Here is a 56,939-nt window from a genome sequence, read left to right on the forward strand (position 1 = left end):
CCCTCCTGGTACATGTCGTCGACGCGGCCGCGGCGGCCCTGGATCTCGCCGGACGCGGCGCCCATGTGCTCCGAGGGCACGTCGATCCGGACGTCCTGGATCGGCTCCAGCAGGCGGACCTCGCCGTCGATCAGCGCGCGGTGGACCGCGTCGCGGACCGCGGGGATGACCTGCGCGGGCCCGCGGTGGATGGTGTCCTCGTGGAGCTTCGCGTCGTGGAGACGGAACAGCGATCCCTGGACCGGCTCGGCGGCGAGCGGCCCGTCGTCGAGCGCCTCTTGGAGCCCTTCTAAGACGAGCTCCATCGTCTCGTTGAGGTGCTGGATCCCCTTCGTGTCGTCGATGAGGATGTTGGTCCGGTGGATGTCCTCGACGTTCTGCGAGGTGTCCTTGTCCATGCCGGCCTCCTGCAGCGCCTCGCGGCGCTCCAGTTCGGGCATGTCCATCGAGACCTCGCCGAGCTGGATGGCGTCGACGATGTCCTGGTCCATCGGCTCGACGGTGATGTAGAACTTGTTGTGACGGTTCGGCGACTGCCCCTCGACCTCGCGGGACGCCTCTTGGGGCTGCTCGCGGAAGACGACGATCGGCTCGCCGGTGATGACCGGGATGCCCTGGTTGTCGCGGATGCGCTGGGTGATCACTTCGAGGTGGAGCTCGCCCTGCCCGCTGATGAGGTGCTCGCCCGTGTCCTCGTTGATCTCGATCTGGATCGTCGGATCCTCCTTTGCGACCTGCTGGAGCGTCTCGATGAGCTTCGGCAGGTCGTCCATGTTCTGGGCCTCGACGGACTTCGTGATGACCGGCTCGGAGATGTGCTCGATCGACTCGAACGGCGTCATCTCGACGGACGAGACCGTGGAACCGGCGATGGCGTCACGCAGTCCGGTGACGGACGCGATGTTCCCGGCCGGGACGCGGTCCACCTCCTCGCGCTCGGACCCCATGAAGAGCCCGACGCTCTGGATGCGGTTCTTGCCGGCGGTCCCGGAGACGTACAGCTCCTGGCCCTTCTCCAGTGTGCCGGAGAAGACGCGGCCCGTCGCGATCTCGCCCGCGTGCGGGTCCATGGAGATGTCGGTGACCATGAAGACGACCTCGCCGTCCTCGTTGACCATCCGCATCGTGTCGGCCAGCTCGCTGTCCGCGTCGCCGCGCCAGATGCGCGGGACACGACGAGGCTGGGCGTCGACCGGGTTCGGGAAGTGCTCGCAGACCATGTCGAGCACGACGTTCGAGAGCGGCGTCCGCTCGTGGAGCTCTTCGCGCTTGTCGTTCTGTTCGAGCTCCATGATGTCGCCGAAGTCCATGCCGGTCCGCTGCATCGACGGCATCGAGACGCCCCACTTGTACAGCGCGGAGCCGAAGCCGACCGTCCCGTCCTCGACGGAGACGGTCCAGTCCGTGGGGATGTCGTCCATGTTCTCGGCCATCCCGCGGATGAGCTCGTTGACGTCGGCGATGACGGACATCAGCCGCTCCTGCATCTCCTGAGGCCCCTCCTGAAGCTCGGAGATGAGGCGGTCGACCTTGTTGATGAACAGCGCCGGCTTCACGCCCTCGCGGAGCGCCTGCCGGAGCACCGTCTCCGTCTGCGGCATCGCGCCCTCGACGGCGTCGACGACCACTAAGGCGCCGTCGACCGCGCGCATCGCGCGGGTGACGTCGCCCCCGAAGTCCACGTGGCCCGGGGTGTCGATGAGGTTGATGAGGTGGTTGGTGTCCTCGTACTCGTGGGTCATCGAGACGTTCGCCGCGTCGATGGTGATGCCGCGCTCCTGCTCGTCCTCCTTCGTGTCCATCGCGAGCTGCTCGCCCGCGGTGTCCTGGGAGATCATGCCGGCACCGGCCAGCAGGTTGTCGGAGAGCGTCGTCTTGCCGTGGTCGACGTGGGCGGCGATGGCGATGTTCCGGATGTTCTCCGGAGTGTCCATCAGCCGCTCGCACTCTTGAACGATCTTCTTGCGTCGGCCCATTATACCGCTTGTTACCGATAGCAGGGTCAAAAGGGTAGTGTTTCTCCGCGGCCGTTTCGCCGAGGATCACCCCTGATCGCCGGAGATTTCGTGTCGATCGGTCGCACGATTCGATGCGTGTGGGCAGCACGATTCGGTGAGCGCGAGCCGCGCGGTTCGGTGAGCGCGAGCCACGCGGTTCGGGATGGGTGGGCGAGACGAACGGCCGCGAGACGACCGCGGCCGTCTCCACGCGGATTTAAGTGCTCGGTGGGGAACCGAGGCGTATGAACGAGACGCTCTCGCGGCTCGCCGACACCGGCGTCGTCGCGGTGCTGCGCGGGGTCGAGGCCGACCAGCTCATCGGGATCACGGAGGCGCTCCGCGAGGGCGGGGTCACCGCCGTCGAGATCACCGCGGACACGCCAGACGTCGCCGGGAAGCTCGAAGCGGTGACGGGCTCGTTCGGCGACGAGGTCGTCGTCGGCACCGGCACCGTGCTCGACAGCGAGACCGCCCGGACGACCCTGATGGCCGGCGCCGAGTTCGTCGTCTCGCCGAGCCTCCACGAGGACGTGATCGAGACCTGCAACCGCTACGGCGCCGTCACCGCGCCCGGCGTGATGACGCCGACCGAGGCGATCCGAGGGTACGAAGCCGGCGCCGACTTCGTGAAGGTGTTCCCCGCGAAGACCGTCGGTCCGGCCCACCTCGGCGCGATGAAGGGACCGCTCGGCCAGATCCCGATGATGCCGACCGGCGGCGTCGGCCCCGGCAACGCGGCCGACTACATCGACGCCGGCGCGTTCGCGGTCGGCGCCGGCGGCGCCCTCGTCGACTACGACGCGGCCGAGCGCGGCGACTACGAGTCGATCACCGAGACCGCCCGCGAGTTCGTGCAGGTGGTCGAGGAGGCGCGCGACGACGACTGAGGCGACGCAATAGCGACGGTCTCCTTATAAACAAATAAATACGGCAGCAGCGGTGGCGCGCGCCTTCGAGTGGCCGCCCTCGGCGGCCACGAGGTGCGCGTGCGAGGGACGCGGTGAGCGCTCGGAGAGCGCGAACCGCGAGGCTGGGGAGGCGTGAGGTGCGGTTGCGGTGCGGTCGGGGTGGGACTCAAAGGGGCAGCCGCGAGGCGGACGCAGGCGACGTAAGCAGCGTGGCGCGTAGCGCCACGGGCAGCCGGCGGCGAAGCCGCCGGCGACACCGCAGGGAGCGAACAAAGTGAGCGACCGAGGAGCGCAGCGAGCGTGCATCCGCCTCGCGGCTGGGGCTTTGGAGGTGCTCTCCGCCGATCTATCATCAACCGCGTATAAATGAGCTGATGGAGCTTTGGAGGTGCTCTCCGCCAGATCGAGATCGGTTCTTTATAAAGGACAGACGGAGGCGACAATCACTCGGAAGCTTTCGAAAAGCGCGTCTTCGCCCGCAACCCCTACATGAAGTCGGCGATGCCGGACTGCTTGTTGGTGTCGTCCTCGAAGATCGATTCGAGCGACTCCTCTAACACCTTCAGCCGCTGTTTCGTATAGGGTCGACAGCCGAACCGGTCGGCGACCTCGATCGCCGTGTCGACGTACTTGTTCACCGATCCCTGGTGGACGGTGAGGTTCACGCGCCCGCCGCACTCGCGGCAGTCGCCCGAGAGCGGCATCCGGCGGTACTTCTCGCCGCAGTCGAGACACCGCGTCTCCTGCCGCGAGAACGCCCGGAGGTTCCCGATGATGTCCGGCAGGAAGTGGTACTCGATGACCCGCTCGGCCACGTCGGTCTCGTCGACCGCGCGGAGCTTCCGGGCCAGCTCCAGCTGCGCGTCCATCTTCTCCATCATGTCCCCGAGCGTTTTGTACGCAGACAGGTCCGGCCCCATCGCGATGTCCGTCGTGTCGTGGGTGTGGTCGAACCCGTGGTACTCCTCGTCGGTCCCGAGCGTGTCCTCGCCGAGCTGGATCCGGTCTTCCAGCTCCTCCGGGTCCGTCAGCTCCAGCGTCGCCTCGTAGAACTCGCGCGGGTACTCGCGCACGATATCCATGTTGTGCGCCTCGTCGTCGATCTCGGAGGGGTCGATCCGCGAGGACATCACGAGGGGCGCGTCCATGCGCCCCCCGCGCTGGTCGGGGAGAAATTCTTTCGAGAAGTTGAGAAGTCCGTCCATCAGGAGCATCACGCAATCCTCGTCGCCGTCGCACTGAGCGACCAGTAAATCGTTCGCCGCGAGGGTGTGCGTCTCGGCGACCGTGAGATTGTAGGTGTGTTCGACGTCGCTTTCGAGGAATTCCACCGAGTCGACTACGTCCGTCTCGATCCCTCCATCTGCAGCCACATCAGCGGCGACTTCCGCCGACGTCTCGTAATCGAGAGTCGTCGCTGGAACCAAATCACCGATCTCCAGTTCGTTCGCGGCGACCTTCCGAACACGCCCGTCCTCGGCTCGCAGCATCGTATGGTCGGGCGTCACGCGAATTGAGCGTCCACCCCGGGTCTCGACCCGGACAAGGTGGTCCTGACTCAGGTGTTTTGAGACGGCAGTCACCGACTGTGTCGACCTGTTTCCGCGTTCGTCGATCGAAGGGACTTCGATCGAGCCGTCGAGTTCGTCCACGAGCGTTCCGAAGTCATCGGTTCGCGGATTGTCCAGCCGATCCTCAACGAAGGCTTCGATAGTCTCGCGGTGCCAACCCGCGTCGTCTCGATACTCGATTTCCGTCTCCGGGTGGAAACAGTTCCTTCGTTTGGCGGCGTGAAAGTACGGATGCGCGTATCCGACGGCCGCCGACGTAAATCCTACCACTCTTCCGACAGTTGCCGCGCTCGTGTGCGGCGCCATCCCGAAGACGAGCTCGCCGACGAGGTCGTCGCGCTCGTTCACCTCGTAGAACCGCGGAAGCCCGTAGAACTGTTCGAGCAGGTCGTCGACGAAGTCGGCGGTCCGCAGCATGTGCTCGGCCGCGCCGTCCGAGAGGACGATGTCCTGGACCCGGAGCTCCACGAGCTGGTCGTCGTGGCGCAGGGGCTCGCCGTCGATGTCGGTCTCGTAGCCGATCTCCCGGAGGTGGTCGGCGGTGACGTCGAGCTCCTCGGGCCGGACGGACGTGACCGGGAGGTCCGTCATGTCGTACCTGACGGTGCCGTCCTTGAACGACGTGACGCCGTTCTTCGCGCGCAGGATGCCTTTCTCGATCGGCTCGGGGGTCTTGTTCCGCGAGGTGAGCCCCTGGACCCCCTTGAGGATCTCGAAGGACGCCTCGCGCTCGCCGACGTTCGCCAGCGCGGAGCGGTACGCGTCGTTGAGGTCGACCTCCTGGTACGTCGCCGCGCGCACCTCCCACTCGCAGCGCGGGCACTCGACGCGACCGGCCTCGTCGGGCTCGCAGACGGTGCCGCAGTCGCCGCACTCGTAGTGGGGCTCGGTGTGGACCTCGCAGTCCGGACACCGGGCCTTGTAGGTGTGTTCGCCGCAGTCGGGACAGACCCGGTCGGAGACCTCGACCTCCAGCCGCCCCCGGTGGCCCGAGTCGTCCATCACGCTCGCGGCCTCGGCGACGTCGCGCTGGGGGCCGCCGGCCTCGTTGATCGGGAACAGGGTGTGGACCGCCGGGGAGAGGTCGCGGCTCTCCGACTTCTCGGGGCGGCCCATCCGGTTCCCGATCCGGGTCGGTGCGCGTTCGCGCACCTCGAAGGGCGCGACCTCGTTGACGGCCTTCACGGCGTTCTCGCCGTCGGCCCACTCGCGGGCCGCCGCCGAGAGGTCGCTCTCCTCCCACGTCTTCCGGAGACCATCGTCGACACCGAGCGACCGCGCGAGCGGGCGCCACGTCGGGACCCGGAGGGCGTCCGGGGTGGCGGTGTGCTCGACCAGCAGCGACTCCAAGGCCCCCTGCGTCGTCTCCGTGCGCTCGATCGCGAGGACGCCCTCGACCACGTCGCCGTCGGCGACCGCCTCGGCGAGCGCCTCGAACGCCGCGACCGACACGTCGTGCCAGAGGGAGGTGTACTCCGGGTGGAGCGGGCAGTCGTACTCGCGCGCCCACGCGAGCGCCTCGTCGACGTCGGGGTGTTCGAGGTCGACGTGGGGGTCGTCCCGCAGGGCCTGCACGTCCGCGCCGGCGTCGGCGAACTCCTTGACCCACCACTCGTACACGTACGAGGCGGGCGCGAGCGGGTGGTTGTTCTCGACGAACTCCCCGTAGTTGACGAGGTACTCGCCTAAGTCGAGCACCTTCTCGACGCCGTTTCGGACCTCCTTCGCCTCCTCGGGGTCGTCGATGCGGCGGACCTCGCCGTTCGCGAGCCGGACCGTCGGCCCCTCGATGGAGTCGACGGGGACGACCCCGTGGGCCTTCCCCGGGCGCTCCGTCTTGATCTGCGTGCCGGCCGCGAGGAAGTCGTCGACGAGGTGCATCGTCGCCGGGTGAACCCCGCCGGTCGCGAACCCGTGGTTCCGCGCGCGACCGTACCGGAGCCGGAACCCGCCCGCCTCGCTCGGGTGGGTGAACACGGGGCGACCCGCGATCAGGTCGCGGAGGAACTTCTGCGAGGGCTTCGCGCGCGGCGGGCCGTCGGGCGCCTCGCCGCCGGACTCCGACTCGCTCTCGTCGCCCTCGCTCGCGTCGTCCCCCACGTCCCCGTCCGAGTCGAGCGACTCGCCGTCCGAGCCCCCCTCGTCGCTCGCGCCGGACCCGTCTGTCCCGATCGTCCCGTCGATCAGGTCCTGGAGCCACGGCCAGTCGACCTCGTCGAGGTCGCGGGTGTACCGCTGGATCTTCGGGGCCTTCAGCGCGATCCCCTCGGCGGCGACGAGGCACATCCCGCCGCGCGCGGAGTTGGTGTCGACGCGTTCGAGGTCGCGGAAACCGGAGACCTCCTCGTCGCTCGTCGCCTCCCCGTCGAGCATGATGGGGATGTGCTCGGCGATGAACTTCGACTCCTTGTCCTTCGGCGTGTACTGGAGTCCGGTCTCCTTGTCGTAGAGGGCGATCTCCTCGGCGTAGCGCTCGACCTCCACGTCGCGCGGCTTGTACTCGTCGATGCCCAAAAGCGAGCGGGCGTAGTCGGCGACGAGCACAGAGAGCGCCTGCGCGGTCCCGCCCGCCGACCGGATCGGACCGGCGTAGTAGACGTTGACGAACTCGGTGCCGTCGTCGTTCTCCAGCAGCTCGACCCGATCGATCCCCTCGATCGGCGCGGCGACGACCCCCTCGGTGAGCAGCGCGACCGCGGTCCGGACCGCGCCCTCGACCTTCCCCGCGCGGGAGTCGTAGTCGCCGACCGTCCCCTCGACGAAGTCGGTGACGAGTTCCAGGGCCGCCTCCTCGCGAGACATCTCGCCTTCCAACTCGCGGACGCGTTCCGCGACGCCGTCGATGCCGAGGATGTTCTCGACGCGGTCGGCCATGTCGCGGGCGACGGGGATCTCGACCTCGGGCTCCGGGTCGTACCCCTGTCCCTTCGCCGTCTCCGCGAGCTCCAGCGCCTCGTCGAGCCGGTCTTCGATCCGGGCGAAGTATCGCTCGTCGTCGGGTCTCATCGCCGCGAGACCCGCCTCACAGCCATAAGTCGAGGTCGGTGGTCGCGTCGTGCGACCGTTCCAGCGGCTCGTCGAACGCGCGGAGGTGGCATTCGCCCGCCCAGACCGTCGCGGAGTCGAGGTGGCCGGCGAGCGCCTGCCCGCTCGGCCGCGACAGCACGGCGTGGGTGTGCGCAAACACCTCCCCGTCGAGCAGCGAGACGTTCCCGACGCAGGCGGCGACCTCCAGCGGCTCGTCGAACGTCACCGACTGGTACTCGGTGTCCTCCTGGTCGTAGAACCAGACGTCCGCGTCCTGGACGGCGCCGAGCGCCGTGAACCAGCCCGCCTCGACGTCTTCCGCGCGGGCGAGGTCCTCGATCTCCTCGCGCCAGTCGGCGCCGGTCTCGAACCGCGCGACGTACTCCGCCGTCGTCTCGACTTCCCGGTGGTGCATAGGAACCGCCCACGGCCGCCGGGGGCAAAAAGGCTTCAGTCGCGGCGCGCGTGACCGACTCGAACCGAATTGATATAGCGCCATTAGATTTATACCTGAGAAATCGCGACGGACGGACAACTCACAGAAACCGTCGCTACGGCGTCAAAAACGAGGGAAAAACGGGGTGCGAAAGAGTACTGGACCGGTTCAGAACGGGGCCTGCGGGCCTTCGTCGTCGCCGCCGTCGTCGGTCGTCTCGCCGGGGAACGACGGCGACGTGCCGCCGCTGCTGGTCCCGCCGAGGTCGCCGTCGGCGCCCGAGCCCATGCCCGTATCGGCGTGGACGGTCTCGATCTCCGGGATCTCCTTGACCATCCGGGACTTGATCGCCTGGATCGTCATCGGTGAGATACCGCAGCCGGAGCAGGCGCCGCCGAGCTGGATCGTGACCTCGCCGCTCTCGCGGTCGAGGTGGTTGATGGCGGCGCTCCCGCCGTGCATCTGGATCTGCGGGAAGTTGCGCCGCAGGAAGTTCGTGATCCGCTCGCGGAGCTCGTTTTCCCCGTCGGCTGTGTCCGTGCTCATGCCAGCGAGTTGGCGGGCGGCGGGCTTATGCCTTTGGTTCGCCGGAATGCGACCCCGCTCAGGGGTCACACGCAGGCGCCGACGAAGAGGCGGGTATCGACGGCGAGAGGGGTCCCGTCACTCCGGTCGATCGACCTGAAACGTCCGGTGAAGCTCCGCTTCGATCCGCTCGACGTACTCCTCGAGCGTCTCCTCGAACGTCTCGTCGTCGACGAGCACGCCCTCCAGCCGGTCGCGCGGGTTCTCGGGGAGCTCGACGTAGAACTCGCCGTCCTCGTAGAAGGGTTCGGACTCGTTGAGTATCGTCTGGTCGATCCCGTGGATCAACTGGGAGTCGTGGCGCTCGTTCATGTGGTTGAACGCGTTCTTGTACGCCCGCTGGAGCTCATTGAAGTAGTGGGCGTATTTGTCCTCGAACTTCTCGGGGTCGAACTCGTCGGCCATGTCGGATCCGAGGGCCCCGCGATGAAAAAGCCGGTCGATCGCCGGCGAGACGGCGGAACCGACCGATAGCATCGGGGTCGGCGCTGGAGACGGAGGGGCCTCGTCGAGCGTCGGTCCGGCCGGCAGACACCAATTAAATCATATAATGCTATATCAAAAGATGTGGCCGGATCGAGGGCCGGCGGCGGCGGGACGGCGAGTGCGGCAGGCGGAACCGAGAGTGCGTCGATCGACAGACCGACATGGCGACTCCGAGCACGACCGGCGACCCCGAGCACGACCGGCGGACCGGCCGGACGAGGACGTCACAGGGGTCGTTCCGGTAGCACTCCGGGTTACAGGTCGGTAGGGTTCGGAGAAGAGAGGGACGCGGCGACTACCGGAACCGGCCGAGCAGCCGGTAGTCGTGGTCGGGCTCGTACCGGCGGAACAGCAGGCTGTTGGTGAGGACGCTCACGCTGGAGAACGCCATCGCGCCGGCGGCGAGCACGGGCTGAAGCAGTCCGAGCGACGCCAGCGGGATCATCGCCGTGTTGTACCCGAGCGCCCACACGAGGTTCTGTTTGATCTTCTGGAGCGTCGCGTCGGAGATGCGGATGGCCTTCACCACGTCCAGCGGGTCGTCCCGCATCAGGGTCACGTCCGCGGCCTCGATGGCGACGTCGGTTCCCGAGCCGATGGCGGTCCCGACGTAGGCGACCGCGAGCGCCGGCGCGTCGTTGACGCCGTCGCCGACCATCATCGCCCGTCGGCCGTCAGCTTGGATCGCTTCGACGGCGTCGGACTTGTCCTCGGGGAGGACCCCGGCGCGGACGTTCTCGGGGTCGATCCCGACCCGCTCGGCGACGGCGCGGGCGGTACGCTCGTTGTCGCCGGTGATCATCATCACGTCGATGCCCCGGTCGCGGAGCGCGGCGACGGCGTCCGCCGCGCTCGGCTTGACCGTGTCGGCGTCGGCGACGACGCCGGCCAGCTCGCCCCGGTACGCGACGAGCATCGCCGTCTTCCCCTCGCGTTCGAGGCGTTCCATCGTCTCGGCCGCGGGCGAGGCGTCGATCCCCTCGTCCGCCAGCAGCTTGCGGTTGCCGACCAAGACCTCGTCGCCACCGTCGGACGAGTCCGACGAGCCTCCGGCAAAGCCGGAGACCTCCACCGTCGCGCGGACCCCGTGACCGGGGACGTTCTCGAAGTCGTCAGGGTCGGGGACCTCCAGGCCGCGCTCGCGGGCGCCCTCGACGATGGCGCGCGCGAGGGGGTGCTCGCTGCCGCGCTCGGCGATCGCGGCGAGCCGGAGCACGTCGTTCTCCCCGAGGCGGTCGGCGTCCGGGCTCGCGAGGTCGCCCTCGCCGGCGTCCGTCTGCGACGCCGTCCCGCCGTCGGGGATCGGGTTGCCGTCGCGGTCGAACGCGACCACGTCCGTCAGCTCCATCTCGCCCTCGGTGAGCGTCCCCGTCTTGTCGAAGACGACGGTGTCGACGTCCTTGGCGCGTTCGAGCACGTCACCGCCTTTAAAAAGGACGCCGTTGCCGGCGCCGATCGTGGTGCCGACCATCGTCGCGGCCGGCGTCGCCAGTCCCAGCGCGCAGGGACAGGCGATGAGGACGGCGGAAGCGAACACGACGATGGCGAACTCGAAGACCGAGACGCCGCCGCCGGCGGCCGCCGGACCGCCCGCGACGAGCCCCCACAGCGGGAGCCCGTCGACGAACCCGGCGAGCGCCTCGGGGAACAGGAACCAGACCGCCGCCCAGAGGACCGCGTTGGCGATGACCGCCGGCACGAAGTACGCCGAGATCCGGTCGGCGAGGTTCTGGATATCGGGCTGGCGCGACTGCGCCTCCTTCACCGTCCGGACGATCTGCTGGAGGGCGGTGTCCGCACCGACCTTGGTCGCCTCGACGACGAGCGCGCCGTTCTCGTTGATCGTGGAGCCGACCACCTCGTCGCCCGCCTCCTTCTCGACCGGGACGGACTCGCCGGTCACCATCGACTCGTCGACCGCGCTCTGGCCGTCGACGACGACCCCGTCCGTCGGGATCTGCTCGCCCGGGCGGATCTTCATCCGATCGCCGACCTCGACCTCGTCGAGGGGGACCTCCTCCTCGTTGCCGTCCTCGTCGACGAGCGTGGCGGTGTCGGCCTCCATCTCCAGGAGCTTGCGGAGCGCCTCGCCGGCCTGTCCCTTCGAGCGGGCCTCGAGGTAGTTACCGAGCGTGATGAACACGAGGATGAGCGCCGCCGTGTCGAAGTAGACCCCGCCGGCGATCACGTCCAGCAGGACCGCGACGGAGTAGACGTACGCGGTGGTCGACCCCAGCGCGATCAGCACGTCCATGTTGGCGCGCCCGTTCGTCACGAGCGCCTTGTAGGAGTTCCTGTAGAACGGGCGGCCTAAGACGACCTGCACGGGCGTCGCGAGCAGGAACTGCACCCAGCCGACCGAGACGCCGAAGACGGTCTCCGGGAAGAGCGCCCCGTCGAGCAGCAGGTGGTCGGCCATGAACAGCAGCAGCGGCACCGAGAGGACCGCCCCGAAGAGCGTCAGCCGGAGCTGTTTGCGGATCTCCTCCTCGCGGGCCGCGTCGCGGGCGTCCTGACCGGAGTCGCCGCTCGACCCCTCACCGTCGGCCCCGTCGCCGTCCTCGTCGCGCTCCCGGACCGGCGAGTAGCCCGCCGACTCGATCGCGTCGTAGAGGTCGCCGAGCGAGGCGTCGGCCGGGTTGTACCTGACCTGCGCCTCGTCGGTCGCGTAGTTCACGGTCGCCTCGATCACGCCGGGCGTCGATTCGAGGGCGTCCGCGTTGGCCTCCGCGCAGTTCGCGCAGGACATGTCCGTGATCGCGACGGTGACGGTCTCGGTGACCGCGCCGTACCCCGCGGACTCGATCGCGTCGAATATCTCGCCGAGCGATACCGCCTCGGGGTCGTACTCGACCGACCCCTCGTCGGTGGCGTAGTTGGCGTTCGCCGACGCCACCCCGTCGAGGTCGTCGAGGGCGTCCTCGATCGACGCCGAGCAGTTGGCGCAGGACATCCCCGTGACGTTCAGGTGGGCTGTTCTCGTTGGCATGTGTACTACTACGTGTTCCCCCCTTAGGCGGTTTTCTGCTTCGAGATCGGGGGTTCGATCGGGGCGTAACCTTCGATTCCAAAGCGACCGGGACGGACAAGGCGTCAGTGAGAGATGAGGGCGGGACGAGGGGCGAAACCGCTCTTAAAAAGGCGGTGGCGCGCGCCTCCGAGCGGGCCGTCGGCCCGCGAGAAGCACGCGCGAGGGAGTCGGACCGGCGCCGCGGCGCCGGTCCGACGAGGTTGGGGAGGCGTGAGGTGCTGTGCTGTTGGGGGCAGGTGGGACTTTGGAGGTGTGCTCCGCATAGCCACTAGACACTTATAAACGAGCCACTGCGACTTCGGAGGCAGCCACGGGCTCGAAAACGGAACGAAACCGAGCGGGAGGGAGACCGACCGCTCCGCCGAATTACGCCCCTTCCTCCAGACGCTGGTACCGCTCTCGGAACCGCGACAGGCAGGACGGACAGCAGAAGTGGTACACCTCGTCGTCGATTCGGGCCGTCTCGCCCTCGCTGTCGACGGTGTTCGAACACTCCGCGCAGGTCAGCGCGAACTCCACGCCCTCGATCGAGGGCGTCCACTCGAACTCGTCGACCAGCGTGACGGCGTAGTCGTCGACGGCGATCCCGTCGAACAGGCCGGCGACCCACTCCCGCGCGGTCCGCCCGTCGACGCGGGCGTACACCCGGAGGTCGCCCTCGGCCGTGACGAACACGTGCTCGACGGCGTCGGCGTCCCGGGCGCGCTCGCGGGCCTCGTCGAGGGGGGCCGCCCCGTCGGACGACGCGCCGCCGACCGGCAGCTCCACGTCCACCAACACGGGGACGCCCGCCCGGAGCTTCGTGCGGTCGACGTCGACCGTGAACCCCTGGATGACGCCGGTCTCCTCCAGCCGCGTGACGCGGTCGGAGACCGCCGGTCCCGACAGCCCCACGCGCTCGCCGATCTCGCTGAACGGCCGGCGGGCGTCCTCGGCCAGCAGCGACAGGATCTCCAAGTCCGTCTCGTCGAGGTCGCGCATACCCGAGACGACGACCTCGCGACACAAGACGGTTGCCCCGGTTCGCTTACGATTCCAAAGTCAAAACGGACGGGAAGCCGCTGTCGCGAAGCAATAACCGACAAACGTCTCCCCCGCGTACGGGTAACTGTAATGAGCCGAACGCTCACCGTCGAAGGGATGTCCTGTGAACACTGCGAGCAGAGCGTCGCGGAGGCGCTCGAGGGGGTCGCGGGCGTCGAGAGCGCGAGCGCCGACCGCGAGAGCGCGTCGGCGACCGTCGAGGGCGACGCCGACCCGGACGCGCTCGTGGCCGCGGTGGACGAGGCGGGCTACGACGCGTCCGCTTAAAAAAAACGTAGCAGTCGACTCGGCTCGCGACTACCGATTCAGCGTGTGAATCGCCTGGCCGCGGGCGTTCTCCGCGGCCTCCATCACCGCCTCCGCGAGCGTGGGGTGCGTGTGGACCGTCGCCGCCACGTCCTCCAGCGTCGCCCCCATCTCGATCGCGAGCGCGACCTCGGCGACCAGCTCGGAGGCCTCCGGCCCGACGATCTGCCCGCCGAGCACGAAGCCGGTCTCCTCGTCGGCGACGAGCCGGACGAACCCCTCGGTGTGGCCCGTCGTCATCGCGCGCCCGGAGGCGTTGAACGGCATCTCGCCGACGACCGGGTCGAACCCCTCGGCCTCGGCCTCCGCCTCGGTCATGCCGACCGTCCCGATCTCGGGGTCGGTGAAGACGGCCGCGGGGATCGCCTGCTGGTCGAGCGCGGCCGGCTCGCCGGCGATCACCTCGGCGGCGACGATCCCCTCCGTCGAGGCCGCGTGCGCGAGCATCGGCTCGCCCGCCACGTCGCCGACGGCGTGGATATGCTCGACCGCGCTCCGCGTCCGGTCGTCCGTCTCGATGAAGCCGCGGTCGTCCGTCTCGATCCCCGCGTTCTCCGGGTCGAGCCCGTCCGTGACCGGCTGGCGGCCGACGGCGACGAGGATTTTATCGACGCCGTACGTCGACTCTTCTCCCTCGTCCGTTTCCGTGTGCAAGAGGTAGCCGCCGTCGGCCGCCTCGGACCACTCGCTCGCGCCCTCGCCGAAGGAGAACTCGACGCCCAGCTCCTCGGCGCGCTTGCGGACGATCCGCTTCACGTCGTCCTCGTAGGGGTCGAGGATGTCGTCGAGCATCTCGACGACGGTCACGTCGGCGCCGAGCTTCGCGTACGTCGTCGCCAGCTCCATGCCGATGTAGCCGCCGCCGACGATCCCGAGCCGGTCCGGAACCGTGTCGGCGTCGAGCGCGTCGGCCGAGGTCCAGACGTGGTCCTCGGCGAAGTCGAAGCCGGGGATCTGGACCGGGCGCGACCCGGTCGCGACGATCGCGTGTTCGAACTCGATCGACTCGGAGCCCTGCCCCTCGCCGCCGTGAGCGACGCGCGCGGTGTGCTCGTCGACGAACGAGGCGGTCCCCGGCACGAGGTTGACGCCGTTGGCCTTACAGAGCTTCTCGACGCCGCTCGTCAGCCGGTCGACCACGCCGTCCTTCCACTCGACCATCTTCCCCATGTCGACGGCGGGGTCCGCGTGGACCCCCATGAACTCCGCGTTTCCGGCCTCGTGGGCGAGGCCGCTCCCCGTGATCAGCGCCTTCGAGGGGATACAGCCGCGGTTCAGGCAGGCACCCCCGTAGGCGTCCTTCTCGACGAGCGTCGTGTCGAGCCCCTCCTGCGCGGCGCGGATGGCGGCGACGTAGCCGCCCGGTCCGCCCCCGATCACCAGTACTTCCGTTCCGGTTGCGATGTCTCCGACGACCATTATTGAGTCAACAGCAGCAGCGGGTGTTCAAGGTGTTCCATTACGGTGTTCGCGAACTCGGCCGCCACCGCGCCGTCGACGACGCGGTGGTCGATCGACAGCGACAGCGGCAGCGTCGGCGCCGCGACGACCTCGCCGTCGCGGACGACCGGCCGCTCCTCGATGGCGCCGAGCCCTAAGATCGCGGTCTCGGGGTAGTTGATGATCGGCGTGGCGTACTCCCCGCCGATGGCGCCGAAGTTGGTGACGCTGAACGTGCTCCCCTTCATTTCCGCGGGCTTCAGCGTCCGCTCCCGGGCGCGCGTCGCGAGGTCGCGCACCTCCGCGGCCAGCTCGAAGAGCCCCTTCTCGTCGACGTCGTCGACGACGGGGACCATCAGTCCGGCGTCGGTCGCGACCGCGATCCCGAGGTTGTACTCCTTTTTTAAGACGATCTCCTCGTCGTCCTCGCGCAGCTCGCTGTTGAGGTAGGGGTGCTCTTTCAGCCCCGCGACGATCGCCTTCATCACGAACGGCATGTAGGTGAGCTTCACGCCGGCCTCCTCCGCCTGCGGTTTCAGCTCCTCGCGCGCCGCCACGAGGGCGTCGACCTCGGCGGTGTCGTGGTGGCTGACGTGCGGGGCGGTGAACTTCGATCGCTCCATCTGCTTCCCGATGGTGCGGCGCACCCCGCGGTAGGGGACGGTCTCGTCGCCCGCGTCGGGCGCGGTCGCCTCGTCGCCGGCGGCGGACGCGCTCGCCGCGGGCGTGCCCGCGTCAGCGGTCGCGGCCGCCGTGCTGTCCAAGTCGACCGGCTCCGGTTCGGGCGCCGACTCGGCCGCCGTCGCCGACTCCAGCGCGTCGGCGTACGCCCGCACGTCCTCGCCCGTGACGAACGCCTCGCCGTCGCGGGTCTCGTCGGTCGGCACGTCGTCGACGTCGACGTCGAGGTCGCGCGCGAGCTTCCGCGTCGCCGGGGTCGCGAGCGTCGTCTCGCGGCCGGCCGGCTCGGGGGCCGCGCCGGAATCGGCGGTCGCCGAGGGCTCGGCGGCGCCCTCCTCGCCGCGCTTGCTCACTGCGGACTCGCGGTCGCCCGAGCCGACGTCGGTCGGCGTCGGCGCGGGCCGCGGTTCGGGGGCGTCGTCGCCGGGGCCGCCAGCCTCGGCGCTCCCGCCTCCTCCTTCCGCGTGCGCCCGCACGTCGGCCTCGGTGACGCGGCCGCCGGGGCCGCTCCCGTCGACCGCGGCGACGTCGACGCCGAGTTCGCGCGCGAGCCGGCGGGCGGACGGCGGCGCGAAGGTGCGGCCGCTGGGCGTCTCCGGCTCCGACTCGACGGCGGCGTCCGCCTCGGTCGGCTCCGGTTCGCTCGCATCCGGGCTCGCCTCGTCGGCCTCCTCCTCGTGGGCGGCCGAGCCGGTCTCGTCGGTCGGCTCCTCGGCGCCCACATCGTCGACGCGGAACGAGATGATCACGTCGCCGACGGGGACCATCTCGCCCTCCTCGACGAACAGCTCCTCGACGGTCCCGTCGTAGCTCGACGGGACCTCGACGAGCGCCTTGTCCGTCTCGACCTCCGCGACCGGCTGGTCCTCCTCGACGCGGTCGCCGGGGGCGACGAGCCACGACACCAGCTCGCCCTCCGCGACGCCCTCGCCGACGTCGGGCAGCCTGAACTCCTCGACTGTCATGCGTCGACCTCCGCGACTGTCATGTGGTGGATCTCCGCGGGAGCCATCTTAAAACTCGACCGCCTCCAAGATTCCCTCCTCGATGCGCGCCGCGGTCGGGAGGTAGTAGTCCTCCAGCGCGTACAGCGGGTAGGGCACGTCGAAGCCGGTGACGCGCTTGACGGGCGCCTCCTGGTACAACAGCGCCTCCTCTTGGATGATCGCCGTGATCTCCCCGGCGAGCCCGCCGGTTTTGGGCGCCTCGTGGACGACGACCGCGCGGCCGGTGCGCTCGAAGGCGTCGACGATCGCCTCGCGGTCCAGCGGGGAGACGGTGCGGAGGTCGACGACCTCGCACTCGATCCCCTCCTCGGCGAGGCTCTCGGCGGCCTCCAGCGTCGGGCGCGTCATGGCGCCGTAGGTGAACACCGCCACGTCGTCGCCCTCGCGGCGGGTGGCCGCCTCGCCGAGCGGGACGGTGTACGGCTCCTCGGGCACCTCCTCGCGGAACGCGCGGTAGATGAGCTTCGGTTCGAGGAAGATCACCGGGTCGGGGTCGCGGATCGACGCCGCGAGTAACCCCTTCGCGTCGTACGGCATCGAGGGGATGGCGACCTTCAGGCCGGCCTCGTGTGCGTAGAAGGCCTCCTTCGACTCGGAGTGGTGCTCCGGCGCGCGGATCCCCCCGCCGTAGGGGGCTCGCAGCGTCATCGGGAGGGTGAACCGGCCCCGGCTCCGGGCGCGGAACCGCGCCATGTGGGAGACGATCTGGTCGAAGCCGGGGTACATGAACCCGGAGAACTGGATCTCCGGGACCGGCCGCAGCCCCATCGCGGCCATGCCGACCGCGGCGCCGACGATGCCCGACTCCGCCAGCGGGGTGTCAACGACGCGGTCGCCGCCGAACTCGTCGAAGAGCCCCTCGGTCGCCCGGAAGACGCCGCCGTTCTTCCCGACGTCTTGGCCCAACACGAGGACGTCGTCGTCTTCGCGCATCTCGCTGTACAACCCGTCACGCACCGCCTGTACGACGGTGAGGTTCTGTGTGTCGCTCATTTACTCCTCCAGGAACGCCTCGTCGCCGTGCGCCTCGCGGAAGGCCGCGAACTCCTCCTGCTGCCGCGCCAGTTCGGACGGGAGCTCAGCGTACGCGTGCTCGAACAGCTCGCTCGGCTCCGGCCGTGCCGCCGCCTCCGCCGCGTCGATCGCGTCGGCGACGCGCTCCTCGACCGCGGTCTCGATCTCCGCGACGCGCTCGTCGTCGAGGATCGCCTCCGAGCGGAGGTACGCCTCCAGCCGCGGGATCGGGTCCTTCGCCTTCCAGCGCTCGACCTCCTCGTCGTCGCGGTAGACGGTGGGGTCGTCGGCGGTCGTGTGCGCGCCGAACCGGTACTGGATCGCCTCGATCAGCGTCGGGCGGGGCCGGTCCGTCTCCGGCCCGCGCGCCTTCTCCACGGCGTCCCGCGTGACGCTGTACACCGCGAGCGGGTCCATCCCGTCGACCTGCACCCCGTCTATCCCGTACGCCTCGGCCTTCTGGGCCAGCGTCGCGCTCCGGGTCTGCCGCTCGCGAGGCACGGAGATCGCCCACTGGTTGTTGTTACAGAAGAAGACGGTCGGCGTGTCGAAGACGCCGGCGAAGTTGACCCCCTCGTGGAAGTCGCCCTCGCTGGTCGCGCCGTCGCCGAAGTAACAGAGGAACACCTCGTCGGTGTCGCGGAGCTTCGCGGCCCACGACGCGCCCGTGGCGTGGGGGACCTGCGAGGCGATGGGGACGGCGACCGGGAAGACGTTGACGCCCTCGGGCGCCTTGTTGCCGGCCTCGTGGCCCATCCAGTAGAGGAGGGTCTGTTTCAGCGGGAGCCCGCGGACCAGGGCGGCACCGTGCTCGCGGTAGGAGGGGACCATCCAGTCGTCCTCGGCGAGCGCCGTCGCGGAGCCGATCTGCGCGCCCTCCTGTCCCGACAGCGGCGGGTACGTCCCCATCCGTCCCTGTCGTTGGAGGCTCACCGCCCGGCCGTCGAAGTGCCGGGCGAGCCGCATGTGTCGGTACATGTCGACGAGCGCCTCGTCGTCGAGGTCGGGGACGTCGCCGACGACTTCGCCGTCCTCGTCGAGCACGCGGACCGGATCGTCGTACGCTCTGTCGAATACGCTCACGGTCGGACCCACCTGTTCATGTCCAAACGGTTCGCCGCCCGGGTAATATTGTTTTCGTAAATAATTTATTATAATCAGAAATCGGTGTGTGGCCTGAGAAACTGTCCATCAGATTGCGAGGGAATCGGACGTTTTTGTACAACTCGCTCCGAGGCCGGCAATATTTTCGGCGCCTCGGCGGTTTCCGCTAATATAACGAACAAACAGGAGAGTTTCGCAGCGGGTCGGAACCGCGACGGGAGTCGGAGTCGCGGCCGGATGGGGTCGCAACTCAGGGGAGTCGAGCGGCACGAAGCGTGCGGGCGAGCGGCACGAAGCGTGCGGGCGAGCGGCACGAAGCGTGCGGCCGCCGGCCCCTCGGTTATCCGAGTCGGAAGGAGGGTTCGTCGCGCTCGTCGCGGTCATCGCGCTCGCCGTCGAGGTCCTCCAGGTGGATCACGTCCTCGTCGTCGTCGTCCAGCTGTTCGCGGAGGTGGTTGACGTACCGCTTGTACTCGTCCAGCTGCTCGCGGAGGTGGTCGGCCTCCAGCTCCAGCCGCTCGTGCTCGCGGACGAAGCTCTTGGGGACCTCGACGCGCGGGGGGAACACCTCGCCGGTCTCGGTCTCGCTCTGGAGCTCCGCCTCCGGGACGGCGCGGACCTGTCCGTCGTGGGCAACGAGCGTGTCCACGTAGTCTCGGAACACCGCCGACAGCGAGATGTCCCGCTCCTCGGCGATGTCTCGGAGCGCCTCGAACGCGTCCTCGTTGACGCGGAACGAGATCGTCTTGTTCTTGTTGCCCATTACCGGAAGATCCCTCTCGCGATCCACTTAAGCGTTTGTCAGACGGTGGCAGGGAACGGGGAATACCGACTGTTTCGGGCGTGAGACGCCCGATCTCTCCACGGAGCGGGTCGGCCTCGGCGCCGCTCAGGGGTCCGGCGTCCCGGCCGGACCCGTCGCGTCGGCGTCGTCGGGAACGTCTCCGTCCCCGAGGCCCTCGTCCGCGGCGTCGCCGGCGAGCTCGTCGCCGGCGCCGTCGTCGAGGTCCTCCAGCGCCGACAGCGCGGCGGCCTTGTACGTCTCGGGGTCGAGGTCGTACTCCTCGCGGGCCATCCGCGCGTACTCGTTGCCCTCGTCGTCGAACGCGGCGACGCGCTCGACGGTGCGGCGGGCCGTCTCGGCGACCCAGCGGTCGCGGGTGGCGGCGTCGACCTCGGTGATCGACTCGGGGCGGACGGAGACCCGGACGGTGCCGTCGTCGGTCTCGTACGTCCGGGGCTTCCCCACGACTGCGACGTAGGCGGGCGGCTCCAGGTCGCGGAGCTTGGAGGCGGCCTCGGGCTGGTACTGGCCGGCGTACACGAAGAACGTGCCCGTCGGGTCGACGATGCGGCCGCGCCAGTACTCGCTGTCCTCGCCGACGTCCTCCTTCTCGGTGAGGGTACCGACGAAGAAGACGCGGTTCGAGGACTCGCCCGTCGGGAGGAGCGCGTAGACGGGGGCGCGCTCGTCGTCGGACTCGGTGAACGTGTAGCCGGCGTCGTTGAACTCGCTCGCGAACACGCGCCGGGCGACCTCTCGGGTGGGTGCGGATTGACTCATGTTAGATCGACCTCGCTTCGATCAGCGCGCTTTCAACGTCGACGGCGCCCGGGTCCTCCATCTCGTCGACCAGGACGTACCGGCCGAACGTGGGACCGGTGACGCGGTAGTACCGCCCGAGTACGTCGTCGGCCATCTCCTCGGCGACGACGGTGGTGTCGAGCGCGTCCATCGCCATGTCCTTGGCCTCCTCCAAGCCCATCCCGGTGAGCTCTTCGGTGGCCTCGCGGTCGAAGATGACCTCGGTGACGGTCTCGCCGTCGTCGAGGACGCCCTTGATCCGGAGGTCGAACTCGCCCTCGACCTGGCCGTGCTCGGAGCACCGGCCGTTCTGGAGGACGCGCGTGCAGTCGTCCTCGGGACAGCGCTTGATCAGCCCGGAGCCGGACTGGATGTCCACGAGGGCGCCCTCGACGGTGTCGGCGTTGTCGCCGACCTCGATCTCCTCGTCGATCTCGGTGATACCGGTGGTCCGGTTGAGCTTCACCGAGTAGCTGCCCTCGTACTCGTCGGTGACGACGTTCGAGAGCTCGTACGCCTGTCCCTCCGTCAGCTCGGGGAGATCGGAGGTCTCGAAGGCGACGAACTTGATCGTGCCCGACTCGTCGCCTAAGAGTCCGACCTGCGAGATCGAGTCGCTACGGGGCTCCCAGAGGTCGACCAGCGTCACGCGCAGGTCGACCCACTGTTCGTCCTCGTCGATCTCGTTGACCAAGACGGACTCGCTGCCGCCGCGGCCGAGCTCGTCGCGCTCCATCCCGGCGTCTTCGAGGTAGCTGTTGGTGACGCTCCGGCGCGCCTCGTCGACCGGGACGCGGTACTCGTTGACGAGGTTCTCCAGCCGCTCCTCGACCTCGTCGGCGTCCACGTTGAGGTGGTCCGAGAACTGTTCCGCTATCGCTTCCGCTTCCTGTCGCAGTTCGCTCATGGGGTGTCTCCGCCTCCGGTCGTGTTTCAATGGGAGGCGTACGCCGGTTGGTTCCTCACGGTATTAAAAATCCCGCAACCACGGTGAAAGTGGTCGTCTCCGACGCGCTGACCGGCCTCTTCCGGCGGTTCCGGGGTTCGACGGCCGGCCGCGTCAGACGCTCGTACGCCACGCGCGGGCTTCGTTTCAAGTGGAACCGTACCACGCGAAGCGTCCCCACGCGCCGATGGGAACTTCCGCGAAGAAGACGTCGCAGACGGCCACGGCGGCACCCATTTAAAACGGCTCGGCCGGACGCAACGTTCATTTATAAACAGAGCGCGGTGGCGCGCCGGTGAGCGCCCAACGGGCCGAACCGCCCGCGAGGGAGTCGCTGGCGCCCTCGGCGCCAGCGACGAGGCTGGGGAGGCGTGAGGTGCGGTTGCGGTGCGGGCGGGACTCAAAGGGGCAGTCGCGAGGACGGCGCAGGCGACGTAAGCACTGCAGGGAGTGAGCGAAGCGAACGACCGAAGCGCGCAGCGAGCGTGTGCCGTCCTCGCGACTGGGGCTTTGAATGCCTTCACCGCGAAGTCATCGATCACATATCGCCGAACGGCTGGGGCTTCGGATATCTTCACCGCCGATTCGGAGTCAGCCATTTATAAGCGATCGACTGGAGCTTCCGAGAGGTCCACCGCGACGGCAACGATAGATACACCTCCCACACCGGGCCCACCAACTAGGCACCCAGCGGCCTCGTCTCGCCAACGGACCTATATTCCGCGCGCCGGTACGACCCCCATGGACGACCGACTCGAACGCGTCATCCGCCGGAAGCTCCGCGAGGCGGGCAAGCAGTTCGAGGAGGCGAAGCGGGCGTACGCCGAGGGGAGAGACGACCCCGACGGCGACGCGACCGGGGCGGAGCGGTACGACCTCCCGACCGACGAGGACGGCCGAGCGCGGATCGTCTGCCGGCGGCACGCGGAGCGGCGGGCGGTCGCCGTCGACGCCGGGGGGCGCCCGTCGTGTTTCGACGCCGGCCACCCGGACTGCGAGGGCTGCGCGGAGGACGTGCGCGACGGGTACGTCGAGACCTGGTGAGCCGGGGCTCGGCCGACGCGCCGACCGGAGCGCGGCCCCGCCGACCACCGAAGGCGTTTTGATACTGGCTCCCTCGGGACGGTCATGAAGCGGCCGAGGGTCGTGGTCGCGCTCCTCGTCGTCGTCGCGGTCGGACTGGCGCTTTCCGGCGCCTTCTCCGGGCCGCCCGCGGAGGAGCCGGCGGCGTCGACGGTCCCCGAGGAGTCGCTCATCGCGGTCGAGGGCGACTACCGACTGTGGCCGTATACGAGCCGGAGCACGTCGATCGAGGGGCGGACGCTCGCGATCAACGTCGTGTTCCACGCCGACGCGGCGGCGACGCGCGCGGCGATCGAGAGCGGCGCGGCGGCCGACTGGGAGGAGACCGACGAGACGGAGTCGGCGACGACCGCCGACACGGAACAGGTGCGGGCGTTCGTCGAGCGCGACTGGGACGACGCACGCAGCTCGACGCGGTACACCTACGTGGAGGGGCCCACCGGCGGCGTCTGGCTGACGGAGACGTTCGAGCTCCACGACGGGGCGTACCTCGGCGTGCGCGACCACCTCCGGGCGTACGAGTCCCCCGGCGGGGCATACACCGCGATACAGGCCCACGAGGAGTACTACGACTGGTTCCGGCTCCGCCACACGGTACCCGGGATCGACGAGCCGGCGGTCCGGCTGGAGGACGAGTTCATCCGCGGCGGGGTCGACGCCGAGGTCCGCCGCGAGTACCGCGGGATCGAGGGGGGATGGAGCGACGGCTGGATCTCGGTGATCGAGCTGGCGTCGCTCGCGACCGTCGGCGGCGTGCTGCTCCGGCGCCGGACCCGGACGGCCGCCGTCGACCTCGCGCGACGGAGCCGCCGGGAGGCGGCGAGACACGCTGACGCCGCGGTGCTCGGGGCCGCGCTCGCCGCCGTCGTCGTCGGCGTCCGTGCCGCCGGGGTCGGGCTGGAGCTCGCGTACCCGAGCCTCCCGCCGAAGGCGATCGCCGGCCCGCTGTACCTCGTCCTCGCCGTCGGCCTCCCGGCCCTCGTCGTCTTGCGGGCGCGCGAGTGCGACCCGGCGGCGGCCGCCCTCGGCGTCGCCGTCGGGCTCGGAGCGGGGTTCGTGGTCGACTTCGCCGCGCTCGGCGTCGCGGTGCCCCCCGACCTCATCGTGCACCGGATCGCGCTGCTCGCGGCGCTCGGCGTGGTCGCCATCGGGCGCGCGGCGGCCGACCGCCCCGTGCTTGCCGCGGGGGCCCTCGCGTGGGCGATCGGACTGGCGCTCCCGCTCGCGGACGTGATCTGAGGCCGGAGCGCGGCCGAGGCTCCCGGAGCGGTCGATCGATCCCGGCCGACGGCACCACAGAAGAGATATACGCCGGCGCCGAAAGAGGAAGGGACGAATGAACGGGCAGGTCAGCCGGCGCGAGGCGCTCGCGGGGATCGGTCTGGGGGCCCTGAGCGCCGGCTGTCTCGGTCGGACCCGCAACATCGCGGGCCGCGACCGGTCGTCGCAGCTCACGCTGCGGATCGTCGCCGCGCCGGCCGACAGGGACCCGAACGCGATCCGGATCGCCCGACACCTCGCCGAGAATCTGAACGCGGTGGGGATCGACGCCCGGATCAACACCCTGAACCGGACCGACCTCTGGCGGAAGGTGCTCATCAACCAGGACTTCGATATATACGTCGGACAGTTCCTGGAGCCGGAGCCGTTCGATCCCGACGCGATGTACGCGTTCACCCACTCGCGGTTCGTCGCCGAGGCGGGCCGGCAGAATCCGTTCGGCTTCACCGACGTCAACGGCGTGGACGAGCAGCTCGAACGCCAGCGGCGGGCGGAAGGAGAGCGGCCGGAGGTCGTGGCCGAGCTCCAGCGCTCGCTGTGCGAGCTCCAGCCGTTCACCGTCGTCGCGTTCCCCGACCCGCTCACCGCGGTCCGCGAGGAGCGGTTCGAGGGGTGGACGAACCGACAGCCCCTGTCGGTCGGCGCGCTGCTGGGCCTCGAGCACGCGGGGACGAGCGACGAGGCGGGAACAGCGAACGGAACGACGGAGGGCGACGCGGGAAGCGGCGAGAACGCCACGGCCGACGGGGAGACCGCCGACGGCGGCGCCACCCTCCGGCTCGTCACGACGGACGATCAGATCACGGAGAACTGGAACCCGATCGCGGCCGAGTACAGACGCGAGGGGACGTTCACGACGCTGCTGTACGACCAGCTCGCGCTGGTGGACGGCGGCGAGGTCGTCCCGTGGCTCGCGGCGGGGTGGGAACGGGTCGACGAGGGGACGCTCGCGCTCGACCTCCGGGACGCCCGGTGGCACGACGGCGAGCCGGTGACCGCGGGCGACGTGGCGTTCACCTACGAGTTCCTCCGCGACACCTCGATGGGCTCGCTCGAGGCGGCGGTGCCGACGCCGCGGTTCCGCGGCCGGAGCTCGGTCGTCGAGTCGGCGACGGTCGTCGACGAGGGACGGGTCGAGCTCGAGATCGGCGACGTGAACGACGCGGTCGCGGTCCGGGCGCTGCAGGTCCCGATCCTCCCGGAACACGTCTGGTCCGAGCGGACCGACGCCGCGACCATCGCCGGCTTCGAGTTCGACGTGGAGACGACCGAGGCGGTGGTGTCGACCAACGAGAACCCGGTCGGCAGCGGGCCGATACGGTTCGTCGAGGCGACGGCTGAGGAGTCGGTCGTCTTCGAGCGCAACCCGGACCACTTCCTCGTCCGCGCGGACGCGACGGACGGGGAGACCGCGGACGGAGAGAGCGACCCCGCGGCGGGGATCCCGGAGCGGTTCCGCGGGAAGCCGGCCTTCGATCGGCTGCGGATCGAGGTGTCGCCCTCGGACATCGCCGCGGTGGAGGCGGTCAGCGACGGGATCGCGGACGCGACCGTTTCGACCCTCGGCCCGGACGCGGTCCCCCGGGTCGGGAGGGAGGCCGACTCGCGGCTCGTGACCGGGCGCTCGGGCGGGTTCTACCACGTCGGGTACAACGCGCGGCGGGCGCCCCTGTCGAACCCGCGCTTCCGGGCCGTCCTCGCGTCGCTGATAGACAAGCAGACGCTCGTTCGCGAGGCGTTCAGCGGGTACGCCGAGCCGGCGACGTCGCCGCTGGCGGCCTCGCCCGAGTGGGTGCCGGACGACCTGCGGTGGGACGACCGGGAGACGGACCCGGTGTACCCGTTCGTCGGAGAGGGGGGAACGCTCGACATCGGGCGCGCGAAGGACTTGCTCCGGGAGGCGGGGTATCGCTTCAACGACGCGGGGCACCTGCTCTCTCGGGGGGGATGAGCCCGCTTCTGTCGGTCGTCGGCTCGCTCGTGCTGTGGGTCGGGGGAGCGCTGCTCGTGGCGGGGGCGGCGATCGTCGGTCCGCACCGGCTCGCCCGCCTTCGGACCGAACTCGCGCCGCGGCTGTGGAGCGTCCGGCGACCGCTCGTCGCGCTGGGCGCGGTACTGCTCGCGAGCGCGGTCGGTCGGAGCGCGCTCCAGACCGTCTCGGAGCTGTTCGGGCTGCGCCTGACGGGGCTGATCTACGCTATCGAGGGCAACTTCGTCGCGTGGGTGCAGGCGACGTTCGTTACCCCGGAGCTGACGGTGTACTTCTCCGGGATATACGTGTACGGGTACGTGTTCCTGCTGGTGTTCCCGTTCGTCGCCTACCTCGCGCTGCCGGACACGACGACGCTGAAGCGGCTGATCGTCGCGTACGGGCTCAACTACTCGATCGGACTCGTGGTCTACACGGTCGTGTACGCGCACGGTCCGCGGAACCTCATGCCCGACATGGTGACGTCGCTGCTGTTCACGTACAACCCCGACTTCATGGCGCTGACGAGCGAGGTGAACGAGGCCGCGAACGTCTTCCCGTCGCTCCACACGTCGCTGTCGGTGACGGTCGCGACGTTCGCGGTGCTGACGCGCGGGGAGTACCCGCGGTGGACGCCGGTCGCGCTGTGGCTCTCGACGTCGGTGGTACTCGCGACGATGTACCTCGGGATCCACTGGCTCACCGACGTGATCGGCGGGATCGCGCTCGCGCTGGGGTCTGTCTACCTCTCGTATCGGTTCGTCGACGAGGAGGGGGAGACCGACCGCGACGTCGACGTCGACGGCACCGCCGCCTAGCTCAGGCGCCCTCGACGAGCCGTTCGAGCTGCTCCGGCGGGACCGCGCCGCGGGCGGCGTGGCCGTCGAACGCGAACGTCGGCACGCCGGTGATCCCTCGCTGTCGCGCCGCGTCGAACAGCTCCGTCACGCGTTCGCGGAGGTCCTCGTCGTCGAGTGCGGCGTCGACGACATCGGCGCCGAGCCCCTCGACGTCGCTCGCGATGTCGGCGAGCACCTCGCGGTCGCCGATGTCGCGGCCCTCCTGCCACAGCGCCGCGAACACCGCGTCGTCGAAGGCGGGCCACGCCTCGGGGGCGGTCTCCTTCACGTGTACGGAGACGAGCTGGGCGGGCAGCGAGTCGACCTCGGTCGCGATCTCCTGGGCCATGTCGACGCCGTACTGCTCCTGCAGGCGACGGACGTTCTCGCGGGCCTGCGCGTAGTAGTCGTCGCCCTTCCCGTCGTCGACGTCGTGGTCGATCGTGCCGTCCGGGTTCCGCTTGCCGGCCCGGAGGTCGAACGGGTGCCAGTCGACCGCGAGCGGCTCGTCGCGCGTCTCCTGGTACTCGGCGAGCGACCGCCGGCCGAGGTAGCAGAACGGGCAGACGTAGTCGGAGTAGACGGTGATCGACTCGGTCGCGTCGCCGGCCGAGTCGCCGTCGGCCGCGTCGTCGGAGTGCGTGTTCGACATACCTCCCGTTCGGCGGCGAGCGGCAAAGGGCGTTCGGCGGCGGCGATCGCCACGATTTAATATTACTAAGTGGTACCACTCAAGTATGACACACGCTCGCGACCCCGTTTCCCCGCCGGTCGCGCTGACGATCGCCGGCAGCGACGCCGGCGGCGGTGCGGGGGTCCAGGCCGACCTGAAGGCGATGACGGCCCACGGCGTCTTCGGGACCGCGGTCGTGACGGCCACGACGGCGCAGAACACGCGCGGCATCGAGGACGTCCACGCCGTCCCGGCCGACCACGTGGCGAGCCAGTACGAGGCCGTGGTCGAGGACTTCGACGTCGGCGCGGTCAAGACGGGGATGCTGGCCACGGCGCCGATCGTCGAGACCGCGGCCGACCTGCTCGCCCGTCTCTCGGCCCCGGTCGTCGTCGACCCGGTGATGGTCGCCGCGACCGGCGACCGGCTGCTCTCGCCCGCCGCCGAGGACGCCTACGAGGGGCTGATCGAGGGGGCGACGCTCGTCACTCCCAACGCCGACGAGGCGGCGGTGCTATTCGGCGAGCCGGTCGAGACGCCGGCGGACGCCGAGGCGGCCGGCCGGGAGCTCGTCGCCCGCGGCGCCGAGGCCGCTCTTATAAAAGGCGGCCACCTCGACGAGGGCGGCGAGACGGTCGTCGACACGCTCGTGGTCGGCGACGCGAAGGGGAGCGGCGGCGCTGGCGACGCCGGCGACGAACTCGGCGACTGCGACGACCCGACCGTCGTTCGCTTCGAGAATCCGCGCGTAGCGACCGACGCGACGCACGGCTCCGGTTGCGCGCTGTCGAGCGCGATCGCGGCCCGGCTGGCGCGCGGCGACCCCCTGCGCGAGGCCGTCGCACGCGCGGTGGACGAGATGGAGTCCGCGATCCGTCGCGGCTACGACGTCGGCGAGGGGCCGGGCGCGGTGAACCCGACGGCGTTCGGCGGCGACCGCTGAGGCGATCAGAGACGGGCCGCGGCCTCGATCAGAGGAACGCGAGAGGGACCATGAGCACGACGCCGAGCGCGATCCCGCCCGCGAGCACGGGCTTCCCGCCGCGGGGGAGCGCCGCGCCGGTCTCGAGCGCCTCGGGGATGAACTCGGTGGCGACGAGGTAGATCATCGCGCCGGCGGCGAACCCGAAGCCGTACGGGAGGAACTCCCGGGCGTACCGGACGAACGCGAAGGCGAGGACCGCACCGATCGGCTGCGGGAGGCTGGAGAACACCGACCACCAGACCATCTTCCACTTCGAGACGCCCATCGCCCGCAGCGGGATCGAGATCGCGGTCCCCTCGGGGACGTTGTGGATCGAGATCGCGACCGTCATGAACACCGCGAGCAGCGGGACGGTGAACCCGAACAGCGAGGTGCCGCCCGCCAGCCCGAGGTCCGCGAACGAGACGCCGACGGCGACCCCCTCTGGGAAGCTGTGGACGGTCAGCACGCCGAGGATCAACACGAGCTTCTTGAAGTCCGCCTCCTCGTACTCCCGCGGGTCGATATCGGCGTCCAGCAGCACGTCGTGCGCGACGACGACCAGGACGACGCCCGCGGCCAGGCCGACCCCGATCTCGACCGGCGTCCCCTCCGCGAGCCCCTCCCGAACGAGCCCGAACAGCGACGCGGAGAGCATGATCCCCGAGGAGAACCCCCACAGCGCCACGTTCCCGCGGTCGCTGATCGAGTCGAAGAAGAAGAACGGCAGCGCGCCGATCCCGGTCGCGAGGGCCGTGATCAGCCCGGCGACGAAGACGAACGCGAACGCGTCGAGTGCGACCATACGTTTGCGGGAAACTTCGTCAGTCCGGTACATAATCCCGCCGACGAAACCCGGAGTCCGGGAGCGGTCATCCGATACTGCGAACGAGGCCGGCGAGCAGCAGGATCAGGAACAGCGCGAGGAGCAACAGCAGCACCCCGAGCTTCGTCCCGGGCGGAGGCCGGCGAGCGCACGCCCCACCGCCGCGTTTCGGTGCGGATTCCCGCAGCCGGGTCGGCGAGCTCACGCTCACACCCCGGTCGGGGCGGACGCCGCGACGTCCGAACTGGTCGTTTCAGACCCCTTCTCCGCAGGATCCGGAACGTTCCCGTCGAACGTCGTTTCGTCTCCCGTCGGCGCGGGCTCATCGTTCGTCTTCGGCTCCTCGTCCGGCGCGGGCCCCTCGTCCGGCGCGGGCTCATCGTTCGTCTTCGGCTCCCCGTCCGGCGCGGGCTCATCGTTCGTCTTCGGCTCCCCGTCCGGCGCGGGCTCCTCGTCCGGTGCCGATTCGTTCGTCTTCGGCTCCCCGTCCGGCGCGGGCTCCTCGTCCGGTGCCGATTCGTTCTCGGACGGCGCGGGCTCCTCGTCCGGTGCCGATTCGTTCTCGGACGGCGCGGGCTCGGTATCCGGAGCCGTGACGTTCTCTGGCGCCGGTTCGGTTCCGTTCTCGGGCAGCGCAGTTTCGTTTTCCGGAGCCGAAACGTTCTCGGAGCTCGGGGCGGTCGCGTTGCCCGGCGGCACCGAGACGGTCTCGGGAGCCGACGCGTTCGCGTTCACCGATCTCTCCGTCGCGTTGCCCACGGGCGCTGTCGTGTTCGTCTCGTTCCCAACCGAGAGCGTCGACGTCCCGAGATCGCCGTCCGTCGACGTTTCGATCGGGGCGAACTCCTCGACCGTTTCGAACGTCGTCGTCACGGTCGCGTTCGACGTGAGCACGGCGAGCGTGAGGCCGCCGCCGAACGCGACCGCCCACACCAGCACCGCGACGGCGACGAGGCCGACGAGGCCGCGGTTCACGGCCATCAGTCCACCTCCCCGGCGCGGTCCGGCTGTGACGGTGGGGTGGTCGGCGGCGACTGAAGCTCCCCGGACCCGTCTGTCACTGTCACCGATCCCGACGGCTCGACCGGGTCAGTCGCTCCGTCGTCGCGCTCCGCTCCGCGGTCGTCATTCGCCACGTAGTCGTCAGTCGCCACGTAGTCGTCATCCGCCCCGTCGTCCGCGGCATCGCCGCTCGCCGCGCGGTCGTTCGCCGTGTCGTCGTCCGCCGCCGCCTCCGCGCTCGGTCGGTTCCGGTCGAGGACGCCGCTTGCCGGCACCCACGTCGCGAGCGCGCCGAGCAGCAGCGTCGCCGCCGCGACCGCGACCGCGATGGCCGCAGCGGTGCGGAGCTGGACCGCGACGTAGGCCGTGTACGGCGCGAACGCCAGCAACACCGCCGCCGCCCCGCCGACCGCGTCGACGGAGACTCCCGGGGAACCGGTCGCGGCGGTCTCTGCGGGCGCCACGTCGGTTTCGGCGGTCTCGACGCCTGCCGCGTCGGTCCCGGCGGACGCCGCGGTGACGGGCGCCGCGGTCGCGTCCGCGTCGACGACTCCGTCGGCCGGTGCGTCCGGCGCCTCCGAGCCCCCGTCTACCTCCTCGCGGCCGCGAACGATCGACCAGACCTCTGTGACCGCGAGCAGCCCGAACGGGAGCAACACCAGCGTGACGAACCCGGCCTGGGTCCCCGCGAACTGGATCACGTACCCGATGTACGGGATCGTCAGCGCGACCACGCCGACGAGGTTCCCGGCGGGGACGAGCCCCGGGTCCGGCCCCTCGTTCGCGTCGCCCATCGTCTCGAAGGCGAGGGTCCCGCCCTCGCCGACGACGTCGATCACGCGGTGGGTCACCGGCACCTCGCTCGTGCCGCGCATGAACGTGATCACGTCGCCGTCGACGACCGTCGTCGGGTCGCGATCGGCGACGATCACCACGTCGCCCGGCGCGATGGCGGGCGTCATGCTCGCCGTGAGTACCACGAAGCTCTCGTCGGCGCCGACGATCTCGGGCGCGGCGTACACCGCGAACGGCGCGACGAGCGCTAGCAACAGGACGATCCCGAGTACGTTCGCCGCCTTCTTGAGTCGTGGTGATGTGAGTGTGTTGTGCATCAGATATCCTCCGAGCCGCAGATCGGCGCGTCCGTCGTAGTCGTGCCGCCGTCGATCTCGAACTCGCCGTCGGGTCCGAACCGCATGCCGACCGCGAGCGGCTCCGAGCAGCTCACGTGAAGCGATATCGGCTCCCCGCCGTCGACCGTTATCTCGACCTCCGGGCCGAGCTTGTCGGGGCCTTTCCCCTTCCCCTGGCGCTCGACGTCGCTCCCGTCGAGGGTGAACACGTCGCCGTTAGCGACCGTTCCAGTGAACAGCGTCCCGCCGGTGCCGCCATTCGTCGAGACGACGGTGACCGACGGCTCGTCGTCGCCGCGGTAACGCATGTCGAGCGTCGCGAGCGAGGCGTTCTCGTCGTCGCAGACGACGCAGTCGACCGTCTCGTCCGGCTCGTCGGGGTCGTCGCCCGAATCGGAACAGACGAAGACGACGATGTTGCTGATCCCGTACCGATCGTCTCCGTCGGGCTTCAGGGGGGCGAACAGGATCTCGCCCGTCTCCGCGGAGATCGGGTCGATCTCGTAGCGTTCGGTCCCCTGCCCGCCCTTGATCTCGACGGTGCACACGTCCGGTCCGGGGTTTCCGTCGGGGCCGCGGAGGACGAACGCGGCGCCGACCGCCTCGCCGTCGTCCTTCGTCTCGACCTCGGTGATCTCAATCGCATGTGCGGCCACGCCCTCAGGGAGTTCGGTCAGCGGAAGGACGTCGCCCGGCGCAAGTGTCGCCTCGATGTCGTCCGCCTTGCCGAACTTGACGCACGCGGGGCAGTCGTCGCCCGGCTCCTCACAGACCCGGTCGGCGAAGGGGTTCGACCCCGCCGCGTCCGCCTCGGAGACGTGGCGACACTGCTCGGCGTACAGCCGGAACGAGAGTGAACTGTTTTGTCCAGACAGCGAATCTGGCGCGTCGACGGGGAGCTCCGCGAAGACCTCGACCTCGATCGAGCTTTCGGGATCGAGACAGCCGATGTCGATCCGTTCGCCGTCGACGAGTCCGGCAGCGACCGTGGCGAACGGGCGGAACCCGCCCGTGATCGAACTCCCGTCCACGCGGACGTCGACTTCGAGGGCGTCCGAAAGGTCGTCGTTGACCGTGGGACACTTCGCCGCGAGCCAGACCCTGGCGGGGTTCGTCCGAACTTCGATATTGAACGAGTCGAAGGCCCTCTTGTCCGGGCCGCGTCCAATTCCCGACACGTCGACCGCGAAGGCCCCGTCGGAGACCGTTTCGTTCACGACCAGCTCGACGGAGCCGGCGCCGAAGACGTTGTCCGGGAACGTCTCGCGGTCCGAGAGGTACGCGCCGGTCCCGAGGCCGCTCGCCATCCCGACGGCGCCGACGCCGCCGATGCTCGCGAGGAGCCGGCGCCGGCTCAGGCGGCTCGGGCGCCGTCCCGCGTCGTTTCCGGGGGTCATGCGCTCCCTCCGGCGGCGTCGCCGCCCGTCAGGACGTTCTCCTCAAAGGGGTTCGCCTCGTCGTCGCAGTCGACCGCGGCGAACTCCACGCGGAAGTCGACCGCGCCGCCCTGTCCGGCGTTGCCGCCATCGCCGAGAAACTCCCACTCGAAGGTCAGACAGCGCTGCTCGCCGGGCCCGAGGCAGCCGTCGCCGAGAATCCCCGGACGCAGTTCGACCCCGTCCGCGAGCGCTGACCCGTCGATCTCCGCGAGCGTTCCGGCGTCGATCTGCTCGCCGACGGCCGCAAACTCGCTTTCGGCGCCGCCGCAGCTGCCGATTCCGAATATCCCGGTATCGTGCCGGATGTCGAGTCTGATGCGCTCCGCGAGGGCGGCGCTCGCCGCGTCGGCGGTTTCGAGGTGCGGATCGATCTTCAGCCACACGCGGGCGGTGTCCTCGGGGTCTTCCAGCCGGAGCCCGACGCTCGCCGTTCCGTAGTCGTGCGGTAGCGCGTTTTCGACGTCGAATAGCCGGATCCCGGCCGCTTCGACGTCGTCTTCGGCGTCGGTCGGGCTCGAATCGACGACCGTCCCGTTCTCCGTGCGCCGCCACCCGACGAGCAGATTCAACGGCGTGTCCGTCTGGGCGTACGTGTACGCCGAGTACTCGTCCCAGTTGTCCGTTCCCGTCCGCCGTCCGGAGGCGGCTCCGAGGGTCGCGAAGCCGACGGCTCCGACGCCCGCGAGTGCCTCCCGCCGCGTGAGTCCCGATTCTTTTTGTGTCATTGTGCGTGTGTGCGGCTCCGAACGGCCGTTTCGTCGATGCGCTTCCTCTCGTCTATACCCCCGTACGCCGACTGCGCTGGTATGTATGCGCGCCCTACCCGGGCGGACCGACGCCCGTACCTGTGCGGTACGGGCCGCATACCGGTCAGATCGCATCGAAGCGAACGGCGGTCGTTTGTCCCGGCCGCGATCGGATCAGGCCGACTGGGGTCCCGCCCCGTCGTTGTGGCGCGCCTGCTCGGTGTAGAAGCCGAGGTCGAAGCCGAGCGTGTCGCCCTGGACCTCGTTGCCCACGTCGAACGGCAGTTCCCATTCGAGCGCGACGCAGTGCATCACGCCGTCGCCCGCGAACGGCTCGCGATTTGCGTCGGCGGGGTCGTCGTCGAACTCGTCGTACGGCGTCGACCGGTTCCCGTCGAGCGGAATCCCGTCGCCGTCCTCGAGCGCGTCGAGCACGTCCGCGAGCGAGCCGTCCATGATGATCTTCTCCTGTCCGGTCTGCGCCGCAAGGTTCCCGAACACCGAGGGGATGTTGAGCGGATCGCTGACGTCGTTGAAGAACGTCGGGTCGCCGCCCGACCCGCCGGCCGGACCCGCCATCGCCTGGAGCGTGCTCGCGCTGCCGTCGACGTTGATCGTGTACACGTTGGTCGCGGGGTTCGGCGACGCCGCGCGGGCGTCGTCGGCCGCGTCCACGGGGTCGGAGAACTGGGTGCTGCCGGTCCCGTTGAACGACTCCCCGTCCGAGAGGACGATGTTCCGGTACTCGACGCCGCCGCGGCCGTTCGCGTCGAGCTCGGCCTGCGCGTCGTTGATCCCCTCGCCGATGTAGGTGCCCGTCGCGATGCCGCTCGCGTTCGAGAACGGGTCCGCGTTGCTGTCGTCGATGTTGGGGTCGTTGTTCGTTCCGCTGACGACGTTCGCGAGCTTCTTCCGGAGCCCGTCGAGCGCGCCGTCGACGAGCGAGAGGTCGCTCGTCAGCGGCTGGAGGAGTCCCGTTCGGGGCTCGGTGTCGCCGCTCCCCTCGCCGTCGAAGTACGCGACGCCGACCTGAACGTCGGACCCCTGCGACTGGAGGTAGCTGACGAACTGGCGGGTGCCGAGCTCGACGAGGTCGATCTTCGTCGTCTCGCCGTGGGTGGTCCCGCCGACCGTGATGTCGTCGTCGTTGACGACGCCGCCGTACTGCTCGTACAGCATCGAGCCGGAGAAGTCCAGCGTCAGCATGATGTCGACCGGCTCCGCGCCGTCGTACACGTTGTCGCAGTCCTCGTCGTACCAGAGCGTCGCCTGGATGGCGTCGCCGAGGTCGCCGAGGTTATCGGGGTCGACGAGCAGCTCGGGCTCGGTGCCTGCGCCGCCGTCGTCGCTGACGTTGCCCGCCTGCATCCAGATGTAGCCGGGGTTGTCACAGAGGTGCAGCGAGAAGGTGATCTCGCCGGAGTCGCCGGGCTTCACGTCGGTGAGCTGAACGAGCGTGTCCATCTCCTCGCCCGTGACCGGATCCGTCCCGAAGTCCGCCTCCGATAGCGGCGGGATGTTGTCGCAGGTCAGCACCGGGAGGTTCGCGCCGTTGCTGTCATCGTCGTCCTCGTCCGGGAAGTCGCTGTACGTGACCACGTCGCCGTCGATCTCGACGGACTGCTCGCCGTCGCCGTCGTGGTCGGGGTGCGCGCTGACGAACTGGCGGCCCTCGCCGAAGTCGTACGTCTGCTGCCAGTCGACCAAGAGGTCGAGCTGGCCGGCGGTGAGCGTGTTGCCGTCGAACGACTCGGTGTCGTTGAAGTACGCCGTGGTGCCTAAGCCCGCGCCCGCCGACGCCAGCCCGACCGCGCCGAGGCCGGCCAGGACGGTCCGCCGCGAGAGTCCGATGGTGTCGATGTTGTCTTTGTCGTTCATGAGTGTAATTCCCCGTAGGGAAGTCCCACCGACGGAGTCGAACCGTCGTCCCGGCCGCCCGCGCGGGTCCGGAATGGGAGAGCGATCACGCCGCCCGAAGCGGCGGGGTCGTCAGCGCGTCAGGGGCTGAACTCGATCGCGTTCGTGCTGTTGTAGAAGTCCGGGCCCAACGAGGGGTCGACGTTGACCTCCGCGATGGGTCCCTCGCCGCCGGTGCTGCCGTACCCGAGCAGCCGGAACGTCGAGTTGATGTCGCTGTTCGGGATCCCGAACACGATCGTGTTCCCGACCTTCGCCGCCGAGAAGCCGGCCGGAAGCGCTTCGGTCGCGCCGTAGCTCCCGCCGTTGTTCGGCTGGTATCCGAACGGCGCGTCCGGGAACCCGGCGCTCGGCTGCCAGATGAGCTGCCAGTCGTGGGTGCCGTCCGCATCCGCGTCGACCGCCACGGGGAGATTCGTGCTGGAGTAGTCCGCGATGTCGAGGAAGTCCACCCCGTCGCCGTCGTCGGCGAACGCGAAGCTCAGGACGGTCTGGTTCTGGCCGACCGAGACGCTGGTGTAAACGTTCCCGTCGGTGGGGTTACCCAGGGTCTGGCCCTTCCAGTCGTTGTCGTACGCCGTGACGACAGTCTCGTCGACGCAGGGGTTGTGCGCCCCGTCGTTGTGGCGAGCCTGGACCGCGTAGAACTCGAAGTCGAAGGCGACCGAGTCCGTCTGGATCTCGTTTTCGACGCTCGTCGGGACGACCCACTCGAAACAAACGCACTGTTCGGCGATGTTCGGTTCTCCATCGACGAACGGCTCGGTGACGCCCTCGAACGCGGGGCGGTCGGCGAGCGACGCGCCCGCGTCGCCGTCGCCGGAGAGCGGAATGCCGGCTTGGAGCGCGAGCATCACGTTCGCCAGCGAGTCGGAGATGATCTCCTCGCCGATGACGGTCTCGCCTTCCACGTCAGTGCAGTACGAGACGGTCACCTGCATCGCGTCGGCGAGCTCGCCCTCGTCGGGCGTGTCGTCCACGTCCATCTCGGGCTCAGACTGCCCGTTCTCCGCGTTCTCGGTCAGCTCGCCACACATCCACATGTACGCGGGGTTGTCGACGATCGAGAAGCAGAACTCGCCCTCGCCGGAGTCACCAGGCTTCAGGTCGGAGACCTGGATGCTGAGCGGCTCACCCGTCGAACCCTGGCCATCGATCCCGACGACGTTCCCGTCGACGTACGTTCCCGGCTCCGTGGAGTACTGCGCGTAGCTGCCCTGATCCTCAGAGTAGTCGACGTGGACGAACAAGTCGAGCGAGCCCGCCGTCAGCTCGTTGTTCACGAACGTCTCGGTGTCGTTGAAGTATGCCGTCGTCCCGAGGCCCGCGCCCGCGGAGGCCACGCCGACCGCACCGAGTCCGACCAGCATCTTACGCCGCGATAGTCCGATTGTGTCGTCGTTCATTATGTATCATCCCCGTTTGGGGGAACTCCCGACGGCGGTCGCGAACCGCCGCGTCGGCCGCCCGAAGGCGCCGAGCCGGGAACCGGACGTGTCTCGTCGTCCGGGGCCGCGTTGCTCCGAGGAGCTAGTTCTGACCGCTCACGTTGCCGGTACCGTTGGGTGCGGGACCGGGGCTGGTGCTGTTCACGTCGGTTCCGTTGAACGCCACCTGCGGATTATCGTTGTGCCGCGACTGCTCGGCGTAGACGGCGAGATCGAAGCTCACGGAGTCGGTCTGGATCTCGTTGCCGACCTCCGCCGGGAGCGTCCACTCGAAGCCGATGCACTGGGTGGTCGCGCCGGGGTAGGGCTGCCGACCCTCCTCCTGGCGGTTGCCGTCGAGCGCCTCGCCGTCGGCCAGTTCCGCGAAGACCTCGCTCATCGTGCCCGAGAGGATCTTCAGTTCGCCCGCGAGGACGATCTGCGCGATTTCGGCGTAGACGGTGTCGAGGTCGGCCGGGTCGGGCGCGACGAAGGCATCGTCTGGCGAACTCGCGAGGCTCTGGAGCAGCGAGGTGTTCGCGCTCCCGAGGGCGATCGTGAAGATGCGGATGCCCGCGTTCTTCGCGGCGTCCGCCGCGGCGTTCGCGGCGCTGGCGCTGGAGTTCCCGTCGCTCAACAGGATCATCACCTTCGAGGCGCCGGGGGTGGCGTTGCTCCCGTTGAGGAGCTCGTCCGCACCAACGTCGATACCTAGGTCGATGCTCGTGCCGCCACCGTCACTGTAGGCGTTGATGGCGTCCTTGACGGCCTGGTAGTTCGTGGTCAGCTCCTGGTCGAGCGACGCGGAGCTGTTGAACGAGATCGCGGCGGCCTCGTCCGGGGCAGAGAGGTTGTCGACGAACCCGTTCGCGGCGGCCTGGAGGTCGTCGATCGAACCGCTCATCGAGCCGGAGACGTCGCTGACGAGCGCGACTTCCAGCTCCTGCTGCTGGCCCGTACCGGTGGGCTCGTACACGTTGTCGCAGTCCTCGTCGTACCAGACGCAGACCTCGATGGCGTCGGCGAGCTCGCCGATGCCGTCTGTGTCCTCGCCCTCGGCTGCCAGTTCGGGCTCGGACTGACCGTTCTCCGCGTTCTCGGTCAGCTCGCCCGCGAGGTAGAGGTACGCGGGGTTGTCACAGATGTGAATGCTGATCGTGACCTCGCCGGAGTCGCCGGGCTTCACGTCGTCAAGCGTGAAGATCGGGATCCCGTCGCCGTTGACGAGGAACTCGTCCGCCTCGGGCGAACAGAAGTCGAACTCCTCTCCCGTAACAAGGTCCTCCCATGCCTGCATGTCCGCAGGGCTGGGCGCCTGATCGAGCAGGTACCGCCCGTCACCGAGGTCCTCGGCGTCCGGGTAGCCCATGTCGACGACGTCGTCCAGACGGCCGGGACCGCCGAGGTACGTCGACTTGTAGTCCAGCTTCAGGTCGAGCTCGCCCGCGGTGAGCGTGTTGCCCTGGAACGACTCGGTGTCGTTGAAGTACGCCGTGGTACCGAGTCCCGCGCCCGCGGACGCGACGCCGACGGCACCGAGGCCCGCGAGCACTTTGCGCCGCGAGAGTCCGATTGTGTCGTTTGTGTCTTGGCTCATGGTTTCTCCCCCGACCCGCGTCCCGTCCGCGCTGGGCTGACCGAATCGGTTACTCTCTCCTCCGAGGGATACCCACCTAGTTACGCGCAGCCACGTCACCGTGGAACGGAGGCTTCGATTCGGTAGAACGGACGGTGCCGACGGTCAAAGGCCGCCTTCGACCGGCGGTCCGGCGTCCCTACTCCGGGCGAGATCGGCGGCAGGAACCCCGTACTTCGAACGCGGGGGGCGGTACGGGATCCGTGCCGCATCGAAGATGAGATCGGGGGCGATCCGAACCGAACGACGGGGTCCACGGGGACGCGTGCTATCGGTTTCGAAGAGCCGAATCTCGGGATAAGGTACCACGAAACACGGTCCGAACAGGGGTAGCGAGCGCATACATATCCCCTCGAAGGAAGATGTAGCGTCAACGACCGATCTCCGTGCCGCGCGGAGCGTCGGACCCCCACCCATGAAACTCAGAACCGACGTCCTTCCGGCGGAGCAGGTGTATTCCATCCTCGCGAACGAGCGCCGTCGGCGCGCCCTCGAGCAGCTCGGGAGCGTCGGCGGCGTGGTGACGGTCCACGAGCTCTCCGAACTGGTGGCGGGCCGCGAGACAGGCGAGAACCCGCCGCCGAAGCGCTGTCGCGAGAGCGTGTACACCTCGCTCGTCCAGACGCACCTGCCGAAGCTGGAAGCGGTCGGCGTGGTCGAGTACGACCGGGAGACGCAGACGATCGAGCTGTCGCGGCACGCGCGGGACGTGTCCCTGTACACCGAGATCGTCGCCACGGGCGGGGTGACGTGGTCGGAACTGTACCGCGCGCTCGGCATCGCGTCGCTGACGGTCCTGCTCGCGATCCTGCTCGAAGCCCCGGTCGCCTCCGTGATCGACCCGGTCCTCTGGACGAGCCTCTCGCTCGGCGCGTTCGCCCTCACGGGCGCGTACCAGCTGTGGGTCAACCGCTTCTCCGTGCTCCGGCAGTTCCGGATCGGACGCAGCGGCCTGCTGTCGCGGCCCCGAAGCTGAGACGAACGACGAATTCTGCGACTTGCCGATTCTATTTATAAACAGACGAACGCTGCGGTCGGCGCGCGCCGGCGAGCGGCCGCCCTCGGCGGTCGCGAGTCGCATGCGCGAGGGAGTCGGTGGTCCGGAGCAACGCGGAGGACCACCGACGAGGCTGGGGAGGTGAGAGGTGCGGTGCTGTGTGGGTGGGGCTCAAAGGGGCAGCCGTGAGGGGCGCGGAGGCGAAGCCAAGCACCGCAAGGAGGGAGCGAAGCGACTGACTGAGGAGCGCAGCGAGCGTGCGCGCCCCTCACGGCTGGGGCTTTGGAGGTGTTCACCGCCGATCCGCCGTCAACCGTTTATAAATGAGCGGCTGGGGCTTTGGAGGTGTTCACCGCCGATCCGCCGTCAACCGTTTATAAATGAGCGGCTGGGGCTTTGGAGGTGTTCACCGCCGATCCGCCGTCAACCGTTTATAAATGAGCGGCTGGAACTTCGGCAGAATCCACCACGAAACAATCGGTCACAACGTGTTATTCGGCCGCGAGCGACGGCGGCAGGTCCAGCTCGAACAGCCGCGCGTTGCAGGCGGTACACCGGCCCGCGACCACGTCGTAGCTCGTACAGCAGGACTCGACGACGCGCTCCTCGAGGCTCACCGGACCCTCGCAGGCGGGGCACTCCTCGACGAACAGTCGGAGCGCACCGAGCACGCCGCTCCGCGCCGCGAGCGGGAGAGCCGTCCAGTCGTCGACGCGGTCAGATAACGCGCGGTCGGCGGCGACGTCGGCGAGGAACGCGGCGCGGGACTCCCAGTGACCGATGCGCTCGCCGTCGGCGGACGCGAAGGCGGTCCCGCCGCGCCAGTCGAGCGAGAGCGAGTCGCCGTCGACGCCGGTGAGCGTCGCGAGCGCCGCCACGTCGGCAGCGATGCCGGCGTCGTCGTTGGCGGTCATCGGGGCGTCGGCGGCGGTCACCGAGATGTCGGCGCCGGCGGTCACCGAGGCGTCCGCGGCGTCGGCAACGCTCGCGTCGAGGCGCATCTCGTCGAGGGCGTCGTTCCACGCGGACGCGAACCACGGCGCGAACGAGAGGTCGGCCCCGTCGGGCGTCTCGACGAGGACGTCCGCCGACAGCAGGTACGACTCCGCGTCGACGTCGGCGGGCGGCGCGGCGGCGCGGCCCTTCCCGAACAGCCGCAGCACGCGGTCGGGGAGGTAGCGCTTCGTGAGTTCCGGCGTGCCGGGGACGAGGTAGCCGCGCAGCCAGATCGCCGCGAGGGAGACGGCGAGGGCGAGCGCGGCCAGTTCGATCGCGGCAACGACGGCGATCGCGGCGGCGGCAGCGACCGCGATCGCGACGTTGACCGCGGTGCAGGGAAGACAGCGGTTCTCACCGGTGTACTCCGGGCGACGAAGCCGGTCGAGCCGACCGAGACGAGTGTCGTGTGAGGTCGTCATACCCCCCGAGAGGCGCCGGTCGGTCGTATGTATGGACGCCATACCGCCTCGCGCGGCGGCGATTACGGCGCGAAGGAGCTCGGAGACCCGTGAGGGATGGAGCACCCGACGCCGCCAGCCGTGGCCGCGAACAGCCTCGTCTAAGCTCTAGAATAATACATAACTATCAAACATACGGCGGTGAGACGGTTATTAACCGATCAAAATTCATATTTTATACTACCGGGAAAATAATAGAAAGTGATATGTTGTCCGGTGCCAATCTGTATGGATAGTCTATCTACCCGCGCTATGTCATCCCAAACCAAATGTCACCCCAACTCAGCATTCAGAAGGAAACGGCGTCGAGCGGGGAAGACGGCCCCTCGCGCGACGAGGTGTTCACCGCACTGAGCAACCGCCGCCGGCGAAACGTGATCACGTACCTGAAAGAGAACGGCGACGACGCTCGCGTCAGGGACATCGCCGAGCAGCTGGCCGCGTGGGAGAACGACCGCGAGATCAACGAAGTGACGTACAAACAGCGGAAGCGCGTCTACACGGCCCTCCATCAGTCGCACCTGCCGAAGCTGGCCGACAGCGGCTTCATCGAGTACGAGCCCGACAGGGGGATCGTCTCGCTGACCGAGGAGAGCCGCAAGCTCGAGGTGTACCTCGAGGTCGTCTCCGAAAACGAGATCCTGTGGAGCGAGTACTACGTGGGGCTCGCGGTCGTCTGCGGGCTGCTCGGCGGGGCCGCGGCGATCGGAACCGCCCCATTTGCGAGCGTCTCCGGGTACACGTACGCGATCCTCTTCGCGGTGCTCTTCGCCGTCTCCGGTGTGATACACCGGACGGTGACGCGTCGGAACCGGGTCGGGTAGCGTCGTCGCTCGGCTCGACACCCGTAGGGTTTTAGCCGCCCACGGCGGGAGTACGGGTATATGGCAACGGGGATCGTCGGGGAGTTCCTCGATCTCAAGGCGGAGACGGACGCGGACGTCCTCGCGATGCAGTGCGGCGACTTCTACGAGTTCTTCGCGGACGACGCGGAGCTGGTCGCCGACGAGCTCGACCTGACGGTGTCACAGAAGTCCTCGCACGGCTCGTCGTACCCGATGGCGGGCGTGCCGCTCTCGGAGCTGACCCCGTACGTGAAGGCGCTCGTCGAGCGCGGCTACCGGGTCGCCGTCGCCGACCAGTACGAGACGGACGACGGGCACGCCCGGGAAATTACGCGGGTCGTCACGCCCGGCACCCTGCTGGAGACCGCCGACGACGACGCGCGGTACCTCGCGGCGGTCGTTCGCGAGGACGACGAGCGAGCGGCGGGCGCGCCGGCGACCGGCGGCGCGTCGGCGACCGAGAACGACGACGCCGGTGGCCCCTACGGCCTCGCTCTCGCGGACGTCACCACCGGGCGGTTCCTCGTCACCGAGGTCGACGACGAGAGCGACCTCCGGGCGGAGCTGTACCGGTTCGACCCAGCCGAGGTGCTCCCGGGCCCCCGCGTCCGCAACGACGACCGGCTGCTCGGCGCGGTCCGCGAGGACCTCTCCGGGTCGGTCTCCCTCTTCGACGCGGAGGCGTTCGCGCCGGGGCGGGCGACGCACACCGTGCGCGAGCAGTTCGGGCGGGAGACCGCCGACAGCGTCGGTATCGACTCCGATCTCGCGCTGCGCGCGGCCGGCGCGGTGCTCGGCTACGTCGAGGAGACGGGCGCCGGCGTGCTCGCGTCGATGACCCGGCTCACGGCGTACGGCGACGGCGACCACGTCGACGTCGACGCGACGACCCAGCGTAACCTCGAGCTCACCGAGACGATGCGCGGCGAGGGCGAGGGGTCGCTGTTCGAGACGGTCGACCACACCGTCACCGCGGCCGGCGGGCGGCTCCTCCGGGAGTGGCTCACGCGACCGCGCCGGGACCGGGCGCGGCTCGACCGGCGGCTCGACGCGGTCGAGGCGCTGGCGTCGGCGGCGCTCGCGCGCGACCGCCTGCGCGAGACGCTCGGAGACGCGTACGACCTCGAACGGCTCGCCGCGCGGGCGACGAGCGGGAGCGCGGGCGCACGCGAACTCCTCTCGGTGCGCGACACCCTCGCGCTGGTGCCGGCGATGGTCGACGCCGTCGAGGGAAGCGAGCTCGCCGAGTCGCCGGTCGCCGAGGTGCTGGAGGGCCTCGACCGCGAGCGCGCCCGCGCTCTCCACGGCGAGCTCGCCGACGCGCTCGCGGACGACCCGCCGAAGGCGAAGACGCAGGGCGGGCTGCTCCGAAAGGGGTACGACGACGAGCTCGACGAGCTGATCGCGAGCCACGAAGAGGCGACGGAGTGGCTCGACACGCTCGCGGAGCGGGAGAAGCGCCAGTACGGGCTCAGCCACGTCACGGTCGACCGCAACAAGACGGACGGCTACTACATCCAGGTCGGCAAGTCCGTCGCCGACCAGGTGCCCGAGCACTACCGCGAGATCAAGACGCTGAAGAACTCCAAGCGGTTCGTCACCGACGAGCTGGCGGAGCGGGAACGGGATGTGCTCCGCTTGGAGGAGGCCCGCGGCGAGCTGGAGTACGAGCTGTTCGAGGAGTTACGCGAGCGGGTCGCCGACGACGCCGAACTGCTCCAGGACGTCGGGCGGGTCGTCGCCGAGGTCGACGCCCTCGCGTCGCTGGCGACCCACGCCGCCGGCAACGACTGGACCCGTCCCGAGCTGACCGACGAGCGCCGGCTCGACATCGAGGCCGGTCGGCATCCGGTGGTCGAGCGAACCACGGACTTCGTGCCGAACGACCTCCGGCTCGACGCGGAGCGCGGCTTCCTCATCGTCACCGGGCCGAACATGAGCGGGAAGTCGACGTACATGCGGCAGGCCGCGCTGATCCAGCTGCTCGCGCAGGCGGGGTCGTTCGTCCCCGCGCGGGCGGCCACGGTCGGCCTCGTCGACGGGATCTACACCCGCGTCGGCGCGCTCGACGAGCTCGCGCAGGGGCGCTCGACGTTCATGGTCGAGATGCAGGAGCTGTCGAACATCCTCCACTCGGCGACCGCGGACTCGCTCGTCATCCTCGACGAGGTGGGTCGGGGTACCGCCACCTACGACGGGATCTCCATCGCGTGGGCCGCGACCGAGTACCTCCACAACGAGGTGCGCGCGCGGACCCTCTTCGCCACGCACTACCACGAGCTGACGGCGCTCGCCGACCACCTCCCCCGGGTCGCCAACGTCCACGTCGCCGTCGACGAGCGCGACGGCGAGGTGACGTTCCTCCGGACGGTCCGCGACGGGCCGACGAACCGGTCGTACGGGGTCCACGTCGCCGACCTCGCCGGCGTCCCGGAGCCGGTGGTTGGGCGGGCCGACGAGGTGCTCGACCGGCTCCGAGAGGAGAAGGCGATCGAGGCGAAGGGGTCGCGGGGCGGAGGCAAGGGGAGCGAGAGCGACGCGGGGGACGGAACAGGGAGCGGCGAGGGGACGAAGCAGGTCGTCTTCGATCTCTCATCTGAGTCGTTCGCGGGCGACGGCGACGGCGGCGGAGCCGCCGAGTCGGACGCGCCCGATCCCGAGGGAGGGCGCAACGGGACGGGTCCGGAGTCGGCCTCGGGCGGTTCGGGAGGGGTCGCCGAGTCGACCGAGCGCGCGGAGACCGCGGAAGCAGACCGGCTCGGCCCCGAGACCCGCGCCGTCGTCGAGGAGCTGACCGACGTCGACGTCGCGGCGACCGCGCCGGTCGAGCTGCTCGCGCGGGTACAGGAGTGGCAGGATCGGCTCGACGGGGAGGACCGGCTCGACGGGAACGGCTGACGACCGGCCCGGCGGTGCGTCTGACGTAAGAACTAATGTCCGACCGCGGCGTGTGGTGTGTATGGGCATCATGAGCAAGATCCTCGGCGGGGGCGGCAACCGCTCCGTCGACGACTACGTCGAGCTCGACCTCGACGACTTCGCCGAGGCGCACGCGGACGCGGGGATGCAGGTACACATCGCTGAGATCGGCGACCAGAGCGACGTCATCCCGATCAAAGACGCCGTCTACGACGGCGACTTCGTCATCGCCGACATCACCCGCCACTCAACGTCGGACCGCACGGTCGAACACATCATCGACGAGCTGCGACAGGTCGCCCAGGAGGTCGACGGCGACATCGTCCAGAAGGGCGACGACCAGATCGTGATCACGCCGACGGGCGTCTCGGTCGCCCGAGAGAAGCTCTAACGCGGACGCGTCTCGTTTTCGCGACTCTCTCCGGGGGAGCCGCGCCCGGCTGCCGCGACGGTCGGTACGAGGCCGGACGGCGACCGCCGGAGCGTGGCCGAACCGTGTATTATATGCCCGTCTCCCGCCCACGTACGACCGAATGGACGAGCCGGTCCTGCTAACGGGCGCCGGCGGACGGGTGGGGCAGGCCATCCTCCGCGGCATCGGCGACGACTACGACTGGCGGCTCCTCGACAGGGAGCCGCTCCCGGCAGCGAAGGTGCCCGACGGGGTCACCGACGCCGACCGGTACGTCGCGGACATCACCGACGAGCGGGCGGTCCGAGAGGCGATGGCGGACGTCGGCGCCGTCATCCACCTCGCCGGCGACCCGCGGAAGACGGCGCCGTGGGACTCGGTGCTCCGCAACAACATCGACGGGACGCAGGTCGTCATGCGCGCCGCCGTCGACGCGGGCGTCGACAAGTTCGCGTTCGCCTCCTCGAACCACGCCGTCGGCGGCTACGAGACGGACGACCGGACGCCGGACCTCTACCGCACCGACGACGACTACCGGCTGGACGGGACCGAGCTCCCCCGCCCCGGGAACCTCTACGGCGTCTCGAAGGCGACCGGCGAGGCGCTCGGACGCCTCTACCACGACGAGCACGGGATGAGCGTCGTCTGCGTCCGCATCGGGAACCTCACGAAGGACCACCCGCCCCGGGAGTACGAGCGCGGGCAGGCGATGTGGCTCTCGCACCGCGACTGCGCGCACCTGTTCGACCGGTGTCTGCAGGCGGAGTACGGCTACGAGATCGTCTACGGCATCTCGGACAACGACCGGCGCTACTACTCCATCGAGCGCGCTCGCGAAGCGCTCGGCTACGACCCCGCCGACAACTCGGCGAACTACACCTTCGAGGGCAAACCGAAGGAGGACGCTGCGGAGGACGACCGCGACGGGGACGGCGACCCCACAGTCGCCGAGGATCCGCCCGCGGAACCGAACTTCCCGTCGGACCCCGACACGCCGACCGACGGCGCGTGACCGCGTCCGGCGCCGCTATTTAAAAGAGGTCGTCGACGTCGCGTCGCTTCCGCTCCGCCAAGTCCACGTGGTCCGCGAGCCGCGCGGCCACCTGCGGGCGGGCGTCCGGTTCGCAGAGGAACGCGAAGAGCAGCTCCGCGAACCGCGTCCGGCCGGTGCCGCGCTCCTCGCGCGCGAGCGCCGCGGCCGTCTCGAACGTCGCCTCGTCGCCGTGGTCGACCGCTTCGGCGAGCGCGGGGGCCGCGAGCAGCGCCGCCGCGAGGTCCAGATCGGCGAACTCCGGCGTCGCGCCCTCGACGCGGATCGCCGGCGGCTCGGCGCGCTCGATCGTCTCGGGGTCGCCCGCGAGCCGTCGGCACCACTCCCGGACGGCGGCGACGTCGACGCCGCGGGCGGGGTCGGCTGCGCCGCGGTCTTCGCTCTCGTCGGCGCCGCGGACTCCTCCCTCGTCGGCATCGCGGTCCTCTCCCTTGTCGGCATCGTGGTCCTCTCCCTCGTCAAGACCGCCGAGATACCGGACGGCGTTGCTCGCGCAGCCGGTCGCGCCGGACCAGTTGCCCTCGGTCGCGTGGTGGGTGGCGGCCGACGCCGCGATCAGCCCGTGGAGCAGGCGCTCGTCGTCGCCCTCGTCGAGGGGAAGCCACGCCGCCTCCCACGGGTCGTGGGCCGCGAGCACGTGACCCTCGTTGAACAGGGCGGCGCCGGCGGCGACGGCCGCGGGAACGGGCGGAGCGTCCCCGGCGTCGACTCCCCCGGCGTCGGCGCGGGGATCCGAGTCGCGATCGGTCATACCCGGCCGTCGGCGGCGGCGATATAAAAAGGCCGAGACACGTCGCCGCCCGCGCCTCGGCGCGCGAAGACAGAGAGTGCTATTTAAAACGGAGCGGAGCGGCCGCGGGGGCGGAGGGAACGCGTCAGCGGGGAGTTCATCGGCAGAGGAAACGCGTCAGCGGTGATCTCGCCGACGGGAGCGGTCGCGGCGGCGACCGGCGCGGATCAGCGGTCGCTGGCGGCGGTCGAGTCGCCGCCGGGGACCGGCAGCGTCCGGTCGACGGCGCCCGGGTACCGGCGCTGGATCGCCGCGCCGGCGACGGCGCCGACGACCAGGGCCAGCGCGAGCGCGGCCGCCACCGGGAAGGAGGCGACCGCGACGAGCGCGACGGGGAACGCCGCGAAGACGGCCATCACGCGCGGCGACGGGAGGGGCGCGGTCGGGTCGGGACCCGCGTGCGGGTCGGGGTGGACGGTGCGTCTGGAGGGGGGTCGGTCTCGTCTCATGGTCGGATGGGGTGGATGGCGCGAGGGCCTCGCGCCGCGGTCGGTGGCTGTTCGTCGGTCGGGGACCGTGTCGCGTCCGTCGCGGTCCGATCGTCGCCCGCGATCGGTCATCGGTCGCCGTCGGTCGCCGCCCGCTTTCGCGGACGGGCCTCCGACACCCCGACGACGTCGGTGAGGTCGGCGACCTCGGCGTCCGGCGCGAGCCGAACCGAGGCGTCGACCTCGACCGCGAGGTCGTTGAGGCGGGGGCGGAGGTCGACGACGTCGACGTCGGTCACGTCGACGCCGTCGCGACCGTCGAGCTTCGATCGGACGCCGGCGCGGAGGTCGCCCGCGGCGTCGCGGGGGACCGCCACCCGGAGCGCGACGTCGGTCGCGCGGTGGCAGGGTGGGGCTGCCATACGGACCCGGGAGGGAGTCGATTCCTCACCCCGAGGCTCTGCCGCTTGAGCTACCGGGTCTAGGTGAAACGACTGGAGCGGCGGGGGACGGAGAGAAGGCGGCGCTCGCCTCGGCGGGCGGGGCCGACCGCCCCCGCGTCGGGGTCACGCGGCGACGGCGTCGAGGCGAGCGACGACCGGTCCGCGGATCCCCTTCTCGACGCTCCAAAGGGGGGCGAACGTCGGAGTGGAGTCGCGGACGGTCATGGTGGGGCGCCCGGCGGGGGGGAGTCCGCTCGGGCTATTCCCACGCAGAGGAGGAACCGAGTTAATAGTTACCCGTGTGTGCTGATCAATAGCGTGATTTTCCGCGGGAGAGATATTTCTCACAATCATTCGTGAGAGAGGATCCGGTCAGCGGGACCGGGCGTTCCCACCAGTACACTAAGGAGGACGGTGGACGTATGGGCGGTAGACGTGTCTAGCCTGTTGCCGGTCATCGCGGCGATCCTCGTGTCGGGACTCGTCGTCCAGCTCGTCGCTCACCGCTTGAAGGTGCCGAGCGTCATCTTCTATCTCCTCATCGGCGTCGTGCTCGGACCGGAGGTGTTGGGGCTCGTGACCCTCGAGACGTTCGGGAACGGGCTCGAGATCATCGTCGGGATCAGCGTCGCGATCATCGTCTTCGAGGGGGCGTTCGCCTTACAGATCGACCGGATCCGCGGCGCGTCCACGGTGTCGCTCCGGCTGGTGACGGTCAGCGCCCTCGTGATGTTCCTCGGGACGGCGGCCGCGGTCCGGTTCTTCGAGGGGGCGAACTGGGAGATCGCGCTGCTGATCGGGGCGCTGCTCGTGGCGACCGGCCCGACCGTGATCACGCCGATACTCAACGTGGTCCGCGTCAGGGACCACGTCGCGACCGCGCTGGAGACCGAGGGGATCGTCAACGACGTGACGGCCGCGATCGTCGCCGTGGTGATCTTCGAGACGCTGCTGCTCGACGACCTCGGAGTGCCGGCGACCCTCTTCTCGTTCGTCAAGCGGCTCGGCGTCGGGGTGCTCGCGGGGATACTCGCGGCCGTGGTGATCTACCTCCTGTTGGACAGCGACCTCGTCCCCGAGCGCGACGTGCAGGCGTCGCAGTTCCTCGTGTTGGCGGCGGCGGTCGGGGCGTTCGCGGCCGCCGAGGCCGTCGCCGCCGAGGCGGGCATCGCGGCGGCCGCGACGAGCGGCATCCTGCTCGGGAACCTCGACATCGACCACAGAGAGGAGATCGAGCGGTTCGCGGAGAACACAACGCTCGTCGTCCTCTCGTTCGTCTTCATCTCGCTGGCCGCGCTGATCGACGTCGAGGCGATCGCGGCGCTCGGCGTCGGCGCGGTCGGGCTCGTGCTCGTGATCATGCTCGTGCTCCGACCGCTCGGGGCGCTGATCGCGACGTTCGGCGTCGAACGGTTCACCCGGCCGGAACGGCTCTTCCTCGCGAGCGTGGGCCCGCGCGGGATCATCCCGGCGAGCGTGGCCACGCTGTTCGCCATCGAGCTCGAGCTCGCGGGGAACGTGGCGGCGGGCGAACTGCTCGTCGGGACGGTGTTCGCCGTCATCTTCGCGACGGTCGCGATCGAGGCCGGGCTCGCGCGGCAGATCGGCGACGCCCTCGGAGTGTCACCAATGCGCACGATAATCATCGGCGGCGGTCGGGTCGGCCGGGCGCTCGCCACACGACTGGAGAGACGGGGAGAGTACGTCGTCATCGTCGAGAACGACGACGAAGAGGCCGAGCGAGCGCGCTCGGACGGGTTCACCGTGTACGAGGGTGACGGCAGCGACACGGCGGACCTGCGCGGCGCGGGCGTCGAGGACGCCAAGCGAGTGATCACGGTGACCGGCGACGACGACATCAATCTCCTCGCGTGCCAGTTGGCGATCACGAAGTTCGACGTGGAGTCGGTGTACTCGCGGGTGAACGAGCCCGACAACGTCGACGCCTTCGACAGTATCGGCGTGAAGGGGATCGACTCGCCGACGGCGACCGCGGTGGCCATCGACGACGAGATCGAGCGGCCGGCGATCACCCACTGGATGAGCGAACTCGGAGACAGCCACGACGTACAGGAGGTCGAGGTGACCTCAGAGAATCTCGCCGGCAAGAGCATCCGCGACCTCAACGCACAGATCCCCGACGGCACCTTCGTCGCCGTCGTCAGCCGCGACGGCGAGAATCACATCCCGTCGGCGGACAGCGTGCTGGAGTACGGCGACCACGTCACCTTCATCGGCGACACGGACGCCGTCAGGAAGGCGATGGACCGGTTCCACCCGCACGATTAAGACGTTGTCTCGGTCAGCGACCGAGAGGCACCGTCCGTTCGCGGAGCGAGGGCAAAGAGCGTCCGACCGGCGCTCGGTTGTTTATAAATATTTTCCAACGAGGGATCGTTACTCGACCTCTTGGCCCGTTAGTAAATGGTCGGTGACTGGACGGTGAACACCTCCAAACCCCAGTCGCGAGGATAGCGCACGCTCGCTGCGCTCCTCAGTCAGTCGCTTCGCTCCCTCCTTGCGGTGCTTGTGTCGTCATCAGAACGCGTTGCGTTCTGATCGGCTCACGAGAGCAAAGCTCTCGTGAACGCCTGCGCTATCCTCGCGGCTGCCCCTTTGAGTCCCACCCGCGCCGCAACCGCAGCCTCACGCCTCCCCAGCCTCGCGGCTCCCTACGGTCGCCGCGTCCCTCGCGCGTGCTCCTCACGCCCTGTTGGGCGTTCGGAGGCACGCGCCACAGCTCGTTTAAATTGCGAACGAGCGTGCAGCGCGAAACCCACGCACGGCTCGCGATGCTCGCCGTTTGGTGCATCCGAAAACGTCCTGACGGAGTCCCACGCGAGCGAAGCGAGCGTGGGGCAAGTCAGGACGCGGAGCGCCTGCGAGAAGTGAGCGTCCTGACGGAGTCCTGCGCGAGGGAACCGAGCGCAGGGCACGTCAGGACCGAACGCGGCGGCTGTCGAACGAAGTGAGACAGCCGCAAAGTGAGCGTCCTGACGGAGTCCTGCGCGAGGGAACCGAGCGCAGGGCACGTCAGGACCGAACGCGGCGGCTGTCGAACGAAGTGAGACAGCCGCAAAGTGAGCGTCCTGACGGAGATTTGAACTCCGGTCCCTGGCTCCGCAAGCCAAGAGGATAGTCCACTACCCTACCAGGACTCAAATGAACGTACCGCGGTTGAACTTAAGACGGTTACGGTCCGTGAGTCCCGTGGCGGAAGGTCGCATGCGACGTGACCCGGCCGGCGTGACCGCGCGGGGATTGCACACCTTTTGTATCGAGGAGACCGATGAACGGGTATGACGGAACCCCGATCCGCGACAGCGACGCCGCGGGCCCGACGTGCGACGACGCCCCGGAACGGACCGGCGGCGCGCACGAATCCGGGCGCGAGACCCCCGCAAGGACAACGCTTATCCGCGGACTCGACAACTCAGGAGGTACGCGTATGGGAGTGATAGAGGACGTCTACGAGGATCTCGACACCGACGTCGAGTTCGAGGAGTTCGAGGCGGCCGTCGAGGACAAGGTCGAGCAGATGGGCGGGCTCGCCGACGAGGAGACGGCCGCGATGCTGATCGCCCACGAGCTGCGCGACGAGGAGGCCGACACCATCGCCGACATCGAGCCGGGGATGAACGACGTGAAGTTCTTGGGGAAGGTGACCTCCATCGGCGAGATCAAGACGTTCGAGCGCGACGAGGAGGACGCCGAGGAGGGCCGCGTCTGCAACGTCGACGTCGCGGACGCCTCCGGCTCCGTCCGCGTCGCGCTGTGGGACGAGATGGCCGCGGCGGCCGAGGAGCAGCTGGAGGTCGGCCAGGTGCTCCGCGTTATGGGCCGCCCGAAGGAGGGGTACAGCGGGCTTGAAGTGAGCGCCGACAAGGTCGAGCCCGACGAGGACGCCGAGGTCGACGTGCAGGTGCTCGACACCTACCGCGTCGAGGACCTCTCGCTCGGCGCCTCCGACGTCGACCTCGTCGGGCAGGTGCTCGACACCGACTCGATCCGCACGTTCGACCGCGACGACGGCAGCGAGGGGCGCGTGGCCAACCTCACCGTCGGCGACGAGACGGGTCGGGTGCGCGTCACGCTGTGGGACGACAAGGCCGACCTCGCCGAGGAGTTCGAGGCCGGCGAGGTCGTCGAGGTGGGGGACGGCTACGTCCGCGAGCGCGACGGCGACCTGGAGCTTCACGTCGGCGACCGCGGCACGGTCGAGCGCGTCGACGAGGACGTCGAGTACGTGCCCGAAACGACGGACATCGCCGACCTGGAGATCGACGAGGTCGTCGACATCGGGGGCGGCGTCATCGAGACGGATCCGAAGCGCACGTTCGACCGCGACGACGGCAGCGAGGGGCAGGTGCGGAACGTCCGGATCAAAGACGAGACGGGCGAGATCCGGGTCGCGCTGTGGGGCGACAAGGCCGACCGCGAGATCGACTTGGCGGACCGCGTCGTCTTCACTGACGTGGAGATCCAAGACGGCTGGCAGGACGACCTGGAGGCGTCCGCGAACTGGCGCTCGACGGTCACCGTGCTCGACGAGGAGACGGAGGCGGCGGGCAACGCGGGGACCGACGTGTCCGGGTCCGGCGACGGTTCCGGAAACGGCGACCGCGCCGCGAGCGACACCGGACTCGGCGCCTTCGCCGAGGACGGACAGAAGGCGGCGACCGAGGCCGTCTCCGGCGGGACCGGCGGAGAGGAGAGCGCCGGATCCGGCGGCGCGGCGACCGCGACGGCGACCGCGGAGGAGATCGAGTTCACGGGCACCGTCGTGCAGACCGGCGACCCCGTCGTGTTGGACGACGGCCAGCAGACGAAAAGCGTCGAGACCGACGCGAGCCTCCGACTGGGCGAGGAAGTCACCGTCCGGGGCACCGAGCGCGACGGGACGATCCACGCGGACGACGTGTTCTAGTCGCCGCGAGCGGCGTGGAGCCGACTGCCACGGCGTCTGGAGACGGCGAGCAGTTCGCGACGCGGGGACCGAACCGGACAGCGAGCCGTCGAGTAGCCGCGACGCCAGCGCTCGGGCGCGGAGACGGCGGTAACGGAAAGCGTTATACGGTACACGGACGCGACTGTGTGTATGAGTGTCGAGTTGCCGTTCGCGCCGGTCGACGGGATTATCCGGCGGAACGCCGGGGAGCTCCGCGTCAGCGCCGACGCCGCCGAGGAGTTGGCGCGTCGCATCCAGTCGCACGGCGCGGAGCTGGCGATCGACGCGGCCGAGCGAGCAACCGAGGACGGCCGGAAGACCCTGATGGCGTCGGACTTCGGCGTCGAACAGGTGATCGCCCGCGAGGAGCTCACCCTCCCCGTCGCGCCCATCGACCGGATCGCGCGGCTCCGGATCGACGACCGATACCGCGTCGGGGTCGACGCGCGGATCGCGCTGGCCGACATCTTGGAGGACTACGCCGACAACGTCGCGAGCGCGGCCGCGACGCTGGCGCGACACGCCGACCGGCGGACCGTACAGGCCGAGGACATCGAGACGTACTTCGCGCTGTTCGAGTAGATGCAGTTCGGCTACAGCGAGCGGTGTCTCGCGCACGACACGGGGGAACGGCACCCGGAGAACCCCGACCGACTGCGCGCGATCCGCCGCGGACTCGCCAAGCGGCACGGGGTCGAGTACACCGAGGCGGACCCGGCGACCCGCGAGGAGGTCGTCGCGGTCCACGACGAGGAGTACGTGGACGAGCTCGAGACGTTCGTCGACGACGGCGGCGGGAGCTGGGACCCCGACACCGTCGCGAGCGAGGGGACGTGGGACGCCGCGCTCACCGCCGCCGGCCTCGCACAGTGGGCGGCCCGGTCGGCGCTCGACGGGGCCGAGGGCCGGAACACCCCCTTCGCGCTCGGCCGCCCGCCGGGGCACCACGCGGTGCCCGACGACGCCATGGGGTTCTGCTTCTTCAACAACGCCGCCGTCGCGGCCCAGACCGTCCTCGATTCGGGCGACGCCGACCGGGTCGCGATCTTCGACTGGGACGTCCACCACGGGAACGGCACCCAAGACGTGTTCTACGACCGGGGCGACGTGCTCTACTCGTCGCTCCACGAGGACGGCCTCTACCCGGACACCGGCGACTTGGAGGAGATCGGCCGCGACGACGGAGAGGGGACCACGGTGAACCTCCCGCTGGCCGCCGGCGCCGGCGACGCCGACTACCGGTACGCCATCGACGAGGCGATTGCGCCGGCGATCGACCGGTTCGACCCCGACCTGCTGATCGTCTCCGCCGGGTTCGACGCCCACCGCCACGACCCGATCTCGCGGATGCGTGTCTCCTCGGAGGGGTACGCGATGATGACCGACCAGGTCAGGTCGATCGCGGACGACGTCGACGCCGCCGACGCCTACGTGCTGGAGGGCGGGTACGGGCTCGACACCCTCGCCGACGGCGTCTCGATGGTCCACGAGACGTACGACGGACGGACGCCGGTCACCGACGACGAGGAGCCGGACGCGGAGACGGAGTCGCTGGTGGCGGAGCTCCGGGACTTGCTCGACCTGTAGAGAGCGAGACGATCCCCCGGAGCCGGTCGAACGGTGACGGGCGACCGAGAGACGCACTCGACGAGCCGGCCGCTACGCTCGTCACTCGTCGAGTTGTCGACAGAAAACGCCCGGAGCGGGATTTGAACCTCGGTCGTTCCGCTCGCTTCACTCGCTCCACTCCCTGATTCAAACCCCCAGCGAGCGTTCGTCGACTCCGGTACGGCTCGCTACGCTCGCCGATCGGAGTCGACAGAAGCGCCCGGAGCGGGATTTGAACCCGCGTCACGACCGTGACAGGGTCGTATGATGGGCCACTACACCATCCGGGCAAACAGCGACAACGCCCCGAAACAGGGGACGCCCGGAGCGGGATTTGAACCCGCGTCACGACCGTGACAGGGTCGTATGATGGGCCACTACACCATCCGGGCTTGTCGCACTCATTCGTACCCCTGTCTGGCAAATAAGGCTTGTCATCGCCGGCGACGGTGGGGACGGGTGACAGGGGAAGACGATCGGTGTCACCGCCGATCGCGGCGGTAGCCTTTTGTATAATACCCGCATGAGTGTGAATATCGTACGCCCGTCGTCGTGAGCCGCGCGCGGCGGGGGCGGTTGGCAAGTCTTATGCCGTTGGCGCATATAGCGATCTGTAGTATCTCGTGATAGCTTCTTTCAATAACCACCACCCATGGTAGACGTAAGCCAACACGAACTCGTCCCGGACCACGTCTTGCTCGACGCCGACGAGATCGACGAGGTCCTGGCCGAGTACGACGTGAAGCGGACGAACCTACCGAAGATCAAACGCACGGATCCCGCGCTCCCCGACGAGGCCGAGGTCGGCGACGTGGTGAAGATCGTTCGAAACTCTCGCACGACAGAGGAAGCGGTCGTGTACCGACTAGTCGTCTCATGAACAGGCAAGACCGACGCGTGGTCTCACGCGAATACTTCTCGGACGAACGGCTCGCCGAACACCACTTCCGCTCGTTCAACAACTTCCTGGACCGCGGCATGCAGGAGGTCGTCGACGAGAAGGAGACGATCGAGACCGACATCGGCGACAAGGAGGGACAAGAGCCCGTCTACGTCGAGCTCGGCGACGTGCGGATGGTCACCCCGCGCGTCCGCGAGGCCGACGGCTCCGAGGAGCTGCTGTACCCCCAGGAGGCCCGTCTCCGGAACATCACCTACTCGGCGCCCGTCTTCATGGAGATGTCCATCGTGCGCGGCGGCGAGGACGAGCCCGAACAGGTCGTCGACACGACCGAGACGAAGGTCGGCCGGATGCCGATCATGGTCGGCTCGGACAAGTGTAACATGGCCGGCTTCTCCGACGAGGAGCTCATCGATATCGGCGAGGACCCCGTCGACCCCGGCGGCTACTTCATCGTCAACGGCTCCGAGCGCGTGCTGATGACCTCGGAGGACCTGGCGCCGAACAAGATCCTCGCGGAGTACGACTCGAAGTACGGCGACGAGATCCAAGTTGCCAAGACGTTCTCCCAGCGCCGCGGCTACCGCGCGCTGGTGCTGTGCGAGCGCAACCGCGAGGGACTGCTCGAAGTGTCGTTCCCGTCCGTCTCGGGCTCGATCGACTTCGTGACGCTCGTCCGCGCGCTCGGCCTCGAATCGGACGAGGAGATCGTCCACCGCGTCTCGGACGACCCCGAGATCGTGAAGTTCATGCTGGAGAACTTAGAGGAGGCGGAGGTGCAGACGACCGAGGAGGCCATCGAGACCCTCGGCGAGCGCGTCGCCTCCGGCCAGGGCAAGAACTACCAGCTCAAGCGGGCGAACTACGTCATCGACCGCTACCTCCTGCCGCACCTCCACGAGGAGGGCGTCGAGGAGGAGGACGTGCGGATCAACAAGGCGTACTACCTCTGCCGGATGGCCGAGGCGTGCTTCGAGCTCGCCTTAGACCGCCGCGAGTCCGACGACAAGGACCACTACGCCAACAAGCGCCTGAAGGTCTCCGGCGACCTGATGCGCGACCTGTTCCGGACCGCCCTGAACAAGCTGGCGCGCGACGTGAAGTACCAGCTGGAGCGCGCGAACATGCGGAACCGGCAGCTCACCGTCAACACGGTCGTCCGCTCCGACGTGCTGACCGAGCGGCTCGAACACCCGATCGCGACGGGCAACTGGGTCGGCGGCCGCTCGGGCGTCTCCCAGCTCGTCGACCGGACGGACTACATGGGCGTGCTCTCGCACCTGCGGCGCCTGCGCTCGCCGCTGTCGCGGTCGCAGCCGCACTTCGAGGCGCGGGACCTCCACGCGACCCAGTGGGGTCGCATCTGTCCCTCCGAGACCCCGGAGGGGCCGAACTGCGGGCTCGTGAAGAACTTCGCGCAGTCGATGGAGCTGTCGCAGACGGTCGAGGACGAACAGGGGCTGAAACGAGAACTGGCGTCGATGGGTGTCGAGGGGATCCCCGGCATCGAGGGCGTCGAACGACAGACGGCGGACGACTAATATGGCTCAGGCAGAACGCGAAGCGAAGGTGTACGTCAACGGGAGCCTCGTCGGGACCCATCCGGACCCCGAGGCCCTCGCCGAACAGATCCGCGAGGCGCGCCGCCGAGGCGACGTCTCCGACATGGTGAACGTCTCGGTCAGAGACCGGACCCAGGAAGTGATCGTCAACGCGGACGCGGGGCGGGCCCGCCGACCGCTGATCGTCGTCGAGAACGGCGAGCCCCTGCTGGGCGACGAGGAGATCGGGGCGCTCGAGCGCGACGACATCGAGTTCGAGGACCTCATCGACCGCGGCTACGTCGAGTTCATCGACGCCGAGGAGGAGGAGGACATCCTCGTCGCCGTCGACGAGGAGGATGTGACCGAGGACCACACGCACCTCGAGATCGACCCGCAGCTCGTGTTCGGTATCGGCGCGGGGATGATCCCGTACCCCGAGCACAACGCGAGTCCCCGCATTACGATGGGCGCGGGGATGATGAAGCAGTCG

At 69.3% G+C, this 56,939-nt stretch carries 46 protein-coding genes and 3 tRNA genes (2 of these 49 cut by a window edge); 19 read left to right on the forward strand and 30 right to left on the reverse strand.

Going from position 1 to position 56,939, the window contains the following annotated elements:
* A protein-coding gene (locus Hrr1229_RS06165; protein WP_123113708.1) for an elongation factor EF-2 crosses the window boundary here: on the reverse strand, positions 1-1,976 show its 5' portion. Its footprint begins 214 nt before the window's first position; only the first 1,976 of its 2,190 coding nucleotides appear in the window; it begins with the start codon at positions 1,974-1,976; the stop codon falls past the left edge of the window.
* Between the two features lie 266 nt (positions 1,977-2,242).
* On the opposite strand from Hrr1229_RS06165, the gene eda reads away from it, so the two are divergent.
* Positions 2,243-2,887 carry a bifunctional 4-hydroxy-2-oxoglutarate aldolase/2-dehydro-3-deoxy-phosphogluconate aldolase gene (gene eda, locus Hrr1229_RS06170; RefSeq protein ID WP_123113707.1) on the forward strand — a complete coding sequence of 215 codons (645 nt, stop codon included), beginning with the start codon at positions 2,243-2,245 and terminating at the stop codon, positions 2,885-2,887.
* 506 nt (positions 2,888-3,393) lie between these two features.
* On the opposite strand, the gene Hrr1229_RS06175 is transcribed toward eda, so the two are convergent.
* The 6 genes from Hrr1229_RS06175 to Hrr1229_RS06200 form a co-directional block, all read right to left on the reverse strand.
* The gene (locus tag Hrr1229_RS06175) at positions 3,394-7,485 is read right to left on the reverse strand and encodes a DNA-directed DNA polymerase II large subunit (RefSeq protein ID WP_123113706.1); all 4,092 of its coding nucleotides are present in this window, start codon (positions 7,483-7,485) and stop codon (positions 3,394-3,396) included.
* A gap of 16 nt (positions 7,486-7,501) precedes the next feature.
* Positions 7,502-7,921 carry a PPC domain-containing DNA-binding protein gene (locus tag Hrr1229_RS06180; protein WP_123113705.1) on the reverse strand — a complete coding sequence of 140 codons (420 nt, stop codon included), beginning with the start codon at positions 7,919-7,921 and terminating at the stop codon, positions 7,502-7,504.
* A gap of 189 nt (positions 7,922-8,110) precedes the next feature.
* On the reverse strand, positions 8,111-8,488 hold the full coding sequence (locus Hrr1229_RS06185; protein ID WP_123113704.1) for a NifU family protein: 378 nt from the start codon (positions 8,486-8,488) through the stop codon (positions 8,111-8,113).
* A gap of 117 nt (positions 8,489-8,605) precedes the next feature.
* Positions 8,606-8,932 (reverse strand): DUF5783 family protein, encoded by a 327-nt coding sequence (locus Hrr1229_RS06190; RefSeq protein WP_123113703.1) that lies wholly within the window; start codon positions 8,930-8,932, stop codon positions 8,606-8,608.
* Positions 8,933-9,308: 376 nt separating this feature from the next.
* Positions 9,309-12,002 (reverse strand): heavy metal translocating P-type ATPase, encoded by a 2,694-nt coding sequence (locus tag Hrr1229_RS06195; RefSeq protein WP_123113702.1) that lies wholly within the window; start codon positions 12,000-12,002, stop codon positions 9,309-9,311.
* 408 nt (positions 12,003-12,410) lie between these two features.
* Positions 12,411-13,025, reverse strand: a complete 615-nt coding sequence (locus Hrr1229_RS06200; RefSeq protein ID WP_123113701.1) for an AsnC family transcriptional regulator — start codon at positions 13,023-13,025, stop codon at positions 12,411-12,413.
* 132 nt (positions 13,026-13,157) lie between these two features.
* On the opposite strand from Hrr1229_RS06200, the gene Hrr1229_RS06205 reads away from it, so the two are divergent.
* Positions 13,158-13,355 carry a heavy metal-associated domain-containing protein gene (locus Hrr1229_RS06205; RefSeq protein ID WP_123113700.1) on the forward strand — a complete coding sequence of 66 codons (198 nt, stop codon included), beginning with the start codon at positions 13,158-13,160 and terminating at the stop codon, positions 13,353-13,355.
* A gap of 30 nt (positions 13,356-13,385) precedes the next feature.
* Here Hrr1229_RS06205 and lpdA read toward each other — a convergent pair whose 3' ends face one another.
* The 7 genes from lpdA to Hrr1229_RS06240 all read right to left on the reverse strand — a co-directional run bounded on the left by lpdA (position 13,386) and on the right by Hrr1229_RS06240 (position 21,132).
* The gene (lpdA, locus tag Hrr1229_RS06210) at positions 13,386-14,813 is read right to left on the reverse strand and encodes a dihydrolipoyl dehydrogenase (RefSeq protein ID WP_123113699.1); all 1,428 of its coding nucleotides are present in this window, start codon (positions 14,811-14,813) and stop codon (positions 13,386-13,388) included.
* Entirely contained in the window at positions 14,813-16,480 is a 1,668-nt protein-coding gene (locus tag Hrr1229_RS06215) for a dihydrolipoamide acetyltransferase family protein (RefSeq protein ID WP_123113698.1), read from the reverse strand. Before Hrr1229_RS06215 ends, lpdA begins: the two co-directional genes overlap by 1 nt.
* Before the next feature lie 48 nt (positions 16,481-16,528).
* On the reverse strand, positions 16,529-17,515 hold the full coding sequence (locus Hrr1229_RS06220; RefSeq protein WP_123113697.1) for an alpha-ketoacid dehydrogenase subunit beta: 987 nt from the start codon (positions 17,513-17,515) through the stop codon (positions 16,529-16,531).
* Positions 17,516-18,619, reverse strand: a complete 1,104-nt coding sequence (pdhA, locus tag Hrr1229_RS06225; RefSeq protein WP_123114901.1) for a pyruvate dehydrogenase (acetyl-transferring) E1 component subunit alpha — start codon at positions 18,617-18,619, stop codon at positions 17,516-17,518.
* Between the two features lie 361 nt (positions 18,620-18,980).
* Positions 18,981-19,403 (reverse strand): CopG family transcriptional regulator, encoded by a 423-nt coding sequence (locus Hrr1229_RS06230; protein WP_123113696.1) that lies wholly within the window; start codon positions 19,401-19,403, stop codon positions 18,981-18,983.
* Between the two features lie 126 nt (positions 19,404-19,529).
* Positions 19,530-20,204, reverse strand: coding sequence for a DNA-binding protein (locus tag Hrr1229_RS06235; protein WP_123113695.1), 675 nt, complete (start codon positions 20,202-20,204; stop codon positions 19,530-19,532).
* A gap of 1 nt (position 20,205) precedes the next feature.
* Positions 20,206-21,132: a replication factor A gene (locus tag Hrr1229_RS06240; RefSeq protein ID WP_123113694.1), complete on the reverse strand. Its 927-nt coding sequence runs from the start codon at positions 21,130-21,132 to the stop codon at positions 20,206-20,208.
* Positions 21,133-21,912: 780 nt separating this feature from the next.
* On the opposite strand from Hrr1229_RS06240, the gene Hrr1229_RS06245 reads away from it, so the two are divergent.
* The 4 genes from Hrr1229_RS06245 (at position 21,913) to Hrr1229_RS06260 (ending at position 26,322) form a co-directional block, all read left to right on the forward strand.
* Positions 21,913-22,215, forward strand: coding sequence for a hypothetical protein (locus tag Hrr1229_RS06245; RefSeq protein WP_123114900.1), 303 nt, complete (start codon positions 21,913-21,915; stop codon positions 22,213-22,215).
* An 84-nt stretch (positions 22,216-22,299) separates the two neighbouring features.
* Positions 22,300-23,493: a hypothetical protein gene (locus Hrr1229_RS06250; protein ID WP_123113693.1), complete on the forward strand. Its 1,194-nt coding sequence runs from the start codon at positions 22,300-22,302 to the stop codon at positions 23,491-23,493.
* 97 nt (positions 23,494-23,590) lie between these two features.
* Positions 23,591-25,486: an ABC transporter substrate-binding protein gene (locus Hrr1229_RS06255; RefSeq protein ID WP_123113692.1), complete on the forward strand. Its 1,896-nt coding sequence runs from the start codon at positions 23,591-23,593 to the stop codon at positions 25,484-25,486.
* Entirely contained in the window at positions 25,483-26,322 is an 840-nt protein-coding gene (locus Hrr1229_RS06260) for a phosphatase PAP2 family protein (RefSeq protein WP_123113691.1), read from the forward strand. Before Hrr1229_RS06255 ends, Hrr1229_RS06260 begins: the two co-directional genes overlap by 4 nt.
* Position 26,323: 1 nt before the next feature.
* Here the strand turns inward: Hrr1229_RS06260 and Hrr1229_RS06265 are convergent, their stop codons facing one another.
* Positions 26,324-26,995: a DsbA family oxidoreductase gene (locus tag Hrr1229_RS06265; protein ID WP_123113690.1), complete on the reverse strand. Its 672-nt coding sequence runs from the start codon at positions 26,993-26,995 to the stop codon at positions 26,324-26,326.
* A gap of 85 nt (positions 26,996-27,080) precedes the next feature.
* Here Hrr1229_RS06265 and Hrr1229_RS06270 point away from each other — a divergent pair, with 85 nt between their 5' ends.
* Positions 27,081-27,959 (forward strand): bifunctional hydroxymethylpyrimidine kinase/phosphomethylpyrimidine kinase, encoded by an 879-nt coding sequence (locus tag Hrr1229_RS06270; protein ID WP_123113689.1) that lies wholly within the window; start codon positions 27,081-27,083, stop codon positions 27,957-27,959.
* 28 nt (positions 27,960-27,987) lie between these two features.
* Here Hrr1229_RS06270 and Hrr1229_RS06275 read toward each other — a convergent pair whose 3' ends face one another.
* The 8 genes from Hrr1229_RS06275 to Hrr1229_RS06310 all read right to left on the reverse strand — a co-directional run bounded on the left by Hrr1229_RS06275 (position 27,988) and on the right by Hrr1229_RS06310 (position 38,067).
* Positions 27,988-28,785, reverse strand: coding sequence for a ZIP family metal transporter (locus tag Hrr1229_RS06275; protein ID WP_123113688.1), 798 nt, complete (start codon positions 28,783-28,785; stop codon positions 27,988-27,990).
* A 228-nt stretch (positions 28,786-29,013) separates the two neighbouring features.
* A complete protein-coding gene (locus tag Hrr1229_RS06280; RefSeq protein ID WP_123113687.1) occupies positions 29,014-29,787 on the reverse strand; it encodes a hypothetical protein in 774 nt (257 codons plus the stop codon).
* Positions 29,787-30,920, reverse strand: coding sequence for a signal peptidase I (locus tag Hrr1229_RS06285; protein WP_123113686.1), 1,134 nt, complete (start codon positions 30,918-30,920; stop codon positions 29,787-29,789). Before Hrr1229_RS06285 ends, Hrr1229_RS06280 begins: the two co-directional genes overlap by 1 nt.
* Positions 30,920-32,338, reverse strand: coding sequence for a SipW-dependent-type signal peptide-containing protein (locus tag Hrr1229_RS06290; RefSeq protein ID WP_123113685.1), 1,419 nt, complete (start codon positions 32,336-32,338; stop codon positions 30,920-30,922). The genes Hrr1229_RS06285 and Hrr1229_RS06290 overlap by 1 nt, the downstream gene beginning before the upstream one ends.
* A complete protein-coding gene (locus Hrr1229_RS06295) occupies positions 32,335-33,105 on the reverse strand; it encodes a hypothetical protein (protein WP_123113684.1) in 771 nt (256 codons plus the stop codon). The genes Hrr1229_RS06290 and Hrr1229_RS06295 overlap by 4 nt, the downstream gene beginning before the upstream one ends.
* Positions 33,106-33,300: 195 nt before the next feature.
* On the reverse strand, positions 33,301-35,004 hold the full coding sequence (locus tag Hrr1229_RS06300) for a SipW-dependent-type signal peptide-containing protein (protein ID WP_123113683.1): 1,704 nt from the start codon (positions 35,002-35,004) through the stop codon (positions 33,301-33,303).
* A 119-nt stretch (positions 35,005-35,123) separates the two neighbouring features.
* Positions 35,124-36,449, reverse strand: a complete 1,326-nt coding sequence (locus tag Hrr1229_RS06305) for a SipW-dependent-type signal peptide-containing protein (protein WP_123113682.1) — start codon at positions 36,447-36,449, stop codon at positions 35,124-35,126.
* A 124-nt stretch (positions 36,450-36,573) separates the two neighbouring features.
* Positions 36,574-38,067 (reverse strand): VWA domain-containing protein, encoded by a 1,494-nt coding sequence (locus Hrr1229_RS06310; RefSeq protein ID WP_123113681.1) that lies wholly within the window; start codon positions 38,065-38,067, stop codon positions 36,574-36,576.
* 454 nt (positions 38,068-38,521) lie between these two features.
* On the opposite strand from Hrr1229_RS06310, the gene Hrr1229_RS06315 reads away from it, so the two are divergent.
* On the forward strand, positions 38,522-39,082 hold the full coding sequence (locus tag Hrr1229_RS06315; RefSeq protein ID WP_123113680.1) for a hypothetical protein: 561 nt from the start codon (positions 38,522-38,524) through the stop codon (positions 39,080-39,082).
* A 512-nt stretch (positions 39,083-39,594) separates the two neighbouring features.
* Here the strand turns inward: Hrr1229_RS06315 and Hrr1229_RS06320 are convergent.
* Complete coding sequence (locus Hrr1229_RS06320) at positions 39,595-40,521, reverse strand: hypothetical protein (protein ID WP_123113679.1); 927 nt, start codon at positions 40,519-40,521, stop codon at positions 39,595-39,597.
* Between the two features lie 308 nt (positions 40,522-40,829).
* Between Hrr1229_RS06320 and Hrr1229_RS06325 the strand changes: the two genes are divergently transcribed.
* The 4 genes from Hrr1229_RS06325 (at position 40,830) to azf (ending at position 45,748) form a co-directional block, all read left to right on the forward strand.
* On the forward strand, positions 40,830-41,384 hold the full coding sequence (locus tag Hrr1229_RS06325) for a hypothetical protein (protein WP_123113678.1): 555 nt from the start codon (positions 40,830-40,832) through the stop codon (positions 41,382-41,384).
* A 60-nt stretch (positions 41,385-41,444) separates the two neighbouring features.
* Positions 41,445-44,303 (forward strand): DNA mismatch repair protein MutS, encoded by a 2,859-nt coding sequence (gene mutS, locus Hrr1229_RS06330; RefSeq protein ID WP_123113677.1) that lies wholly within the window; start codon positions 41,445-41,447, stop codon positions 44,301-44,303.
* 61 nt (positions 44,304-44,364) lie between these two features.
* Positions 44,365-44,715: a cell division protein SepF gene (gene sepF / locus Hrr1229_RS06335; RefSeq protein ID WP_123113676.1), complete on the forward strand. Its 351-nt coding sequence runs from the start codon at positions 44,365-44,367 to the stop codon at positions 44,713-44,715.
* Positions 44,716-44,857: 142 nt separating this feature from the next.
* Entirely contained in the window at positions 44,858-45,748 is an 891-nt protein-coding gene (azf, locus tag Hrr1229_RS06340; RefSeq protein ID WP_123113675.1) for an NAD-dependent glucose-6-phosphate dehydrogenase Azf, read from the forward strand.
* Between the two features lie 19 nt (positions 45,749-45,767).
* Here the strand turns inward: azf and Hrr1229_RS06345 are convergent, their stop codons facing one another.
* The 3 genes from Hrr1229_RS06345 to Hrr1229_RS06355 form a co-directional block, all read right to left on the reverse strand.
* The gene (locus Hrr1229_RS06345) at positions 45,768-46,538 is read right to left on the reverse strand and encodes a DUF309 domain-containing protein (RefSeq protein WP_123113674.1); all 771 of its coding nucleotides are present in this window, start codon (positions 46,536-46,538) and stop codon (positions 45,768-45,770) included.
* 206 nt (positions 46,539-46,744) lie between these two features.
* On the reverse strand, positions 46,745-47,026 hold the full coding sequence (locus Hrr1229_RS06350) for a hypothetical protein (protein ID WP_255212572.1): 282 nt from the start codon (positions 47,024-47,026) through the stop codon (positions 46,745-46,747).
* A gap of 107 nt (positions 47,027-47,133) precedes the next feature.
* Positions 47,134-47,427 carry a hypothetical protein gene (locus Hrr1229_RS06355; protein ID WP_123113672.1) on the reverse strand — a complete coding sequence of 98 codons (294 nt, stop codon included), beginning with the start codon at positions 47,425-47,427 and terminating at the stop codon, positions 47,134-47,136.
* Positions 47,428-47,895: 468 nt separating this feature from the next.
* Between Hrr1229_RS06355 and Hrr1229_RS06360 the strand changes: the two genes are divergently transcribed.
* Positions 47,896-49,737, forward strand: coding sequence for a cation:proton antiporter (locus Hrr1229_RS06360; protein WP_123113671.1), 1,842 nt, complete (start codon positions 47,896-47,898; stop codon positions 49,735-49,737).
* 796 nt (positions 49,738-50,533) lie between these two features.
* On the opposite strand, the gene Hrr1229_RS06365 is transcribed toward Hrr1229_RS06360, so the two are convergent.
* Positions 50,534-50,606: transfer RNA gene (locus Hrr1229_RS06365), tRNA-Arg, on the reverse strand.
* Between the two features lie 290 nt (positions 50,607-50,896).
* Here Hrr1229_RS06365 and Hrr1229_RS06370 point away from each other — a divergent pair.
* From Hrr1229_RS06370 to Hrr1229_RS06380, 3 genes are all read left to right on the forward strand, one after another.
* Complete coding sequence (locus tag Hrr1229_RS06370; protein ID WP_123114899.1) at positions 50,897-52,375, forward strand: single-stranded DNA binding protein; 1,479 nt, start codon at positions 50,897-50,899, stop codon at positions 52,373-52,375.
* A 171-nt stretch (positions 52,376-52,546) separates the two neighbouring features.
* Entirely contained in the window at positions 52,547-52,978 is a 432-nt protein-coding gene (locus Hrr1229_RS06375) for a histone (protein ID WP_123113670.1), read from the forward strand.
* Complete coding sequence (locus Hrr1229_RS06380) at positions 52,979-53,983, forward strand: histone deacetylase (RefSeq protein WP_123113669.1); 1,005 nt, start codon at positions 52,979-52,981, stop codon at positions 53,981-53,983.
* Positions 53,984-54,221: 238 nt separating this feature from the next.
* Here the strand turns inward: Hrr1229_RS06380 and Hrr1229_RS06385 are convergent.
* Together Hrr1229_RS06385 and Hrr1229_RS06390 are read right to left on the reverse strand one after the other, a co-directional pair.
* Positions 54,222-54,294: transfer RNA gene (locus tag Hrr1229_RS06385), tRNA-Asp, on the reverse strand.
* Positions 54,295-54,323: 29 nt separating this feature from the next.
* Positions 54,324-54,396 (reverse strand) — tRNA-Asp (locus Hrr1229_RS06390).
* A 260-nt stretch (positions 54,397-54,656) separates the two neighbouring features.
* Between Hrr1229_RS06390 and Hrr1229_RS06395 the strand changes: the two genes are divergently transcribed.
* The 3 genes in view from Hrr1229_RS06395 to rpoB are tightly spaced (at most 1 nt apart) and all read left to right on the forward strand, a layout consistent with a single transcriptional unit that may run on beyond the window.
* Entirely contained in the window at positions 54,657-54,884 is a 228-nt protein-coding gene (locus Hrr1229_RS06395; protein ID WP_123113668.1) for a DNA-directed RNA polymerase subunit H, read from the forward strand.
* On the forward strand, positions 54,881-56,446 hold the full coding sequence (locus Hrr1229_RS06400; protein ID WP_123113667.1) for a DNA-directed RNA polymerase subunit B'': 1,566 nt from the start codon (positions 54,881-54,883) through the stop codon (positions 56,444-56,446). The genes Hrr1229_RS06395 and Hrr1229_RS06400 overlap by 4 nt, the downstream gene beginning before the upstream one ends.
* A gap of 1 nt (position 56,447) precedes the next feature.
* Positions 56,448-56,939: the 5' end (the start) of a DNA-directed RNA polymerase subunit B gene (gene rpoB, locus Hrr1229_RS06405; RefSeq protein WP_123113666.1), read on the forward strand. It continues 1,338 nt past the right edge of the window; the window shows 492 of its 1,830 coding nt (coding positions 1-492); its start codon is at positions 56,448-56,450; its stop codon lies beyond the right edge, outside the window.

Source organism: Halorubrum sp. CBA1229 (assembly GCF_003721435.2).
In the GTDB taxonomy this organism is placed as follows: Archaea; Halobacteriota; Halobacteria; order Halobacteriales; family Haloferacaceae; genus Halorubrum.

Bases quoted from the DNA above. Each gene is read 5' to 3' on its own strand.
- Hrr1229_RS06375 (WP_123113670.1), top strand. From the start codon at position 52,547: ATGAGTGTCGAGTTGCCGTTCGCGCCGGTCGACGGGATTATCCGGCGG.
- Hrr1229_RS06295 (WP_123113684.1), bottom strand. From the start codon at position 33,105: ATGACACAAAAAGAATCGGGACTCACGCGGCGGGAGGCACTCGCGGGC.
- azf (WP_123113675.1), top strand. From the start codon at position 44,858: ATGGACGAGCCGGTCCTGCTAACGGGCGCCGGCGGACGGGTGGGGCAG.
- Hrr1229_RS06205 (WP_123113700.1), top strand. From the start codon at position 13,158: ATGAGCCGAACGCTCACCGTCGAAGGGATGTCCTGTGAACACTGCGAG.
- Hrr1229_RS06310 (WP_123113681.1), bottom strand. From the start codon at position 38,067: ATGAGCCAAGACACAAACGACACAATCGGACTCTCGCGGCGCAAAGTG.
- Hrr1229_RS06250 (WP_123113693.1), top strand. From the start codon at position 22,300: ATGAAGCGGCCGAGGGTCGTGGTCGCGCTCCTCGTCGTCGTCGCGGTC.
- Hrr1229_RS06280 (WP_123113687.1), bottom strand. From the start codon at position 29,787: ATGGCCGTGAACCGCGGCCTCGTCGGCCTCGTCGCCGTCGCGGTGCTG.
- Hrr1229_RS06190 (WP_123113703.1), bottom strand. From the start codon at position 8,932: ATGGCCGACGAGTTCGACCCCGAGAAGTTCGAGGACAAATACGCCCAC.
- Hrr1229_RS06200 (WP_123113701.1), bottom strand. From the start codon at position 13,025: ATGCGCGACCTCGACGAGACGGACTTGGAGATCCTGTCGCTGCTGGCC.
- Hrr1229_RS06315 (WP_123113680.1), top strand. From the start codon at position 38,522: ATGAAACTCAGAACCGACGTCCTTCCGGCGGAGCAGGTGTATTCCATC.
- Hrr1229_RS06320 (WP_123113679.1), bottom strand. From the start codon at position 40,521: ATGACGACCTCACACGACACTCGTCTCGGTCGGCTCGACCGGCTTCGT.
- Hrr1229_RS06180 (WP_123113705.1), bottom strand. From the start codon at position 7,921: ATGCACCACCGGGAAGTCGAGACGACGGCGGAGTACGTCGCGCGGTTC.
- Hrr1229_RS06300 (WP_123113683.1), bottom strand. From the start codon at position 35,004: ATGAACGACAAAGACAACATCGACACCATCGGACTCTCGCGGCGGACC.
- Hrr1229_RS06185 (WP_123113704.1), bottom strand. From the start codon at position 8,488: ATGAGCACGGACACAGCCGACGGGGAAAACGAGCTCCGCGAGCGGATC.
- Hrr1229_RS06260 (WP_123113691.1), top strand. From the start codon at position 25,483: ATGAGCCCGCTTCTGTCGGTCGTCGGCTCGCTCGTGCTGTGGGTCGGG.
- lpdA (WP_123113699.1), bottom strand. From the start codon at position 14,813: ATGGTCGTCGGAGACATCGCAACCGGAACGGAAGTACTGGTGATCGGG.
- Hrr1229_RS06240 (WP_123113694.1), bottom strand. From the start codon at position 21,132: ATGAGCGAACTGCGACAGGAAGCGGAAGCGATAGCGGAACAGTTCTCG.
- Hrr1229_RS06270 (WP_123113689.1), top strand. From the start codon at position 27,081: ATGACACACGCTCGCGACCCCGTTTCCCCGCCGGTCGCGCTGACGATC.
- Hrr1229_RS06235 (WP_123113695.1), bottom strand. From the start codon at position 20,204: ATGAGTCAATCCGCACCCACCCGAGAGGTCGCCCGGCGCGTGTTCGCG.
- Hrr1229_RS06195 (WP_123113702.1), bottom strand. From the start codon at position 12,002: ATGCCAACGAGAACAGCCCACCTGAACGTCACGGGGATGTCCTGCGCC.
- Hrr1229_RS06220 (WP_123113697.1), bottom strand. From the start codon at position 17,515: ATGAGCGACACACAGAACCTCACCGTCGTACAGGCGGTGCGTGACGGG.
- Hrr1229_RS06305 (WP_123113682.1), bottom strand. From the start codon at position 36,449: ATGAACGACGACACAATCGGACTATCGCGGCGTAAGATGCTGGTCGGA.
- Hrr1229_RS06400 (WP_123113667.1), top strand. From the start codon at position 54,881: ATGAACAGGCAAGACCGACGCGTGGTCTCACGCGAATACTTCTCGGAC.
- eda (WP_123113707.1), top strand. From the start codon at position 2,243: ATGAACGAGACGCTCTCGCGGCTCGCCGACACCGGCGTCGTCGCGGTG.
- Hrr1229_RS06395 (WP_123113668.1), top strand. From the start codon at position 54,657: ATGGTAGACGTAAGCCAACACGAACTCGTCCCGGACCACGTCTTGCTC.
- Hrr1229_RS06215 (WP_123113698.1), bottom strand. From the start codon at position 16,480: ATGACAGTCGAGGAGTTCAGGCTGCCCGACGTCGGCGAGGGCGTCGCG.
- Hrr1229_RS06245 (WP_123114900.1), top strand. From the start codon at position 21,913: ATGGACGACCGACTCGAACGCGTCATCCGCCGGAAGCTCCGCGAGGCG.
- Hrr1229_RS06345 (WP_123113674.1), bottom strand. From the start codon at position 46,538: ATGACCGATCGCGACTCGGATCCCCGCGCCGACGCCGGGGGAGTCGAC.
- Hrr1229_RS06255 (WP_123113692.1), top strand. From the start codon at position 23,591: ATGAACGGGCAGGTCAGCCGGCGCGAGGCGCTCGCGGGGATCGGTCTG.
- Hrr1229_RS06380 (WP_123113669.1), top strand. From the start codon at position 52,979: ATGCAGTTCGGCTACAGCGAGCGGTGTCTCGCGCACGACACGGGGGAA.
- Hrr1229_RS06370 (WP_123114899.1), top strand. From the start codon at position 50,897: ATGGGAGTGATAGAGGACGTCTACGAGGATCTCGACACCGACGTCGAG.
- Hrr1229_RS06355 (WP_123113672.1), bottom strand. From the start codon at position 47,427: ATGGCAGCCCCACCCTGCCACCGCGCGACCGACGTCGCGCTCCGGGTG.
- Hrr1229_RS06230 (WP_123113696.1), bottom strand. From the start codon at position 19,403: ATGGGCAACAAGAACAAGACGATCTCGTTCCGCGTCAACGAGGACGCG.
- Hrr1229_RS06285 (WP_123113686.1), bottom strand. From the start codon at position 30,920: ATGCACAACACACTCACATCACCACGACTCAAGAAGGCGGCGAACGTA.
- Hrr1229_RS06265 (WP_123113690.1), bottom strand. From the start codon at position 26,995: ATGTCGAACACGCACTCCGACGACGCGGCCGACGGCGACTCGGCCGGC.
- Hrr1229_RS06325 (WP_123113678.1), top strand. From the start codon at position 40,830: ATGTCACCCCAACTCAGCATTCAGAAGGAAACGGCGTCGAGCGGGGAA.
- sepF (WP_123113676.1), top strand. From the start codon at position 44,365: ATGGGCATCATGAGCAAGATCCTCGGCGGGGGCGGCAACCGCTCCGTC.
- Hrr1229_RS06350 (WP_255212572.1), bottom strand. From the start codon at position 47,026: ATGAGACGAGACCGACCCCCCTCCAGACGCACCGTCCACCCCGACCCG.
- Hrr1229_RS06175 (WP_123113706.1), bottom strand. From the start codon at position 7,485: ATGAGACCCGACGACGAGCGATACTTCGCCCGGATCGAAGACCGGCTC.
- mutS (WP_123113677.1), top strand. From the start codon at position 41,445: ATGGCAACGGGGATCGTCGGGGAGTTCCTCGATCTCAAGGCGGAGACG.
- Hrr1229_RS06275 (WP_123113688.1), bottom strand. From the start codon at position 28,785: ATGGTCGCACTCGACGCGTTCGCGTTCGTCTTCGTCGCCGGGCTGATC.
- Hrr1229_RS06290 (WP_123113685.1), bottom strand. From the start codon at position 32,338: ATGACCCCCGGAAACGACGCGGGACGGCGCCCGAGCCGCCTGAGCCGG.